At 72.4% G+C, this 57671-nt stretch carries 48 protein-coding genes (1 of these 48 running past the window's edge); 28 read left to right on the forward strand and 20 right to left on the reverse strand.

Annotated elements, in window-relative coordinates:
* Positions 1–351, reverse strand: a 351-nt coding sequence (locus AC5020_RS07525; RefSeq protein WP_464987887.1) for an SNF2 helicase-associated domain-containing protein, incomplete at its 3' end; no start/stop codon positions are given.
* Here AC5020_RS07525 and AC5020_RS07530 point away from each other — a divergent pair.
* Genes AC5020_RS07530 through manA form a run of 3 tightly spaced genes read left to right on the forward strand, consistent with a single transcriptional unit; the run spans position 268 to position 4441 of the window.
* The gene (locus AC5020_RS07530) at positions 268–2025 is read left to right on the forward strand and encodes a pyruvate dehydrogenase (protein ID WP_377792568.1); all 1758 of its coding nucleotides are present in this window, start codon (positions 268–270) and stop codon (positions 2023–2025) included. The two genes, AC5020_RS07525 and AC5020_RS07530, sit on opposite strands and share 84 nt — an antisense overlap.
* An 11-nt stretch (positions 2026–2036) precedes the next feature.
* Positions 2037–3236 carry a hypothetical protein gene (locus AC5020_RS07535; protein WP_377018736.1) on the forward strand — a complete coding sequence of 400 codons (1200 nt, stop codon included), beginning with the start codon at positions 2037–2039 and terminating at the stop codon, positions 3234–3236.
* Between the two features lie 2 nt (positions 3237–3238).
* A complete protein-coding gene (gene manA, locus AC5020_RS07540; RefSeq protein ID WP_494564408.1) occupies positions 3239–4441 on the forward strand; it encodes a mannose-6-phosphate isomerase, class I in 1203 nt (400 codons plus the stop codon).
* Positions 4442–4444: 3 nt separating this feature from the next.
* Here manA and AC5020_RS07545 read toward each other — a convergent pair whose 3' ends face one another.
* A complete protein-coding gene (locus tag AC5020_RS07545; protein ID WP_377018737.1) occupies positions 4445–5548 on the reverse strand; it encodes a TlpA family protein disulfide reductase in 1104 nt (367 codons plus the stop codon).
* A gap of 98 nt (positions 5549–5646) precedes the next feature.
* Between AC5020_RS07545 and AC5020_RS07550 the strand changes: the two genes are divergently transcribed.
* The 5 genes from AC5020_RS07550 to AC5020_RS07570 all read left to right on the forward strand — a co-directional run bounded on the left by AC5020_RS07550 (position 5647) and on the right by AC5020_RS07570 (position 12351).
* A complete protein-coding gene (locus AC5020_RS07550) occupies positions 5647–7035 on the forward strand; it encodes an aldehyde dehydrogenase family protein (protein ID WP_464987803.1) in 1389 nt (462 codons plus the stop codon).
* A gap of 147 nt (positions 7036–7182) precedes the next feature.
* Positions 7183–8586 (forward strand): M48 family metallopeptidase, encoded by a 1404-nt coding sequence (locus AC5020_RS07555; protein ID WP_464987804.1) that lies wholly within the window; start codon positions 7183–7185, stop codon positions 8584–8586.
* Between the two features lie 84 nt (positions 8587–8670).
* Complete coding sequence (locus AC5020_RS07560) at positions 8671–10101, forward strand: MFS transporter (protein ID WP_464987805.1); 1431 nt, start codon at positions 8671–8673, stop codon at positions 10099–10101.
* Positions 10102–10215: 114 nt separating this feature from the next.
* Positions 10216–10974 carry a GolD/DthD family dehydrogenase gene (locus AC5020_RS07565; protein ID WP_464987806.1) on the forward strand — a complete coding sequence of 253 codons (759 nt, stop codon included), beginning with the start codon at positions 10216–10218 and terminating at the stop codon, positions 10972–10974.
* 285 nt (positions 10975–11259) lie between these two features.
* Positions 11260–12351, forward strand: a complete 1092-nt coding sequence (locus tag AC5020_RS07570; RefSeq protein ID WP_464987807.1) for a transglycosylase family protein — start codon at positions 11260–11262, stop codon at positions 12349–12351.
* A gap of 183 nt (positions 12352–12534) precedes the next feature.
* Here AC5020_RS07570 and AC5020_RS07575 read toward each other — a convergent pair whose 3' ends face one another.
* Positions 12535–13917: an MATE family efflux transporter gene (locus AC5020_RS07575; protein WP_464987808.1), complete on the reverse strand. Its 1383-nt coding sequence runs from the start codon at positions 13915–13917 to the stop codon at positions 12535–12537.
* A gap of 229 nt (positions 13918–14146) precedes the next feature.
* On the opposite strand from AC5020_RS07575, the gene AC5020_RS07580 reads away from it, so the two are divergent.
* From AC5020_RS07580 to AC5020_RS07595, 4 genes are all read left to right on the forward strand, one after another.
* A complete protein-coding gene (locus tag AC5020_RS07580) occupies positions 14147–17635 on the forward strand; it encodes an efflux RND transporter permease subunit (RefSeq protein ID WP_464987809.1) in 3489 nt (1162 codons plus the stop codon).
* A 94-nt stretch (positions 17636–17729) separates the two neighbouring features.
* On the forward strand, positions 17730–19316 hold the full coding sequence (locus tag AC5020_RS07585) for a sensor histidine kinase (protein ID WP_464987810.1): 1587 nt from the start codon (positions 17730–17732) through the stop codon (positions 19314–19316).
* Entirely contained in the window at positions 19313–20062 is a 750-nt protein-coding gene (locus AC5020_RS07590; protein ID WP_464987811.1) for a response regulator transcription factor, read from the forward strand. The genes AC5020_RS07585 and AC5020_RS07590 overlap by 4 nt, the downstream gene beginning before the upstream one ends.
* 124 nt (positions 20063–20186) lie before the next feature.
* Positions 20187–20792 carry a hypothetical protein gene (locus AC5020_RS07595; protein ID WP_464987812.1) on the forward strand — a complete coding sequence of 202 codons (606 nt, stop codon included), beginning with the start codon at positions 20187–20189 and terminating at the stop codon, positions 20790–20792.
* A 110-nt stretch (positions 20793–20902) separates the two neighbouring features.
* Here the strand turns inward: AC5020_RS07595 and AC5020_RS07600 are convergent, their stop codons facing one another.
* Positions 20903–22762 (reverse strand): ABC transporter transmembrane domain-containing protein, encoded by a 1860-nt coding sequence (locus AC5020_RS07600; RefSeq protein WP_464987813.1) that lies wholly within the window; start codon positions 22760–22762, stop codon positions 20903–20905.
* Entirely contained in the window at positions 22752–23945 is a 1194-nt protein-coding gene (locus AC5020_RS07605; RefSeq protein ID WP_464987814.1) for a hypothetical protein, read from the reverse strand. The genes AC5020_RS07600 and AC5020_RS07605 overlap by 11 nt, the downstream gene beginning before the upstream one ends.
* 253 nt (positions 23946–24198) lie before the next feature.
* Between AC5020_RS07605 and AC5020_RS07610 the strand changes: the two genes are divergently transcribed.
* The 3 genes from AC5020_RS07610 (at position 24199) to AC5020_RS07620 (ending at position 27429) form a co-directional block, all read left to right on the forward strand.
* Positions 24199–26100: an ATP-binding protein gene (locus AC5020_RS07610; protein WP_464987815.1), complete on the forward strand. Its 1902-nt coding sequence runs from the start codon at positions 24199–24201 to the stop codon at positions 26098–26100.
* 386 nt (positions 26101–26486) lie between these two features.
* Positions 26487–26810 carry a GNAT family N-acetyltransferase gene (locus AC5020_RS07615; protein WP_377018752.1) on the forward strand — a complete coding sequence of 108 codons (324 nt, stop codon included), beginning with the start codon at positions 26487–26489 and terminating at the stop codon, positions 26808–26810.
* Positions 26811–26919: 109 nt separating this feature from the next.
* Positions 26920–27429, forward strand: a complete 510-nt coding sequence (locus AC5020_RS07620; RefSeq protein WP_377018753.1) for a mycothiol transferase — start codon at positions 26920–26922, stop codon at positions 27427–27429.
* A gap of 51 nt (positions 27430–27480) precedes the next feature.
* Here AC5020_RS07620 and AC5020_RS07625 read toward each other — a convergent pair whose 3' ends face one another.
* Positions 27481–27861, reverse strand: a complete 381-nt coding sequence (locus AC5020_RS07625) for a VOC family protein (protein WP_464987816.1) — start codon at positions 27859–27861, stop codon at positions 27481–27483.
* Positions 27862–28014: 153 nt separating this feature from the next.
* Here AC5020_RS07625 and dnaB point away from each other — a divergent pair, with 153 nt between their 5' ends.
* From dnaB to AC5020_RS07645, 4 genes are all read left to right on the forward strand, one after another.
* Positions 28015–29391 carry a replicative DNA helicase gene (gene dnaB / locus AC5020_RS07630; protein WP_377018755.1) on the forward strand — a complete coding sequence of 459 codons (1377 nt, stop codon included), beginning with the start codon at positions 28015–28017 and terminating at the stop codon, positions 29389–29391.
* A 169-nt stretch (positions 29392–29560) separates the two neighbouring features.
* On the forward strand, positions 29561–30037 hold the full coding sequence (locus tag AC5020_RS07635) for a DUF2867 domain-containing protein (RefSeq protein ID WP_464987817.1): 477 nt from the start codon (positions 29561–29563) through the stop codon (positions 30035–30037).
* A gap of 123 nt (positions 30038–30160) precedes the next feature.
* Positions 30161–30532 (forward strand): DUF485 domain-containing protein, encoded by a 372-nt coding sequence (locus AC5020_RS07640; protein WP_464987818.1) that lies wholly within the window; start codon positions 30161–30163, stop codon positions 30530–30532.
* Positions 30529–32118: a monocarboxylic acid transporter gene (locus AC5020_RS07645; RefSeq protein ID WP_377792584.1), complete on the forward strand. Its 1590-nt coding sequence runs from the start codon at positions 30529–30531 to the stop codon at positions 32116–32118. The genes AC5020_RS07640 and AC5020_RS07645 overlap by 4 nt, the downstream gene beginning before the upstream one ends.
* A gap of 11 nt (positions 32119–32129) precedes the next feature.
* Here AC5020_RS07645 and AC5020_RS07650 read toward each other — a convergent pair whose 3' ends face one another.
* A complete protein-coding gene (locus tag AC5020_RS07650; protein WP_464987820.1) occupies positions 32130–33053 on the reverse strand; it encodes a hypothetical protein in 924 nt (307 codons plus the stop codon).
* Between the two features lie 22 nt (positions 33054–33075).
* Positions 33076–33636, reverse strand: a complete 561-nt coding sequence (locus AC5020_RS07655) for an NADPH-dependent FMN reductase (protein ID WP_377018760.1) — start codon at positions 33634–33636, stop codon at positions 33076–33078.
* Positions 33637–33729: 93 nt separating this feature from the next.
* Here AC5020_RS07655 and AC5020_RS07660 point away from each other — a divergent pair, with 93 nt between their 5' ends.
* The gene (locus tag AC5020_RS07660; protein ID WP_377018761.1) at positions 33730–34308 is read left to right on the forward strand and encodes a YetF domain-containing protein; all 579 of its coding nucleotides are present in this window, start codon (positions 33730–33732) and stop codon (positions 34306–34308) included.
* A 57-nt stretch (positions 34309–34365) separates the two neighbouring features.
* Here AC5020_RS07660 and AC5020_RS07665 read toward each other — a convergent pair whose 3' ends face one another.
* The gene (locus tag AC5020_RS07665) at positions 34366–34803 is read right to left on the reverse strand and encodes an OsmC family peroxiredoxin (protein ID WP_377018763.1); all 438 of its coding nucleotides are present in this window, start codon (positions 34801–34803) and stop codon (positions 34366–34368) included.
* Positions 34804–35034: 231 nt separating this feature from the next.
* Here AC5020_RS07665 and AC5020_RS07670 point away from each other — a divergent pair, with 231 nt between their 5' ends.
* The 3 genes from AC5020_RS07670 to AC5020_RS07680 all read left to right on the forward strand — a co-directional run bounded on the left by AC5020_RS07670 (position 35035) and on the right by AC5020_RS07680 (position 36550).
* Positions 35035–35370, forward strand: a complete 336-nt coding sequence (locus tag AC5020_RS07670) for a DUF3140 domain-containing protein (protein ID WP_464987821.1) — start codon at positions 35035–35037, stop codon at positions 35368–35370.
* A 71-nt stretch (positions 35371–35441) separates the two neighbouring features.
* A complete protein-coding gene (locus AC5020_RS07675) occupies positions 35442–35720 on the forward strand; it encodes a hypothetical protein (RefSeq protein ID WP_464987822.1) in 279 nt (92 codons plus the stop codon).
* Positions 35717–36550, forward strand: coding sequence for an SDR family oxidoreductase (locus tag AC5020_RS07680; protein WP_464987823.1), 834 nt, complete (start codon positions 35717–35719; stop codon positions 36548–36550). The genes AC5020_RS07675 and AC5020_RS07680 overlap by 4 nt, the downstream gene beginning before the upstream one ends.
* Positions 36551–36594: 44 nt before the next feature.
* On the opposite strand, the gene AC5020_RS07685 is transcribed toward AC5020_RS07680, so the two are convergent.
* The gene (locus tag AC5020_RS07685; protein WP_464987824.1) at positions 36595–38562 is read right to left on the reverse strand and encodes a solute carrier family 23 protein; all 1968 of its coding nucleotides are present in this window, start codon (positions 38560–38562) and stop codon (positions 36595–36597) included.
* 134 nt (positions 38563–38696) lie between these two features.
* Here AC5020_RS07685 and AC5020_RS07690 point away from each other — a divergent pair, with 134 nt between their 5' ends.
* From AC5020_RS07690 to AC5020_RS07700, 3 genes are all read left to right on the forward strand, one after another.
* Entirely contained in the window at positions 38697–40007 is a 1311-nt protein-coding gene (locus AC5020_RS07690) for an MFS transporter (protein WP_464987825.1), read from the forward strand.
* Positions 40008–40081: 74 nt separating this feature from the next.
* Positions 40082–40939 (forward strand): alpha/beta hydrolase fold domain-containing protein, encoded by an 858-nt coding sequence (locus AC5020_RS07695; RefSeq protein WP_464987826.1) that lies wholly within the window; start codon positions 40082–40084, stop codon positions 40937–40939.
* A 22-nt stretch (positions 40940–40961) separates the two neighbouring features.
* Positions 40962–41540 carry a hypothetical protein gene (locus AC5020_RS07700; protein ID WP_464987827.1) on the forward strand — a complete coding sequence of 193 codons (579 nt, stop codon included), beginning with the start codon at positions 40962–40964 and terminating at the stop codon, positions 41538–41540.
* Between the two features lie 49 nt (positions 41541–41589).
* Here AC5020_RS07700 and AC5020_RS07705 read toward each other — a convergent pair whose 3' ends face one another.
* The 3 genes from AC5020_RS07705 to AC5020_RS07715 all read right to left on the reverse strand — a co-directional run bounded on the left by AC5020_RS07705 (position 41590) and on the right by AC5020_RS07715 (position 44160).
* Positions 41590–42819: an alkaline phosphatase family protein gene (locus AC5020_RS07705; protein ID WP_464987828.1), complete on the reverse strand. Its 1230-nt coding sequence runs from the start codon at positions 42817–42819 to the stop codon at positions 41590–41592.
* Between the two features lie 205 nt (positions 42820–43024).
* Positions 43025–43894, reverse strand: a complete 870-nt coding sequence (locus tag AC5020_RS07710) for a hypothetical protein (RefSeq protein WP_464987829.1) — start codon at positions 43892–43894, stop codon at positions 43025–43027.
* On the reverse strand, positions 43891–44160 hold the full coding sequence (locus AC5020_RS07715; protein ID WP_464987830.1) for a hypothetical protein: 270 nt from the start codon (positions 44158–44160) through the stop codon (positions 43891–43893). Before AC5020_RS07715 ends, AC5020_RS07710 begins: the two co-directional genes overlap by 4 nt.
* A gap of 73 nt (positions 44161–44233) precedes the next feature.
* On the opposite strand from AC5020_RS07715, the gene AC5020_RS07720 reads away from it, so the two are divergent.
* A complete protein-coding gene (locus AC5020_RS07720; protein ID WP_464987831.1) occupies positions 44234–45685 on the forward strand; it encodes a serine/threonine protein kinase in 1452 nt (483 codons plus the stop codon).
* A 21-nt stretch (positions 45686–45706) separates the two neighbouring features.
* Here the strand turns inward: AC5020_RS07720 and AC5020_RS07725 are convergent, their stop codons facing one another.
* From AC5020_RS07725 to AC5020_RS07740, 4 genes are all read right to left on the reverse strand, one after another.
* Positions 45707–47338, reverse strand: a complete 1632-nt coding sequence (locus tag AC5020_RS07725; RefSeq protein ID WP_464987832.1) for a serine hydrolase domain-containing protein — start codon at positions 47336–47338, stop codon at positions 45707–45709.
* A 5-nt stretch (positions 47339–47343) separates the two neighbouring features.
* Complete coding sequence (locus tag AC5020_RS07730; RefSeq protein ID WP_464987833.1) at positions 47344–48132, reverse strand: SWIM zinc finger family protein; 789 nt, start codon at positions 48130–48132, stop codon at positions 47344–47346.
* Between the two features lie 10 nt (positions 48133–48142).
* Complete coding sequence (locus AC5020_RS07735) at positions 48143–51361, reverse strand: DEAD/DEAH box helicase (RefSeq protein WP_464987834.1); 3219 nt, start codon at positions 51359–51361, stop codon at positions 48143–48145.
* Between the two features lie 207 nt (positions 51362–51568).
* On the reverse strand, positions 51569–53455 hold the full coding sequence (locus AC5020_RS07740) for a MinD/ParA family ATP-binding protein (RefSeq protein ID WP_464987835.1): 1887 nt from the start codon (positions 53453–53455) through the stop codon (positions 51569–51571).
* Positions 53456–53598: 143 nt separating this feature from the next.
* Between AC5020_RS07740 and AC5020_RS07745 the strand changes: the two genes are divergently transcribed.
* A complete protein-coding gene (locus AC5020_RS07745) occupies positions 53599–54345 on the forward strand; it encodes a protein phosphatase 2C domain-containing protein (protein WP_464987836.1) in 747 nt (248 codons plus the stop codon).
* An 880-nt stretch (positions 54346–55225) separates the two neighbouring features.
* Here the strand turns inward: AC5020_RS07745 and AC5020_RS07750 are convergent.
* The 3 genes from AC5020_RS07750 to upp all read right to left on the reverse strand — a co-directional run.
* Positions 55226–56032, reverse strand: a complete 807-nt coding sequence (locus AC5020_RS07750; protein WP_464987837.1) for a winged helix-turn-helix domain-containing protein — start codon at positions 56030–56032, stop codon at positions 55226–55228.
* Between the two features lie 387 nt (positions 56033–56419).
* Positions 56420–57079, reverse strand: coding sequence for a class I SAM-dependent methyltransferase (locus AC5020_RS07755; RefSeq protein ID WP_464987838.1), 660 nt, complete (start codon positions 57077–57079; stop codon positions 56420–56422).
* Between the two features lie 16 nt (positions 57080–57095).
* Positions 57096–57671, reverse strand: the 3' portion of a protein-coding gene (gene upp / locus AC5020_RS07760) for a uracil phosphoribosyltransferase (RefSeq protein WP_377018783.1). It continues 63 nt past the right edge of the window; 576 of the gene's 639 nt are visible here — the last part of the coding sequence; the start codon falls outside the window, past its right edge; its stop codon occupies positions 57096–57098.

Genomic DNA, 57671 nt, shown 5'->3' on the forward strand with positions numbered 1-57671 from the left:
GTCCTCATCCGCCTGGGGGCGCACGGTGGTGCGCTGCTTGGTCCAGTCCCGCGGCAGCAGCACGGTGATCCCCGCGTCCTCGAGCGCCGGGGTGTCGTGGGTGAGGACGGCCCCGGCCTGGGCTGTGGTCAGGAAAAAAGGGCGGGGGGGGCGCCGGCCCCCCCCCCCCCCCCCCCCCCCCCCCCCCCCCCCCCCCCCCCCCCCCCCCCCCCCCCCCCCCCCCCCCCCCCCCCCCCCCCCCCCCCCCGCTACCCGGGAGGGAATCCGATGGCTCGCACCAGCTTTGCCCAGCTCCTCGTCACCCAGCTCCGCGACCTCGGCGTCGAGCGCATCTACGGGGTCGTCGGCGATTCGCTGAACCCGATCGTGGACGCCGTGCGCACCACCGAGGGCATCGAGTGGATCCACGTGCGCAACGAGGAGGCCGGGGCCTTCGCCGCCGGCGCCGAAGCACGCCTGACCGGGAAGCTCGCCGTGTGCGCCGGCTCCTGCGGCCCCGGCAACACGCACATGATCCAGGGCCTGTACGACGCCCACCGCGACGGGGCCCCGGTGCTCGCGATCGCCTCGCACATCCCCAGCGGCAGCATCGGCACCGGCTTCTTCCAGGAGACCCACCCCGAGGCCCTGTTCCAGGAATGCTCGCACTTCTGCGAACTGGTCAACTCCGGCGACCACGGCACCACCATGCTGCACATCGCCGTCCAGACCGCGATCGCGAAGCAGGGCGTCTCCGTGCTCGTGCTCCCCGGTGACATCGCCGACCAAGAGGTCGACGACGGCCCGTGGACCCGGGACCTCGCCACCGACATGGGCCGTGTCCAGCCCGCCCCGGGCCCCGTCGGCCGCCTCGCCGAGCTGATCGACGAGGCCGGCACCGTCACCCTGTTCACCGGTGCCGGCGTGCGCGGCGCCCGCGAGGAGGTGCTCGAGCTCGCCGACCGGGTCAAGGCGCCGATCGGCCACGCCTTCGGCGGCAAGGAGTGGATGCAGTACGACAACCCCTACGACGTGGGCATGAGCGGATTGCTAGGCTACGGGGCCTGCTACGAGGCCATGCACGAGGCCGACCTCGTGATCCTGCTGGGCACCGACTTCCCCTACACCGAGTTCCTTCCCGGCCACGGCAGCTCGAAGAACCCGCCGAAGATCGTCCAGATCGATGCCGACGCCTCCCGGCTGGGCCGCCGCATCCCGCTGGACCTCGCCGTCCACGGCGACGTCGCCCTGACGCTCCAGGCCGTGATGCCGCTGCTGACCAGCTCGAAGAGCCATCGCTTCCTCCACCGCATGCTGAAGAGTCATCACAAGGCTCTGACCGGTGTGGTCTCCGCGTACACCAAGAACGTCGAGCGGATGAAGCCCATCCATCCGGAGTTCGTCGCCGCCACCCTCGACGACCTCGCCGCCGACGATGCCGTCTTCACCGTCGACACCGGCATGTGCAACGTGTGGGGCGCCCGCTACATCACCCCCAACGGCAGGCGCCGCGTGTTCGGCTCCTGGCACCACGGCACCATGGCCAACGCCCTCCCGCAGGCCATCGGCGCCTCCCTCGCGTACCCGGACCGGCAGGTCATCTCCATGAGCGGCGACGGCGGGCTCGGCATGCTCATGGGCGAACTGCTCACCGTGAAGCTGCACCAGCTGAACACCAAGATCCTCGTGTTCAACAACTCCAGCCTCGGCATGGTCAAGCTGGAGATGCTGGTCGAGGGCCTCCCGGACCACGGCACCGACCACGAGGACGTCGACTACGCCGCGATCGCCCACGGCGTCGGCATCCCCTCGGTGCGCATCACCGACCCCAAGAAGCTGCGCAAGGACCTGGAGAAGGCGCTGGCGACCGACGGGCCGATGCTGATCGACGTGGTCACCGACCCCGACGCCCTCTCGATGCCGCCGAAGGTCACCGCCCAGCAGATCCGCGGCTTCGCCACCGCGAGCACCAAGATCGTGCTCGGCGGCGGCGTGGGCCGCATGATCGACATGGCGGCCAGCAACGTGCGCAACCTGCCGCGCTGAGGCGGGAGATCATGACCCTCATCCATCCGCGCAGCCTGGAGCGCTGGCAGGAGTGGCGCGGCAGCCGGAGCCGGACCGACGCCGCGCGAGCTGCCGTGGCCGGCCTGGTGCGCTCCGCGCGACCGGGGAAGGCGGCCCGGACAGCACGGGAGAGCACAGGCGCGGCCGCGAGCTCGCTGGTGCTGCACTCCCGCTCGGGCGAGGGCAGCGGCCGGATCCTGGTCGGCGTCGACTCCGCCACGGCCGCCGCCCGCGACGCTCTGCTCACCGCCCTGCCCTACCTCCACGTTCCCGTGGACGTGCTGGCACCGGCGTCGATCGAGCTGCCCGAGCTCGCCGGCACCGACTGGGAGCGCGAGAACCTCCCCGCGGCGCGCGCCGGTCTCGAGGGCCGCGGCATCACCTCGGCCATCACGCTGGGATGGCACCTGCCCGTGGGCCGGCTGGTCCACGAGTGGGCGCTGGAGGCCGACGTCCCCAGTGCCGTCGTCCAGCACACCGCCGTGACCCCGTACACGCCGCCGCTCCCACCGCAGACCACCCTGCTGGCGTGGAGCGACGCCGACGCCGAGTTCCACCGCTCCGGCCGCGACGACCTCGAGGTGCGCACCGTCGGCTCCCAATGGCTGTGGCAGGCCGCGCACGACGTGGCCGGTCCCGCCGGGCCGGGCCACGCGACCGCCGGGCCGGGCCGCGCGACCGCCGGGCCGGGCCACGCGATCGCCGGGACCGGCCCTGCCCCCGATGAGGCCGGCACAGCCGCGGGCGAGACCGACCCCAGTGATGAGCGCCCCGTCTTCCTCGGCCAGCTCGACGCCCTCGAGCTGCCCCGCCGGGTCACCGCCGGCGCCGCGTACTCCGTCTGCCGCTCCGCCGGTGCCTCGTACCGGCCCGGGCCGGGCGAGAGGGATCCCGTCGCCCGCGGCGTCCACACCGTGCTGCGCCGCCGCGGCATCGATCTCGAGGACCCGGCCGCGACGGTGGCGGAGCTGGGCCGTCCGGTCGTCTCGGTGTTCTCCCCCGAGGTGCTCGAGGCTGCGGTGCGGGGCCTGCCCGCCTGGGTCCACGCCCCGCGCGCCCCGTCGTGGGTGCACGAGTACTGGGAGCGGTACGGGATGCGCCGCGCCGGCGGCCCCGCGACCCCCGCGCCGCCGGTAGCGGCCGACGAACCCGCTCGCCTGATCGCCCAGATCCTCGAGGGCGGTGCGTGAGCATTCTGGGCCTGGACGGCCGGCTGCAGCATTACGCCTGGGGATCGACGACGGCGCTGCCGGAGTTCCTGGGCCGCGAGGCGGACGGCACCCCGTGGGCCGAGGCCTGGTTCGGCGCGCACCCGCTGGCTCCCGCGACGATCCCCGGCGGCGGGCGCCTGGACGCGGTGATCGCCGCGGACGGCCCGGCCCTGCTGGGGGAGGACGTCGGCCGCGCCTTCCAGGGCCGCCTGCCGTTCCTGCTGAAGGTGATCGCCCCCGAGCGGCCGCTGTCCCTGCAGGTCCATCCCACGCGCGAGCACGCTGCGGAATCCTTCGCCGCGGAGAACGCCGCCGGGCTCGCCCTGGGCTCCCCGCGCCGCACCTACCGCGATGCGAACCACAAACCGGAGATGCTCGTCGCGCTGACCCGCTTCACCGCACTGTGCGGATTCCGCACCCCGCGCCGGGCCGCCGCGATCCTTGAGGGGCTGGGCACCGACCTCACCGACCGGCTGCACGGGCTGCTGGTCGGCAGCCCGACGGCCCATGGCATGCGCGCCGCCTTCCGCACCCTGGTCTCCGCGTCCATGCGCCCGACGGCGGAGGAGGTCGCCGAGGTGGTCGCTGCCTGCCGGGCGCGGTCGGCGGCTGGCAGCTCGCCCTCACCCCGGATCGACCGGTTCGTCTCGCTGCTGGCCGAGCACCACCCGGGCGACCCCGGCGTCGTCGCCGCACTGCTGCTGAACCCGGTGACGCTGGAGCCCGGGGAGGCGATGTTCGTCCCTCCCGGGGCGCTGCACGCCTACCTCCACGGCATGGGCCTGGAGGTCATGGCCGCCAGCGACAACGTGCTGCGAGCCGGACTGACCCCGAAGAAGGTCGACGCCGACGAGGTCCTCCAGTGCGTCTCCGTCACCGCCGCGCCCCCGCTGCGCGTCGCCCCCGAGCGGCAGAACGCCACGTCGGTCGCCTACTACGCGCCCGTCGACGACTTCGAGCTCGCCCTCACCGAGCTCTCGGACCCTACCGGTCCGCCGCAGCCGTGCCATCCGATCCCGGGGACCGGGCCGAGGATCGTGCTCGGGCTCGAGGGGGAGGTCCTGCTGGGCACGCGCAGCGGCACGCACCTGCTGCCCGCGGGCGGCGCCGCATTCGTCCCGGCGGCCGACGGGCCCCTGCGGGCCGGTGGCAGGGGCAGGTTCGCGCAGGCCAGCGTGCCCTGACGCTCAGGTCGCCCGGTCCTGCGGCGCCGGCAGCTCTCCGTCCTCCGGGGCGGCGGGCAGCTCCCCGTCCTCCTGGGCGAGGCGGAGCTGTTCGCGGATCTCGTCGACGAACTCGATCACCGCGGTGCCGCCGGTGACGGGGCCACCCGCGAGCAGCCCGTCGGCCCCCAGCAGCACCGCGCAGGGAGCGGTGCGTCCGCCGAGCGCCTCTCGGGCACTGAACTGCGGGTCGTAGAGCACGTGCTCGCCCACGCGCTGGGTGGTGCGCTCGCGCAACTGCTCCACGGGCCGCGAGAAGGCGACCTTGACCTGCATGTAGGCGGAGAGGTCACGGTGCCAGCCGGCCACCTGGTCGATCACGCGCTCACACGGGCCGCACCCCTCGGAGACGAACACCAGCAGTACCGCCTGCCGGGCGCTGAGCCGGCGCAGGGTGATCAGCTCCCCGGAGCGCTCCTGGAGCACGCCCGCGGGAATCGCCGCGCGCTCATAGTCCAGCAGCTCATCCTGCTCGACCTCCTCGCCGCCGGAGGCCGACGGGCTCTGCCCGGCCTTCTCGCTATCGGGGACCGACCGGGTCTTTCCTGCCTCCGGCTCGAGGCCGCCGAGGGCCAGCCCCGTCAGCACCACGGCCGTCGCGACCGCGAGCACCCAGGCCAGCAGCGCCAGGGGGTGATACACGAGGATCCGGGTGAGGTCGCCGGCGGCGGCCAGCGCCACCGTGAGCAGTCCCAGCACGCTCAGCAGCACGTTGCGGTACAGCGTGCCGCGGGAGACCGTCGGCGAGCCCAGGGTGCCGAAGCACGAGCACTCCACCGCCTCGTCGACGGTGAGCGCCCGCGCGATGATCACCAGATACGTCACCATCAGCACGGCGATCAGAGCGGCCACCACCGTCTGCAGCGGCACGACCGGCACCCACAGGCCCAGAGCCAGCACGATCTCCGCGACCGGCAGCACCGTGGCGATGGCCGGGTGCCACGAGCGGGCGGGCAGGCGCAGCGAGACCATCGCGTCGGCGGTGATGTCGCGCTGACCGAGCTTGGCCAGCCCGGAGACCAGCAGCGTCATGGTCAGCAGGATCGGCGCGGTGACCAGGACAGTCATCGCCGCGCTCCGTGGTGGGTCGAGAGGCGGCGGCGGGCGGCTCGGGAGCGGGGGTCGGGCATTCTTCGAGAATATCCCCGAACTCCTATCGTGGACCCATGCCGACCCACGATCCCGCCGCGGACATCACGGCCCTGCGCGAGTCCTTCGACGCCGGCACCACCCGCCGGGTCGAGGCCCGCCTGGCCCAGCTGGAGGCCCTGCGCCGCGGACTGCGCGCCGAGCACCGCCGCCTGACCAGCGCTCTCGCCGAGGACCTCGGCAAATCCCGCACCGAGAGCGTGATCACCGAGCTCGGGGTCCTGACCCAGGAGATCGCGCACGTGCGCCGGCACCTGCGCTCCTGGCTGCGCCCCGAACGGTTCCCGCTGGGGCCGCTGCAGGCACCCTCCCGGGCCGAGCTGCACCGCGAACCGCTCGGGCTGGTGCTGGTCATCGCGCCCTGGAACTATCCGCTGAACCTGGCCCTGGCCCCGCTGATCGGCGCGATCGCCGGCGGGAACACCACGATCCTGACCCCCAGCGAGCTCGCCCCGGCCACCTCATCGGCGATCGCGCACCTCGTGCGCACGCATCTGGATCCGGCCTGGGTGCGGGTGGTCGAGGGCGGGGCCGACGAGACCTCCGCCCTGCTCGAACAGCGCGTCGACCTCATCTTCTACACCGGCGGCAGCACCGTCGGCCGGATCGTCGCCCGCGCCGCCGCGGAGCACCTGACGCCGACCGTCCTCGAACTGGGCGGGAAGTCCCCGGTCTTCGTCGACGACGGGGTGGATCTGGCCCGGACCGCGCGCCGCATCGTGTGGGGGAAGTTCACCAACACCGGCCAGACGTGCGTGGCCCCTGACTACCTGATGGCCACTCCGCGCACGGCGACGGAGCTGGTCCCGCACCTGCGGCGGGCCGTGCGGGAGATGTACGGCGCCCGGCCCGAGCGCTCCCCGGACTACGGACGCATGATCTCCACCGACCACTTCGACCGTGTGCTGCGCCTGATCGACGACGACAAGGTCGCCCTCGGCGGCACCGCCGGCGCCGACCGCGCGAGCCGCTACCTCCCGCCGACGATCATGACCGGTGTGGAGCAGGGCGATGCGGTGATGGGGGAGGAGATCTTCGGCCCCGTTCTGCCGATCCTCACCGTCGAGGGCCCGGACGAGGCGATCGTCCGGATCCGCGCCGGCGAGAAGCCGCTGACCGCCTACCTGTTCACCGGCCGCCGGGAGGTCGAGGAACGCTTCACTGCGGAGACCTCCTCGGGCTCCCTGGCGCTGGGGATGACCCTCGCCCACGTCGGCTCACCCACCATGCCGTTCGGCGGGATCGGCGCCTCGGGCTCCGGTGCGTACCACGGGCGGGCCGGCCTGGAGACCTTCACCCACGCCAAACCGGTGGTCCGCAAACCCCTGCGGCCGGACACCCTGCGCCTGGTCTACCCGCCCTATCGCGGCCTCAAGCGGAGACTGCTGGGGCGCGTGCTTCGCTGACCCGGGTGGAGTGCCTCGCGGCCCGGGCGGCGCGGGAGCCCAGGTTCTCGTCCACAGTCCAGCGCTCGTTCAGGGCGCATCGGGCCGCGCGAGGCTATCGTCGTCGAAGGCCTCTGCAGGCCGATGGACCGAAGGAGCGTGCGCGCCATGACCCAACCGCCTCCAGGACTGCCGTCGTTCCCCGGCGCCCAGCCGCCGGGAGGAATGCCGCCGGGCAGCCCGCCCTCGGGTGGACCGCCGCACGGTGGCATCCCCTCGGGGCCCGGGTCACCCGGCCCCTTCGGAGCGTCCCCGAACCCCGGGCCCTCCGGCCGGAGCCGGCCCGAGGACCCGAACCTCATCAACGGTGCGACCACGCACGGGGTACTCGGTCGCAGACGGATCCGGCACCCGTGGGAGCTGCCTCTCCTGGCCGTCGGCATCGGACTGACGGTTCTGACCTATGCCGGGTGGATCGCCCTCATGGTCTCGACCGTCGTGCTGCAGGTCCTGGAGGGTGAGGCGACGGTCAGCGAGCTGTGGCGGTATGTGGGGTTCATCCCCTTCGCCCTCCAGCTCGTGGCGATCCTCCCGCTGTTCCCGATCCTGGCCTGGTGGGCGCGTGCGGTGATGTACGCGCGGATGCGGGCCACGGCCGTGCGCATGAGCCCTACCCAGTTCCCCGAGGGGTATCGGATGGTGGTCGAGGCCGCCCAGCAGTACGGCATGCGCCGGGTACCCGATGCCTACGTGCTGATGGGCAACGGAGTCGTCAACGCCTTCGCCGCGGGCCACGGCTTCCGTCGCTTCGTGGTGATCCACTCGGACATGTTCGAGGTCGGCGGAGAGAACCGTGACCGGGAGGCACTGCGCTTCGTCATCGGGCACGAGGTGGGCCACCTCGCCGCCGGGCACGTCTCCTACTTCCGACTGGTCTTCGCCAACGTGCTGCGGATGATCCCGATCCTGGGCTCCGCGTTCTCGCGAGCCCAGGAGTACACGGCCGACAACTTCGGCTACAGCTTCGCGCCGGAGGGTGCACCGGGGGTGGTCGGCGTGCTCTCGGGCGGCAAGTACCTCAATGCCGAGGTCAACGTCAACGAGGTCGCTGATCGCGCCGCGACCGATCCCAGCTTCTTCGTCCACTGGGTCAACTGGCTGTCCTCCCACCCGGTGATCACGTGGCGTGCCCACGCTCTGCGTGATCGCTCCAAGCCCGGGTCCCTGTGGATCCGACCGGGCGGTGCGCTGTTCCGTTCGCCGCTGCCTCCGGGGCATGTGTGGTCCTCGAAGTTCCCCACCCCCGGAGACGCCATGGCCATGCTCGAGGCCGCGGATCGGACTCGGCCGGCCGGGACCGGCGACCAGTTCGGCCGTTTCCCCGGTGCGGACTACTCGTCGCGTCCCCCGCTGCGATCCCTGCAGGTCTCTGCGCCGCTGCTGTCGGATCGCACCGACTACGTGATCCCACCGGGACCCTATCGCGACGACGCCGACGGCACGGAGCCCGACGCCGGCGCGGATCCCTTCGGGCGCACAGGGCCGAGAGGGCCGACGGGATGGACGGGGTAGGAGCTGCCCGGCAGGCCCTTCGTCCTCCACGCGCGGCCGGGCGGCGACTGAACGGACACTGGAGGGAGTGCCTATCCTGCTGAGGTGACTCCCGACCTCAGCGCACCGGCCCAGACGGTGCGCCGCAAGCCCCTCCTCGCGGTGCTCCTGGCGCCGCTGTTCATGGCACTGGTGGCCGTGAGCGTCATCAACGTCGCCCTTACCGCCATCGGGGAGAGCCTCGAGGCGGATACGGGCGGGCTGCAGTGGGTGATCTCCGGGTACGCACTGGCGTTCGGGATGCTGCTGGTGCCCGCCGGCCGCGCCGGGGACGTCACGGGCAGGCGCCGGATGCTGATCGTCGGCATCGCCGTGTTCACGGTCGGCTCCCTGCTCAGCGGCTTCGCCCCGTCGGTCGAGGTGCTCAACGCCGCCCGCATCCTCCAGGGCGTCGGCTCGGGGCTGCTGAACCCGCAGACGGTCGCGCTGATCCAGCAGCACTTCCGCGGCCAGGACCGCGCCCGCGCCTTCGCGCTGCTGGCGACCACGGTCGCCGTCGCCACCGCCGTCGGCCCCGTCATCGGCGGCCTGCTGATCCAGGTGCTGGGCCCCGACCAGGGCTGGCGATGGATGTTCCTGATGAACGTCCCGATCGGCATCGCCGCCATCGCCGGCGCCTTCAAGGTCATCCCCGACGACCACGTCCGAGCCACGCGTCGCCCGGACCTCGACCCCGTCGGCACCGTGCTGCTGTGCGTGGCGATCCTCGGGGTGATGCTGCCGTTCCTCGAGCGCGGCGTCAGCCCGCTGGTGTGGCTGTCCTTCCCCGTCGGCCTGGCGGTGCTGGGCCTGTGGTGGTGGTGGGAGCAGCGCTACAAGCTCTCCGGCCGGCCGCCGATGGTCGACACCGCGATCTTCACCTCCCGCGCATTCCGCAACGGCATCCTCATCGTCTCGATCTACTTCCTCGGCGCCACCAGTGTGTGGATCATCGTGCCGCTGTACCTGCAGATGCACCTCGAGCACTCCGCCTTCGAGGCCTCCCTGATGGGCCTGCCGTCCTCGGCCGCGGCCGCGGTGACCTCGCAGGTCGCCGGCCGGTACGTGCTCGCACTCGGGCGCCGCCTGGTGATCGCCGGGTTCGCCATCGCCTTCACCGGCCTGCTGGGCACCGCTCTGCTGGCCGGTTTCGTCGAGAGCGGGGCGATCGCGTTCTGGTGGCTGGCCGCGCCGCTGATGCTGATGGGCTTCAGCCAGGGCATGACCATCTCCCCGAACCAGACCCTGACCCTGCACTCGGTCGATCCCCGCTTCGGGGGCGTGGCCGGCGGGATCCTCCAGCTCGGCCAGCGCACCGGCGCGGCGATCGGCACCGCGATGATCCCCGGCGTCATCTTCGCCCTCACCGAGGGCGGCCACGCGTGGCTCGAGGCGTTCATCATCGCGATCGCGATCATCATGGCGCTGACCCTCGTGGCCATGGCCGTCAGCGTCGCCGACCGGGCCCGCGAGAAGTCCAGCCCGGGAGCGCTGTGACGTCGCGGCGGCAAGGCTCTCAGGCGGTGAATCCCGCCGAGGCGCGGGTAGCGTGGCGGGGAACAGACAGAAGATTCTGCACAAGGACCGACCAGCCGCGAGAGGACGATCTCCGTGACCACTGACCTCACCTCCCACGACTTCGCCGGCCAGATCGCGATCATCACCGGCGCTGCCTCCGGTATCGGCCACGCCATCGCGACCCATCTGGCCCAGCGCGGGGCCCGCATCGCCGGCGTCGACATCGCCTCCGGCCTGGATGAGGCGGTCGCCGCCCTGCCCGGCGCCGGCCACCTGCCCGTGAGCGCGGACATCTCCGACGCGGACGCAGCCTCCGAGGCCGTCTCCCGGGTGACCACGGAGCTCGGAGCGCCCCACGTCCTCGTCAACTCCGCCGGCATCGGCCGCTTCGCCCCCGGCGAGCAGGTGCCGGCGAAGGACTGGCAGGCCACGCTCGCGGTCAACCTCTCCGGCAGCTTCTTCATGGCCCAGGCCGCCGGCCGCGCCATGCTCGAGGCCGGATACGGGCGCATCGTCTCCATCGCCTCCCAGGCCGCCGAGATCGGACTGGCCGAGCACGCCGCCTACTCCGCCAGCAAGGCGGGCATCCTGGGCTTCACCCGAGTGCTCGCGGTGGAATGGGCCTCGCGCGGCGTCACCGTCAATGCCGTCTCCCCGACCATCGTCGACACCGCTCTCGCCCGCGAGATCTGGGTGGGGGAGAAAGGGGCGAAAGCCCGCGAGGAGATCCCGGCGGGGCGTTTCGCCGACCCCGGTGAGGTCGCTTCCCTGGTCGCTTTCCTCGCCGGCCGGGACGCCGCCATGATCACCGGCGAGAATGTGCGCGTCGACGGCGGCCGTTCCGTGATCTGATCCCGGGTCTGCAGTGCCCCTCGGCGAGTTGAGATCCGGCCGAGGCCAATAGCCCTTCCAGGGGCTCGCCTTGAAGGACATTTCCTGCGCGTCCGGTAAAAATCGGGCAAAAACCGCGGTCGGGATTGGTCAGGAAGGCTATTCCCGGTGCTCCGGGCCAGGCAACGTAGAGGGTGCCCCGGTACGGAGCGCAGGCCACCAGCCCGCAGCAGGGGAGCATCGCCGGTCCGCCGGTCGACAGCTTCCCGCTCCCGCCCCTTCCCCCGTGTCCCGAGGAGCCTTCCCATGGCCACTGCACGCCGCACCCCCTCCCACCGCGCCGACGGCGGCGCCGTCTACTTCCGCGGAGCTCGCGTGGCGCCCAAGATGGCCGCTGCCACCGGCGGCGCCGTCGTGGCCGCCGGGCTGAGCATCGGCGGCGCCGGTGTCGCCACCGCTGACCAGTCCGTGTGGGACGAGGTCGCCCAGTGCGAGTCCGGCGGCAACTGGTCGATCAACACCGGCAACGGCTACTACGGCGGTCTGCAGTTCTCCAGCTCCACCTGGACGGCCTTCGGCGGCGGCGAGTACGCCTCGAGCGCCGACGACGCGACCAAGGCCGAGCAGATCGCGGTCGCCCAGCGCACCCTCGCCGAGCAGGGCCCCGGCGCCTGGCCCACCTGCGGTGCCAAGGCGGGCCTGACCAGGTCCAACGGCGGGGCCGACCCCGATGCGCAGCCCGCCGGGGGCTCCAGCAGCGGCTCCACCGGCGGCGGCACGAGCACCGGCGCCCCGTCCGAGACCTCCGGTGCACTCGCCGTCGACGGCAAGTTCGGCCCCAAGACCACGGCGGCTCTGCAGTCCTGGATCGGCGTCAGCGCCGACGGCTCGCTCTCGACCAGCGACATCAAGGCTCTCCAGGCCAAGATCGGCGCGAGCGTGGACGGCAAGATCGGCTCGGAGACCACCGGCAAGCTGCGCACCACGATCGGGCTCAGCGACAACGGCACCTGGGACTTCCGCACCAGCTACTCCACCACCAAGGCGCTCCAGCAGTTCCTCAACGACGGCGCCCCCGCCGCGAGCACGCCCAGCAGCTCCGGCTCGGAGGGCTCCGGCTCGAGCAGCTCCGCCGACCTCGTGGTCGACGGCAAGTTCGGCCCCAGGACCACGGCGGCTCTGCAGTCCTGGATCGGCGTCAGCGCCGACGGCTCGCTCTCGACCAGCGACATCAAGGCTCTCCAGGCGAAGATCGGTGCGGAGGTCGACGGCAAGATCGGCTCGGAGACCACCGCCAAGCTGCGCGCCGCCATGGGCCACAGCAGCAACGGCGTGTGGGACTTCCGCAACAGCTACTCGACGACCAAGGCGCTCCAGGAGTTCCTCAACTCCCACTGAGCGGGTTGCTGGGCCGGCATCAGGCACGAGCCCACTGGCACGAAGGTGTAGCTGAGCGGCATCTGCCCCCTCTCAGGGGAGGGCAGATGCCGCTCCACTACATGGTCGTGCCATCCCCCGTGTCGATGCCGGGTCGATGCTGGCGACGATGCCCGGCTGATCACGCCTCAGCCGTGTAGCCGCTCACCCGCCCAGCCGCATCCAGGCGTCGTTGCGCACGCGCACTCCGAGAGTCACCGCGCGGGCGATCATGAAGATCAGCGTGCACGCCACCCAGAGCGCGGCCAGGGCCCACGCCCCGTGCCAGTCGGAGTAGTAGACCAGCGCTGCGAAAGGCAGGGTGACGGCCGCGTTGAGGACGCCGGCCTTGGCCAGGTAGGGAGCATCTCCCGCGCCCATCAGCACCCCGTCCAGCACGAACACGTAGCCCGCCACGGGCTGGGCGATCATGAGGATCCACAAGGCCGCGCGCAGGTTCTCCTGCACCGCGACGTCGGGGGTGAACAGACCTGGGATCACGTAGCTGGCCCCCAGCAGCAGTATCCCGGTGGCCACGCCCCCGCCGACGCCCCACACCATCAGCCGGCGGGTCACCGCGCGCACGGAGGCGGCATCGGCCGCGCCGAGGAACCTCCCCGTCAGCGCCTGGCCCGCGATCGCGAGGGCGTCGAGGGCGAGGGCGAGCAGGTTGAACACGGTCAGGGCGATCTGGTGGGCGGCCAGCTGCACGGCTCCGAGCTGGGTGGCCACGAGCGTCCCGGCCAGCAGCACCACGCGCAGCGAGACGGTGCGCACGAACATCGGCACCGACTCGCGGCCGGCCGAGGCGACCTGCCCGAGGTGCGGCCGCAGGGGTGCACCGTGGCGACGCGCGGCGCGGGACACCAGCACCAGCAGCACCCCGGCCATGCCCCACTGCGCGATGACCGTCCCGAGGGCGCTGCCCGCGATCCCCAGATCCAGGGCGAAGATCAACGTCCAGTTCAACGGGATGTTCACCACCGCGCCCGAGACGGCGACGATCAGCGGCAGCTTCGCGTCCTGCAGGCCGCGCAGGAGCCCGGTCGCGGACTGCACGGCGAGCATCGCCGGCACCCCGAACGCGCTCAGGCGCAGATACGTCGTCGCCTCGTCGAGCACTTCGGGCGAGGGCCCGAACAGGGCCAGGATCCAGCGGCCGCCGACGGCGAGCAGGATCAGCGCACCCGCCCCGATCATCAGCGCCAGCCAGCAGGCGTCGACGCCGCGCGCGATCGCTTCGCGGGTGCGGCCGGCCCCGAACGCCCGCGCCACCGACGCCGTGGTCGAGTAGGCCAGGAACACCGAGAGCCCGATCACCGTGGTCAGCACCGCGGAGGCCAGGCCCAGGCCGGCGAGTGAGACGGTGCCGACCCGGCCGATGAACGCGGAGTCCACCAGCAGGAACAGCGGCTCGGCGATCAGCGCGCCGAGGCTGGGCACGGCCAGCCTTAGGATGTCGCGGTCGACGACGCGGCGGGCGGCGGCCTTCGAGGCCGGACCGGTGGCAGCGGGGGAGGTGGAACCAGGAGATGCGGGGTCGGGCACGGTCCCATTGTCCTCCCAGGGCGCACGGCCCGGAAAATCGCCCCGGAAAGGAGAACAGGGGCTGCGGGGCGGCCGACCGACGGACCTGGATTCTCCTACGGACGTCGGATACACCGATACAGATTCGTATGGAACAGTTCGGCGTGGAGGGCCCGCCGCCGATTCCTCCGGGCGCGGGACCTGCCGTGCCGCTTCGCCGCCGCACGCATCGCACCGCTCGAGGAGCACGATGAACCGCCTCGCCCGTCTGAGCCTGAACAACCGCTCCTTCATCGCCCTGGTCTGCATCGCCGTGTCGATCATCGGTGCCTTCGCGATGACGACGATGCGTCAGGAGCTCATCCCCTCCGTCGCGCTCCCGCAGATCCAGGTGGTCACTCCCGCACCGGGCTCGTCCTCGGAGCAGGTCCAGGAGCGCATCAGCCGCCCTGTCGAGCAGGCCCTCAGCGGGCTGGAGAACGTCGAATCGACCTCGTCGACCTCGCAGGCCGGCACCTCGATGGTCACGGTCGAGCTGACCTACGGCACGGACGTCGCGCGCTCGACCAACCAGGTCGACGCGGCCCTGACCCGCATCGAGGACCAGCTGCCCGAGGACGCCGACCCCCAGGTCATCTCCGGCGGCACCAGCGACCTGCCGGCCGTCGTCGTCTCCGTCTCCTCCGATCTGGAGCCGACGGAGCTCGCCACCCGGCTGGACGCCTCCGTGACGGAGGAGCTCGAGCGGGTCCAGGGTGTCTCCTCGGTCGCCGTGATCGGCGCGCCCGAGGAGATCGTGCGGATCAGCCCGGACGAGGCGGCCCTGGCCGACAACGGGCTCACCGAGAACGACATCGCGACCGCCCTGGACGAGCACGGCCTGTCCGTGCCGGGCGGCACCGTCACCGATGAGAACCGCAGCCTCGACGTGGTCCTGGGCCAGTCCCTGGACAGCATCGAGAGTCTCGAGACCATCGAACTGCTCCCGGCCGGCGACGGCCAGCAGGGCGAGGGCCAGGAAGCAGAGCCGGGGCAGGCCGGTGAGGACTCTCAGCCGGGCGAGGAGGCACTGCCGGGCCAGGACGCCCAGGCCCAGCCGCAGGAACCGGTCACCCTCTCGGAGGTCGCCACCGTCGAGCGCACCACCGAGGAGGCCACCTCGATCTCCCGCACCAACGGCCGCGAGTCGCTGGTCGTGATGGTCACCGCCACCACAGACGGCAACGTCGTGGACATCTCCGAGGACGTCGAGGGCGTGCTGGCGGACACCCTGCCGGACGTGGGCGGCAACGCCGAGAGCGACGTCGTCTTCGATCAGGCGCCGTTCATCGAGGAATCGATCGTGGCGCTCGCCGAGGAGGGCCTGCTGGGGCTGATCTTCGCCGTCGGCGTGATCCTGCTGTTCCTGCGGCGGGTGCGGCCGACGGTCGTCACCGCCATCTCCATCCCCACCTCGCTGCTGATCGCCTTCATCGGCATGCTGGTGACCGGGTACACGCTGAATATGCTGACCCTGGCGGCGCTGACCATCTCCATCGGCCGCGTGGTCGACGACTCGATCGTGGTGATCGAGAACATCACCCGTCACCTCGCCTACGGCAAGGCCAAGATGCGCGCCATCCTCGATGCGACCGGGGAGGTCGCCGGCGCGATCACCGCCTCCACCCTGGCGACGGTGGTGGTGTTCCTGCCGATCGCGGTCGTCTCCGGCCTGGCCGGTGAGCTGTTCCGGCCCTTCGCGCTGACCGTCGGCATCGCCATGCTCAGCTCCCTGCTGGTGGCGCTGACCATCGTGCCGGTTCTGGCCTACTGGTTCCTGCGCTCCCCGAAGGGCCACGAGGACCTCGATCCTGCCGACGCCGCCGAGGCTGCCCGAATCCGCCAGGAGTCCGAGGCCCGCGAGGAGCGCGGCTGGCTGCACCGCCTGTACGACCGCATCCTCCACATCACCCTCGACTCGCTGCTGCGCCGGCTGCTCACGCTCGCCGCCTCCGTCGCCGTGCTGGTCGCCACCGTGTTCCTGATCCCGCTGGTCAACGTCAACTTCCTGGGGGACACCGGGCAGAACATCGCCTCCCTCACCCAGACCCTGCCCCCGGGGACCAGCCTGCAGCAGTCCTCCGAGAAGGCCTCCGAGGCGGAAGAGGCGCTGCTCGAGGTCGACGGTGTCGAGACGGTCCAGACCACCATCGGCGGCGGCTCGACCGGCTTCGGGGGCGGCGGCGCCGAGAACGAGATCAGCTACTCGATCACCACCGAGACCGACGCCGACCAGGCCGCCGTCCAGGAGGACATGGTCGCCGCCCTGGAGGACCTCCCGGACTCCGGCACCGTCGAAGCGGCCGACGTCGCCTCCCCCACCGGCTCCAGCTCGATCGACATCCTGATCACCGGCCCCACCTCCGAGGCCCGCCAGGACGCGAACGACGCGATCCTCGCCGAGCTCGACCCGGTTCCCGACGGCGTCGAGGAGGTCACCAGCGACCTGCAGGCCGATCAGCCCACCGCGGTGGTCACCGTCGATCGGGAGGCCGCCGGCCGGTTGGGGCTGACCGAGGACACCGTGATCGGCATGGTCGCGGCACAGATGTACCCCGGGGCCATCGGCACCATCACCCTGGACGACGACGAGCTGGACATCTACGTCGAGCGCGGCGAGAGCGTGGACACCCTGGACGAGCTCCGCGGCCTCGAACTGGCCGGGGGGATCCCGCTGACCGACATTGCCTCGGTCGAGGAGGAGCAGTCCCGCCCCCAGATCGCCACCCAGGACGGACTGGAGACCGTCACGGTCTCCGTCACGCCCGAGGGTGAGGACGTTGGTCCGGCGACCGACGCGGCCAACGCCGCGATCGAGGACGCCGACCTGCCCGACGGCGTCGACGCGACCGTCGGCGGCACCGCCGAGGACATCAACGAGACCTTCGGCCAGCTCGGCATCGCCATGCTCGCCGCGATCCTGCTGGTGTACGTGCTGCTGGTGTGGATCTTCAAGTCCCTCGTCCAGCCGCTGATCCTGCTGGTCTCGATCCCCTTCGCCGCCACCGGCGCCCTCGGGCTGCTGATCATCACCCAGGTCCCGCTGGGCCTGCCCTCGATGATCGGCCTGCTGATGCTCGTGGGCATCGTGGTCACCAACGCGATCGTGCTGATCGATCTGGTCAACCAGTACCGCCGGCAGGGCATGAGCCTGGAGGAGGCGCTGCATCGCGGGGCCGGCAAGAGGCTGCGGCCGATCCTGATGACCGCGGCGGCGACGATCTTCGCGCTGATCCCGATGGCGCTGGGCATCACCGGCAACGGCGGGTTCATCGCGCAGCCGCTGGCCGTGGTCGTGATCGGCGGCCTCGTCTCCTCGACCCTGCTGACGCTGGTCATCGTCCCGGTGCTCTACCGGATCGCCGAGGGCCCGGGGGAGCGGCGCCGGCTCCGCGAGGAGGCTCGACTGGCCGAGCTGCGCGAGGCCCGCCACCGCGAGGCCCGCGATCGGGCCGCGGCCGAGCAGGAGGAGACCCGGCGCAGCGAGGAGCGGCGCACCCGCAGCAGCCGCTCCGTCAACCCCGCCGGGTCCCCGGCGCCGGCGCCCGCGTCGGGAGAGGACCCCGCCGCGGGGGAGCGCTCCACCGCACGGGAGGGCGTCGCGCCGAGCGAGGGCAGCGGCCACCGGGGCACGCGGCGCTCGCTCAAGGAGCGCGGCGGCATCGTCGGGATCATCCGACGCCGTCGCGGGCGTGACTGACCGGCTCGTGACGCGGCACCGGCCGCTTCGCGGCTGACGGGCCTGCGCCGACCGCTGCCGGTCCCCGGCGCAGCCCGTCCCCTACGATGCGACCATGCCCCTGCAGAGCCTGCGCGAGTCGCTCGCCGGTGCCGCGACGGGCGGGTGGTCGGTGCGCACCCGCGTGCTGTCCGTGGTGCTCGCCTTCATGGTGGTGGGGCTCGCCGTCACCGGCCTGCTCACCTATGCGTCCCAGTTCGGTGTGCTCGAGGACCGCGTGGAGGCCGAGCTGGAGCAGGAGCTGCGCGAGCTGGATCTGATCGCGAACGCCACCGAGGACGACGGCTCCCACCTCCACACCTCCGTGGACAGCGTGCTGAACGCCGCCACGGAGTCCGCGGCGCCCTCGGACAACGAATCGGTGCTGGCCGTGATCAACGGCGAACCGCTGTACAAGCCGCAGGCACAGGATTTCGACCTGGTCGCAGAAGGGCCCGCCGAGTCGCCGACGGTGCTGGAGGACATCCTGGCCGTGCACGAGCCGGGCCGTACGGTCTCCACCAGTCTGGACGTCGACGGACGCGAGGTGAAGGCCCTGGTGGCCTCCGTACAGGTGGCGGGGGACGACTCGGAGGGGATCTTCGTCGTCGCCAATGACATCGGCGCCCAGAAGCAGGAGCTGTGGAGGTCCGTGGCCACCTTCTCGGCGCTGTCCGTGGTGACGCTGATCGTGGCCGGCGCAGTCGGCTACCTCGTCACGGGGCGACTGCTCAGACCGCTGGAGACGCTGCGCGCTGCGACGGAGGAGATCACGGTCGACGACCTCGGCCGCCGGGTCCCCGTCCCCGAGGGACAGGACGACATCGCCGCTCTGGCCCGCAACTTCAACCGGATGCTCGAACGGATCCAGGCGGGGTTCGCCGAGCAGCGGCGCTTCATGAGCGACGTCGGCCACGAGCTGCGCACCCCGCTGACGATCGTGCACGGGACCCTGGAGACGGCCGACGCCGAGGACCCCGCCGACGTGCGCGAGGCCCACGAGATCGCCATGGACGAGCTCGACCGCATGGGACGCGTCGTCGGGGACCTCTCGGAGCTGGCGGCCTCGACCCGTCCCGACTACGTGCGCACCCGGCCCGTGGACCTGGCCGCCTTCGCCCGCTCCGCGCTCGCACGGATGGAGCACATCGCCGACCGCGACTGGGTGCTGGACCGGGCCGCGGACGTCACGGCCGACGCCGACGAGCAGCGCCTGACGCAGGCCGTCGTCCAGCTCGCCGCCAATGCCGCGCGCTACAGCGAGGAGGGCAGCAGGGTGCGGTTCGCGGTGGACCGGGTGCTGGGACCGGACGGCCCGGAGATCCACCTCAGCATGCAGGACGAGGGCGTCGGCATCGCCGAGCAGGACCAGCAGCGGATCTTCGAGCGGTTCGCTCGGGTCGACAACGACCGCGGCTCGGGCACCGGCCTGGGCCTGCCCATCGTGCAGGCGATCGCGCAGGGACACGGCGGGGACGTTCGCCTGTCCTCGCAGCCCGGCCGTGGCTCCACGTTCACCATCGTGATCCCGCAGCATGCGCGGCCGGCGGGGAGCGGACCGGGCGGGCCGGGGGAGGCCGAGCCCGGGGATACTGGGCCGACGGGCACAGGCGCGGGCACGGGCACGCAGGCGCCGCAGACGAAGGGAGCAGGCCGCCGATGAGGATCCTGATCGCCGAGGACGAAGCACGGATCGCACGATTCGTCGAGCGCGGGCTCAAGGCCAACGGGTACGCCTCGAGCGTGGTCGAGGACGGCATCAGCGCACTGGACCTCGCCTCCAGCGGCGACTTCGACCTGCTGATCCTCGATGTGGGACTGCCGCGGATGGACGGCTTCCAGGTGCTCAGGGCGCTGCGGGAGATGGAGGTGGACCTTCCCATCCTCATGGTCACCGCTCGCACCGGGGTCGAGGACACGGTCCAGGGGCTCGAGGCCGGCGCCAACGACTACATCGCCAAACCCTTCCGCTTCGAGGAGCTGCTGGCCAGGGTGAAGCTGCGTGCGCGCGAGGCGGCGGGCGCCGGCGCGGCCGGCAGCGATGTGCTCGAGCTCGGGGACCTGCGTCTGGACCTGCGCACGCGGGTCGCCACGTTCCGCGACGAGCCGGCCGACGGGGACGGCGAGGGCGCGCCTGCCGACCGGGCCGAGGAGTCCGGCGGCGCGGCCGGTCCGGAGCGCTCGGTCGAGCTGTCCTCGCGGGAGTTCACGATGGCACGGGTGTTCCTCGAGAATCCCCGTCAGGTGCTCACCCGCGACCTGCTGCTGTCGAGGGTCTGGGGCTACGACTACGACGGCGCCTCGAACGTGGTCGACGTGTACGTCGGATACCTCCGCGGCAAGCTGGGCGCACGTCGCTTCGTGACCGTCCGCGGCGCCGGGTACAAACTCGTGGACCCGCGCGCGTGAGGCCCCGCCTGACGAGCCGGCCACGCGCACCCCGGCCCGTGATGCCTCGGGCGCGGCCAGCACATGAGAGGCCTCTCATGACGAGTTCACGCCCGTTTCATCGCAGGTGGGGACCATGAAAGACGTGAAGGCTCTCCGTACCGCCGCAATCATCCTGGCTGTCGCGCTCGCGGCGGTCGGCCTCGCCGCGCTGCCCGCCGTGGAGCAGACGGGGGTGGACCGTCCGGGCATCGTCGTGGAGGAGGACGCCGCCGCCTCCGACGGGGGCGGATCCTCCGGTGGCCTGCCCGGTGACGTGCCGGAGTCCTCGCAGGCCGGCGACAGCGCGGGGGAGGGGGCCGTGGAGATCCCGGAGGCCGAGGCCGGAGCCGGGTCCTCGGGCTCGGAGGCCTCCTCCGCCGGCGACGGGGTCTCCCTCGAGCCGGCTCCCTCGCCGAAGCCGGCCCCGGAACCCTCCGCAACCCCCGAGTCCGACGGCTCCGGGCAGGGCAGCTCCAGCGGTTCCAGCAGCTCCAGCGGGTCCAGTGGTGCCGGCGGCACATCGAGCAGCGAGGACGGGGGCTCCACGGGCACGACGCAGCGCCCCTCCGACACCTGCGAGTGGGACGACGGGGGCTGGGAGTGCGAGGACGATACGTCCACCCGCAGCGCCGACGCCGACGACGACGATGATGACGACGGCGACGACGATGAGGGGGACGACGACGATGAGGACGACGAGGACGACTGACCGCGCCCGCCTGGACGACTGACCGCGTCCCCTGGGGCGACTGACTGATCTCGCCCGGGCGACTGACCGGTCCCGCCTGGAGGACTGACCGATCTCGACCGGTCTCGGCGCTACTCGTCCTCGCTGTCCGTCCCGACGCCGGCGGTGGTGCCGCGCTCGGCGGCCGTGAGCGAGCGCAGCCGGTATTCGCGTGCCTCGAGCCGACGGGCGAGGTCATCGGATCCGGTCAGCAGGACCATGCCGGGATACCCGGTCAGCACCCGCTCCAGCATCCTGCGCCCGTCGTCATCCAGATCGCCCTCGAGGGCGTCGACGATCAGCAGCGGCGGCGTCCCGTACAGGGCACGGGCCAGGGCGAGCCGGGCGCGGTCGCCGCGCCCCAGCGGTTCGCCGCCGCGTCGCAGACGGGTGCGCGCGCCATCGGGCAGTGCGGAGACGTCCAGGCCGACGAGGTCCAGGATCTCCTGGTCGTGGGCCGCGTCCAGGTCGGGGCGGCGGTAATGCAGTGCCCGTGCCACCGTGCCCGGCTCGAAGACAGCGCCGGCACCTGCGTAGCCGACGAGCATCCGCACCCGCTTGGAGCGCAGAGCCCGCAGGTTCTCACCGGCCACCCACGTCGCATCGGGAGCGGCACCCTCCGGGCCGGGGGAGAGCTCGAGCAGCCGTCGCACGAATTCGCGCGGGGCCGCAGGGTCCTCACTGACCAGCCGCACCCGATCGCCGGTCCACGCCCGCAGCGCATCACCGGGCTCCGTCAGGCCCGGCAGCTCGAGGTGGACGAGGCGCTCGGCTCCCTGCCCGGCCGGTGGCATCACCGGCGGGGCGGCCTCCGCACCGGCCCGGCGACGTGCCGAGGCCTGTTCACGGCGGGCCGCCGCGCCGGCCAGGGCGGGCCCGAGCACCATTCGCGCGGCCCGGTAGGTCTGGCGGTACTCCACGATCCGCCCGATCTCGAGAACGGGGGTCGAGGCGATCCCGGCCACGGCCATGGCCGCCATCGTGACCCCGGGGGCGAGACCCAGGAAGGCGCCGGTGGCGGCCACCAGCAGCGCGGTCAGGGTCGAGGCGACGATCCCTCCGGCGCGGATGGTCCCCACCGTCTCGGCGCGATCCACCGCGATCTCGACCAGGCGGCCCGAGGCGTCCCGGAGGTTGCGCAGCTCGCGGCGGGTCCCGCCCGAGGCGAGGATCCCGTCGGACGCTGTCACCGTGTCGGCGATCCGGGAGGCGAGCCGGCCGCGGGTGCGCCGCATCCGGCGCGTCTTGACCAGCGCGGTGCGCGCCCAGAACACCAGGCACAGGCCGAGCACCAGCAACGGAGCGGCCATCGCGAGGGCGAGCGCGGGGTGGAGCACGGCGAGGGTGACGAGGCTGCCGCCGATCAGCGGCACCGCCACCGTGAGCGGGGCGATGCCCTGGGAGACCCAGTTGCGCACCCCGGAGAGATCATTGGTGGTGCGGGCGACGGTCACGCCCAGGGAGGTCGCGTGCCCGGGAGTGAGGGCGTCGCCGAGCAGGTGCAGCCGCAGCTGATGGACGTAGTCCTGACCCAGCTTCTCGGCCACCACCCGCTCGTGCACCTTCAGCGCGCCGACCGCGAGGGCGGCGAGGACCAGCAGGACCAGCGCCCGCAGCAGCAGCGGGGAGGCTCCCGTCGGAGCCTCCTGGAGCTTGACCAGCGCCCACGCCGACAGGGCCGCGAGCCCGGCCTGACCGAGGCCCAGCAGCACCAGGACGCTCAGCCAGCGGCGTCGCACGCCCCGCAGCAGCGGAGGCAGCGGCGGCGGGTTCCGCAGCAGTCCGTCGGCGTCCTCACGGGGTTCCCGCTCGCGCCCATTGCGCTGACGGGATGCCGGCCCGGCCGGCTCCCGCTCACGCGATGCCGGCCCGCTCTCACGCCATGCCGGCTCGGCCGGCTCACGCGATGCCCGCCCGCTCTCACGCCATGCCCGCCGGCGCTCACGCAGCATCGGCGCCGTGCTTTCCGAGCAGTTCGGCGACCAGCCCGCGGGCGATACCGGCATCGGCCAGGTCGAAGGTCGGCACGACGGGGATCTCGAGCGCCCGGCGGGACTCGGCCGTGGCCAGCGGGGAGCTGGTCAGGACCCCCGAGACGAAGCTCGGGACGTGGCCGAGCGTGGCCAGCGCCGTCACCCCTCCGACCGCGCCGAGCGCATCGCCCGCGGAGAAGACCACCTCGTCCACCACCCGGCAGAACTCCGCATCGCCCAGCAGGCGGGCGGTCTCGCCCTGGTAGAGCCCGTCGGCGATCTCCAGCAGGACCACGTCCGGCGCCGCACCGCCACCGGCGAGCTCGTCGGCCATGGACAGGAACAGGTCCCGCACCTCGTCGGCCCCGAGCTGGAACGTCGAGGCGTAGCCGAAGTCGGTGAAGTCCAGGACCCGATGGGCGCCGGCGTCGAGGAAGAGGTTGTAGTCGTTGCCGGCGCCTGTGCCCGTCGCCTTGCCGGCGGCGACGCGCAGACCGGCTGCGGCGAGACCGTGGGCGAGCTGGGCGAGCACGGTGGACTTGCCGGAGTTCATGGACGTCCCCAGCACCGCGATCACCGGCGCGTGATGGGCGGGGCGATCGGTACGGGAGGCCACCCCGGGCGCGATCCGATGCGCGGCGGCCCGAGACAGGGTGAGGGGACCGTGCTCATCGCGCAGGACCCCGATGGGCTCGATCTCGGTGGGGGAGCCGACGCCGGCGTGCTGCTCGAGCACGCGCGAGGCGAGTCCCCCGGCGGCCGCGAGGTGAGCGGGGCCGAGGTCGGCCGGGACCGTCGCGAGGAACTGATCGGCGGCGTAGCGGCTGCCGTAGGCGACCACGATCTCGTCGCCCACGAACAGGACCTGGCGGCGGGAGGTCGGGCCCTCGAGCCGCTTGTGGTGGCCGATGGAGGTGACGCGGGCCAGGACGATCTCGCCTGCGCGCGGGGTGTGGTCCGCGGTGATCAGGTCGACGTCCGCGGCGCGGCGCAGGAACGCCCCGACGCTCCGCGTGGAGAACGCGTGCTTGGCGCGCTCGATCCGGGCCCGCGGCGTCTCGGCCGTGTCCGTGCTGCGCGCCGGCCCGGCGGAGAGGACTGCGTCGGCCGGGGAGGTCGTGGTGGCGGGGGCTGTCGCGGGGGCCTGGTTCAGGATCGTCATGGGAACTCCTCGGGATGCTGCCTTCTGGATCGGACCGCGCAGAGCCGCGGGCGATGGGATGCAGTGAATCGGGAGGGGATGAGCCGGTGATGAGCCGCCGATGAGAGGACTCTCAGACGAATCTCCCCTGGTCACAGCGTGTTACTGGGGCGGAGAGCCGCCTGTGGGCCATACCCGGGCGGTCCGGCGACGAGTCCGCGGGGCGGCGGGGCGGGCTCGGGACCTCTCAGCGGAGGATTGGTAGGTTCCCTCTGTGATCATCTCCGGCGCCGCCACCGTCCCGGAACCGGGTGGCCGTCGCGACCAGGCAGGTCCGCCCGGCATGGAGGAATTGAGGGTCGCCCTGCGACCCCCGGAACTGCCCCTGCCCTTCCCGCGCAGCGTGCTCGAAGCCGCGCACCGGGTGGGTGATCTCGTGCACGCCGAGCGCTACCGGGACGCCCGCGCGCTCGCCGAGGAGTTCCGCACCGCGCCGGCGGAGCCCGGGGACCGGCTGGCGCTGCTGCGCGCTGCCCTCCGCGGCGCCGTGCTGATGGGCGATGCGGATGCGGTGGATCGCGACGCGGCGGACATGGTCTCCGTGCTGCATCGCTCGGGCTTCGCCGAGCAGGCGCAGGCGACCGTGGCCGTGCTGCTGGAGCGCGGCCCGGTGCGCAGCCGCTCCGCCGCGGCCACCAAGGCCGCCGTGGACGGGGCCGGCTCCGCCGCGAGGGGCCGGCGGCGCGGGCAGCGAGCCGAGCCGCCCCCGGAGCTGCTGGCCGTGGTCCGTGGCCTCGAGCAGACCTCTCTTCCCGGGGCCGACGAGGCCCGCGGCGCGGCCGATCCGCGGCGCGCGGTCACCCGGCTCCGGGCGGCGCTGAAGGCCCTGCCCGCCGTCCGCGAGAAGGTCATGGGCGATCCCGACAAGGAGCTGCGCCTGCGCATGGCCCAGGCCCTCGAAGCCGTCGGCGATCCCGCCGGCGCCACCACCCACGCACTCGACGTGCTCGAGGTGCTCGACCAGGAGGCCGCCGAGGCCGGAGGGCCCCTCCCCGACCCCGCGCGCATCGCCACCTCCGCCCACGCCGTGCTGGCCCGCACCCTGGGCATCGAGCACCCTCTGCACGCGGCCCGTCACGCCCTGGACGCCCTGGAGACCCTCCACGAGGTCGAGGATCCGCCCTTGCGGATCGGCTTGATCACCGACCTGCTGCGGGCCCTGATGGCCGCCGGCGCCACCGCCCAGGCCTCCTTCACCGCCGGCCGTCTCGCCTCCCTCCAGCGCTCCCTGCAGCGGGACGCCCTGCGCACCGGCCCGCTGCTCGCCGTCGCGGCCCAGCGCATCGCGGCCGAGCGATACGAGGCCGCGTGGGTGCCCCTCGAGCAGGCCCGGCGCATCGCCGACCAGCAGCGCGATCACCGCCGCGCGCTGGAGGCCGCACGGCTGGCTGCGAGCATCCACGAGCGCACCGGCGACCACGCCGCAGCCCTCCAGGAGCTGCGCCGCGTGGCCTCCGAGGCGCGCTGGCTGGCCGACGACCTCGCGACCCCGCGTGCCGAGCGCGCGAGGATGATCAGGACCGAGCTCGAGGCGCACGCGCTCGTGCTGCGGCGTGCTCTGGATCTGGGACGGACCGCTGTGGCCGACGAGGTGGCCGGGGCGATCGAGCGCCGTGCCCGCCCCGAGGGTGGCCGGCCCCTGCTGCCCCCCGAGCTGCTGTGGGACCACCGGGTCGACGCCCGGGTGGGCCGCTTCATCGCGGTCGGCACCGCCCTGGCCCGCGAGGAGGCCGCCCGTGCCGCTGACGCTGGAGATGCCGCCGGTGCCGCGCCCGTCGCCGGAGCTGCGGATTCCGCCCGGGCCGCCGACGCCCCCGGAGCTGCGGATTCCGCCCGGGCCACCGGCACGCCCAGCGCTGCCGATGCGGCCGAGTACGAACGTCGCCGTCGCGAGGCGATGCAGGTCATCGACGAGATGCCCGCCGGTCACGACGCCCGTGCCCGGTACTGGGCGGCCTATGTCGATGACCGGCACGCCGAGATGCTCGCCGATCGCGGCATCCACGACCGGGCCCGGCGGGCGGCGAAGCGAGCCCGCGACGGCTGGGCCCACCTGGAGATGGCCGACGACGTCGCCCGCGTCGACGCCCTGCTCGAGCGCCTCGGCGACGCCTGACCGCGACGGTGCCCGGCACCTGGGTCCGGCGTCCCCGGCGCCAGCGCAGGACCGTTGGCAAGCCAGCGCCGGCGCGGAGCTGTTGGCAAGCCAGCGCCGGCGCGGAGCTGTTGGCAAAAAGGTGTAGCTGAGCGGCTCCAGACCCCTGTGAGAGGAGGGCACGGTCCGCTCAGCTACATGTTCGTGCCACGCGCCAGGCAGGGGGACTGCTGCGGGTGGCCAGGCAGGTGCGGCACTGCTGCGGGTGGCGCGTCGGGCAGGGTACTGCTGCGGGCGGCCCCAAGGGTCCTGCATCGCTGCGGGTGGCGCAACAGGCGGATCCGGCGCTGCTGCTGACCCGTCCGCTGACGTACCGTGGAGGTATCGGCCGGAAGGGGCGCGGGGCGATGAGCGTAGACATCGATGAGCACACGCATGGCCCGGACGAGCACATCCGCGTACGGCACAACGCTGCCTCCCGCCGCTACGAGGCGGTCCGGAACGGCGCGACCGTCGGCATCCTCCTGTATGAGCGAACCCGCCGGCGGATCGAGCTCGTCCACACCGTCACCGATCCCGAGCATCGCGGGGAGGGAGTCGCGTCGGTGCTGGTGCGCACCGTCCTGGCGGAGGCGCGATCCGAATCGCTGGCGGTGGTCGTGATCTGCCCGTTCATCGAGAGCTGGCTGCAGCGCCACCCGGAGCAGGCCGGCGGCGTCGTGCACGAGTGACCCGCGCGAGGTCGGCGATGCGCGGGCCGGAGCGCGCGGAGATGACCGTCAGGTCGGGCCTCGCGGCCGGCCCTCGACCGAGTCCGCGCTGCGGCGTAGCGTCGGGCGCATGAATGGAATCGACATCCTTCGTGACGCAGCGTCCCGCCCCCTCGATGCCGCCGAGGCTCTGCGCGACAAGCTCGACGCCGAGACGCTCAATGCCCATGTGGGCGGGCATCCGAACTCCGTCGCCTGGTTGCTCTGGCACGCGGGCCGCGAGATCGATGCGCAGCTCGCGGATCTGGCCGACCACCAGGAGCTGTGGGTCTCCGAGGACTTCGCAGAGCTCACCGGCTTCGGGGAGGAAGGGTCCCGGGTCGGCTACGGGGACTCGGCCGAGCAGGCCCGCGCCGTGACCGCCGAGGAGCCCGGCCCGCTGCTGGAATACCTCTCCGCCGTGACGGAGGCGCTGCTGGCCTACCTCGACACCCTCGACGAGGACGCGCTGGGCGAGGTCATCGACGACAGCTGGGACCCGCCGGTCACGCGTGGCGCGAGGTTGGTGAGCATCGTCGATGACGCCGCCCAGCACGTCGGCCAGGCGGCGTACGTCGTCGGGGTTCCCGAGAAGGCCTGATCCCGAGACTCTCCGGTGGCGGCACGGGCTGCGGCCGGAGTCCGGGTCGCCTCAGTCCGGCCGCACGGCGCTCAGGCAGAACGGGTGTCCGACAGGATCGAGCATCACCCGCCAGGCCGACGGCTCCGGCTGCGCATCGGCCTCGCGGGCGCCGATCTCCGTGGCGGCGGTGACCGCGGCCTCGAGATCCTCCGCGGCCAGGTCCAGGTGCATCTGTGCCCGCTGCGGACCCTCCGGCCACTGCGGGGCCGTGAACTCGTCGGCCGTCATCAGCGTGAGCATCGGGCCCGCCCCCGCCAGGGAGACGACTTCGCGGCCCGGGGTCGCGAAGGCCTCCTCGAGCCCCAGCAGCGCGCAGTAGAACGGGACCAGGTCGTCGGGCCGGGGACAGTCGATCGAGATGGACGCGAGCGGAGCGATGGCATCAGGCATGGCATCACCGTAGGCGCCGGGCCCGACGGACCAGCCGGCCAACAGGCTGACGGCCGGACCCGGGCCTGCCCCGTTCCTCCACACCGCATGTGAATCCACACCCCGATCGATGTCACGTCGCCCGGCGTCCGCCGGTGTTCCTACACTGGCTCGGTGACATCCACTGAGGCTTATGAAGCAGGACCGGACCGCGGCCTGGAGCGCACCCCGCCCCAGGACCTCGCTGCCGAGCGCGGCGTTCTCGGCGGGATGATGCTGTCCAAGGACGCGATCGCCGACGTCGTGGAGACCGTCCGCGGCAGTGACTTCTACCGCCCTGCGCACGAGATGATCTTCGAGGCGATCATCGACCTGTACGGCCGCGGCGAGCCCGCCGACCTGGTCACCGTCTCCGACGAGCTCTCCAAGCGCGGCGAGCTGCAGCGCGTGGGCGGCGGCGCCTATCTCGCCGACCTCATCGACATGGTCCCCACCGCCGCCAACGCGGGCTTCTATGCCGAGATCGTCGTCGAGCGCGGCACCCTGCGCCGCCTGGTGGAGGCCGGCACCCGCATCGTCCAGCTCGGCTACGCGGCCGACGGCGGCGAGGTCGACGAGGTCATCAACGAGGCCCAGGCCCAGGTCTACGCCGTCACCGAGCGCGGTCAGAGCGAGGACTTCGTGCCGCTGGGCGAGGTGATCGACGAGACCCTGAACACGATCGAGGCCACCCAGAATCGCGGTGGTCAGGTCACCGGCATCCCCACCGGGTTCGCGGAGTTCGACGAGCTCACCCAGGGCCTGCACGGCGGGCAGATGATCATCTTCGCCGGCCGTCCCGCGATGGGTAAGACGACGCTGGGCATGGACGTGCTGCGCTCCGCCTCCATCCACAACGGCAAGGCCTCGGTGATCTTCTCGCTGGAGATGGACAAGACCGAGATCACGATGCGCCTGCTCTCGGCCGAGTCGCAGGTACCGATGAACCGCATGCGCGACGGCTCGATGGACGACCGCGACTGGCAGGCCATGGCCCGCGCCATGAGCCGCATCGCCGACGCCCCGCTGTTCATGGATGACAGCGCGAACATGTCCCTGATGGAGATCCGTGCGAAGTGCCGCCGGCTCAAGCAGAAGCACGACCTGGGTCTGGTGGTCATCGACTACCTGCAGCTGATGAGCTCGGGCAAGAAGGTCGAGTCCCGTCAGCAGGAGGTCTCGGAGTTCTCTCGTGCCCTGAAGCTGCTGGCCAAGGAGATCGAGGTGCCCGTGATCGCGATCTCGCAGCTGAACCGTGGCAGCGAGCAGCGCCAGGACAAGACCCCGATGATGAGCGATCTGCGAGAATCCGGCTCGATCGAGCAGGACGCGGACCTCATCGTGCTGATCCACCGTGAGGACTACTACGAGAAGGAGTCCGCTCGCGCCGGCGAGGCCGATCTCATCCTCGCCAAGCACCGTAACGGTGCCACCAAGACGATCCCGGTCGCCTTCGAAGGCCACTACTCGCGGTTCAAGGACATGGCCGGCACCGGCGGCTTCAGCGGCTGAGGCGCCGCGCCGGAGCGGCTGAGGCGCCGTGCCGGGTTCAGGCGTCCCGGTCCCCGGAAACGTCTCTGCGCTGACACAGAACCGTGGAACGGGCACGCGTGCCGCGGATTCTCAGCAGCGACCTCGATTCGAGGCGCGCTGACGGCGGTCGTGGGGATACGGTGGCCGTATGGGCGCCGTCACCGCCGCGGTCGGAGTGCACGAAGTCCCGCGGGCCTCCTTGGCCGCGGTGCCGGTCGCTGCGCCCGGATACGCCGACGAGTTCGCTCTCGAGCTGGACGTCCCGCCGCGCGCGAGCGCCGAGTCCTGGGCACGGGCGATGTTCGGGGACATCCCCGATACCGGGGAGCGAGTCATCTTCCGGGGCCTCCTGCGTCTGCGGCTGGAACCGGGGCCGTCGCCGGATGTAGTCGCCGGGTTCGTCGTCGCCGAGCGGAATCACGAGACGATCCGTCTCGAGGCGCATTCGCCCTTCCTCACCTGCCATCTCCTGGTGCGGACCCACGCCCTGCACGTCACGCTCACCACGGTGATGGACTACACCGGCCGCGCCGGGCCTGTGGTGTGGAGGCCCCTGTCCATGGCCCACGGCCGTCTCGCGCCCGGGCTGCTCCGCGACGCGCAGGAGAAGCTGTCGTCTCCGTAGGGGCCGCGGGCCGACCAGATCCCAGGTTCCTATTGTGGTGGCCATCACAGGTGCTACGGTCAGCCTGAGTCCGGTGCTGCTCGCACCGGCCTGGCATCACCGCAGAACGAAGGAGTTGTGCCTGTGACCTCCTCTCCCCAGGGAACTCCCGGCCCTGTGCCGGATCCCGACGAGCCCCTCACCCCCACTGCCGAGCAGTTCCTCGCCGTCCAGGAGTCCGAGGAGTTCGGGCAGCTGCGCCGCAGCTTCCGCGGCTTCGCCATCCCGATGACGATCGCCTTCCTCGTCTGGTACCTGAGCTACGTGCTGCTGTCGACCTACGCCACGGGATTCATGTCGATCCAGGTGGTCGGATACCTGAACCTCGGCACGATCTTCGGGTTCAGCCAGTTCCTGATGACCTTCCTCATCACGTGGGCGTACATCCGCCACGCCAACACGTCGCTGGATCCGATCTCCAGCAGGATCCGTGGCGAGCTGGAGGGCACCGAATGAACGACATGGGCAATCCGATCCTGAACATCTCGATCTTCCTCGCCTTCGTCATCATCACCCTGGTCGTGGTGGTGCGGGTCTCGAAGACGACCACATCGGCCGGGGACTTCTACCACGGCGGCCGCGCCTTCTCCGGTCGCCAGAACGGCATCGCCATCGCCGGTGACTACCTCTCGGCCGCCTCGTTCCTCGGCATCGTCGGGGCCGTCGCCCTCTACGGGTACGACGGTCTGCTCTATTCGGTCGGCTTCCTCGTCGCCTGGCTGGTGGCGCTGCTGCTGGTGGCGGAGCCGCTGCGCAACACCGGCAAGTACACGATGGCCGACGTGCTGAGCTTCCGGATGCAGAAACGGCCGGTGCGCACCGCCGCCGCCACCTCCACCCTGGCGATCACGTTCTTCTACCTGCTCGCGCAGATGGCCGGCGCCGGGGCCCTGGTGTCCCTGCTGATCGGCATCGAGGGCCGCGTGGGTCAGTCGCTGGTGATCGCCGTCGTCGGCGTCGTGATGATCGCCTACGTGCTGATCGGTGGCATGAAGGGCACCACCTGGGTGCAGATCATCAAGGCCGTCCTGCTGATCACCGCCGTCGGCGTCACCACCGTGTGGATCCTGGCGCTGAACGGCTTCAACCTTTCCGCCCTGCTCGGACAGGCCGTCCAGAACCACCCGGAGGGGCAGGCGATCCTCGATCCGATGCTGCAGTACGGCACCTCCGGCGCCACCAAGCTGGGCTTCGTCTCCCTCGCGATCGCGCTCGTGTTCGGTGCCGCCGGACTGCCGCACGTGCTGATGCGCTTCTACACGGTGCCCACCGCGAAGGAGGCCAGGCGCTCGGTGGTCTGGGCGATCGCCCTGATCGGCTTCTTCTACCTGTGCACCCTGGTGCTCGGGTTCGGGGCCGCCTACATGGTGGGCGTGGACACGATCGACGCATTGCCGGGCGGCTCGAATTCCGCGGCCCCGGCGCTCGCCTATGCCGTCGGCGGGACCGCCCTGATGGGCATCATCTCCGCGGTGGCCTTCGCGACCATCCTCGCGGTGGTGGCGGGCCTGACGATCACCGCCTCCGCCTCGTTCGCGCACGACATCTACAACGGCGTGATCAAGCGCGGCCAGGCCGACCCCCAGAAGGAGGTCACCGTCGCCCGGCGCACGGCGCTCGTGATCGGCGGCGTCTCGATCGTCGGCGGCATCCTCGCGGCCGAGCAGAACGTGGCATTCCTGGTCTCGCTGGCCTTCGCCGTGGCTGCCAGCGCCAACCTGCCCTCGATCCTCTACACCCTGTACTGGAAGCGCTTCAACACGCGCGGTTCGGTGTGGAGCATCTACGGCGGCCTGTTCAGCGCGCTGTTCCTCATCACGTTCTCCCCGGTGGTCTCCGGATCCGAGACGGCGATGATCCCCGGCCTGGACTTCGCATGGTTCCCGCTGTCCAACCCGGCGATCATCACGGTGCCGCTGGGCTTCTTCCTCGGCTGGCTCGGGTCGGTGACCTCCTCGGAGCGCAACGACCTCAAGCACGCCGAGATGGAGGTGCGCTCCATGACGGGCGCCGGCTCGGAGAAGGCCACCGTCACGCACTGACCCTGGCGGACTCAGGCCAGCCGCAGCCCGGAGCTCGCCCCCACCGCCCGGTCGTGCAGCTCGATCACCTGCTGTTCCCGCGCGGTCGGGGCAGGGCCTGCGGTCTCCAGCAGCCGGCACACGGCCGAGTCGCGGGAGGCGGCGTCGTAGCGCTCGACCCAGCGCCGGTACTCCTGGTCCTGCGGCGACCGGGCCGACAGCGACTCCAGGCGGTCCACCGTGATCCGCCACGGCTTCGGCGTCAGCCGTGCCCGGTACGAGTCGTGGACACGGCACAGGAGAACGTACAGCCGGTCGCTGCCGAGCTCACTCATCAGCTGCCGGGCCCGCTCGCTGCCGGGCTCGGCGCCGCTGCCGGTGACCAGCAGGCGGAAGCCGTTGCGGGTGCGGTAGGTACGCATCCCCAGTTCGGGATGGCGGACGCTGAAGTCGGCGATCACCTGCAGGATCCGAGCATGCTCCTCACCGCGGGCCCCGGGGTCCGGGAGGCCGTACGCGTCGGGATCCTCCTCGGCGCCGGCCCCATCTCGGCCGCCACCGAACAGACGCGAGAGGAGGCCGCCCCGGCCGCGCCGGCGGGAGGACATCTCAGAGCCCGTCGTCAGATCGACGTCGCTGATCAGCACGGCGTCCGTGTTCAGCACCGCGGCCCCGTACCGGTTGCGGGTGATGGCGGCGATCAGCTCGCCGTCGGGGGAGCGGACCTCCTCGAGCAGCTCCTCGGGCAGGCGGCGATCGGGGTAGTACTCCAGATCGCCGCGAAGCGCCCCCGGCCCACCGGCGGCCACGAGCCGCTGGAGCCTGGCGCGGGCATCGCGCTGGGCGTCCTCCTGCGAGAGGTCGGAGGAGCCTCGGATCGTGAGGGCGAACTCCCCGCGGCCGGGGAAGGTGACGACCTCGTCGGCGGTGGCCCAGTAGCGCGGGATCGGCTGCATGGCGGGACTCGGGGCTCGGCGCTCAGCGGGTCGCGATGATTCGCGAAGTGGCCTTGACCAGGTCATCGACCAGGGCACCGGCCTTCTTCGCGGCGGACTCGGAGGGAGCGAACGTGCCGTCCTCGCCGAAGTCCGTGAAGACCGAGAGGGCCAGCTGCGTGCGCACGTCGATCATGTGGAAGTTGGAGATGATCGTGCGCCACTGCTCGACCGCGCGGATGCCTTTGTCCGCGCCGTAGGACACGAATGCGACGGGTTTCTCGCTCCACTCGGTGCCGAGCGAATCGAAGGCGTTCTTGAAGGCGCCCGGGACCCCGTGGTTGTACTCGGGAGTGACGAAGACGAAGCCGTCGCAGTCGTCGATCGCGGCGGACCAGCGCTGGACCCGCTCGTCCTCGTACTGCTTCCTGGCGGCGCCCGGCACCGTGGCCGACGTGAGGATGGGCAGGTCGAACTCCTTGAGATCGATGACCTCGAAGGCTGCTTCGCTCGCGCGGTCGCGGGCGATCGGGGCGAGCCATTCGGCGACCCGGCCGCCCTTTCGCCCATCGCGCACCGAACCGATGATGATGCCGAGCTTCATGCTGTCTCCTTCGTGGGGTGGCGGCGCCGCGGCGCGTTCACGAAGATCGTGCCATGCCGCCCCGGCGGGCGGCATCGGGTAGAGACTGGAGGGATGGAATTCCTTCACCAGCTGTGGACCCAGGTCGGCATCACCGGCTCCGGACTGCTCGGTGTGCTGATCTCCACCGCCGTGCTGTACGTGCTCTATGCGCTGATCCTGCAGATCGGCGGCCAGCGGCTGACGGCCAACCCCTCGGTGCTGAGCTTCTCGGTGATGGCGCTGCTGGGCGCACTGCTCGCCCGCGCCATGCTGGGGGAGTCGCCGACGTTGGCCGGGGGCCTGGTCGCGGTCGCGACCCTGCTCTTGCTCGAGTTCACCCTGGGGCGGCTGCGCAGCGGGCTGGCGCGCACCTTCGCGCTGCACGGCCCGCAGGCGAGCGTGGTGATGATCCACGGCCACGTGCTGCCGTGGCGGCTGCGGCATCTCGGCGTCCAGGAGGAGCAGCTGCTGACCCTGCTGCGCCGGGCAGGTCTCCACTGCGTCCAGGACGCGGACCTGGTGATTCTCGAGCCTCGCGGGGCCCTGACGATCGTGCGCCGCGGCGAGTCCATCGACCGGCGTCTGGTCCAGGACGTCCGCGGAGCCGACAGCATCCCCCGATCCCTCCTGCATGAGGAGACCGGGGGATGAGCGGGCTGCGGCCGGCGTCTCGGTCAGGCCGGGTTCTCGGTCAGGCCGGGATCGCGGTCAGGCCAGCTTCGCGGTCAGCGTGATGTCGACGCCGGAGAGCGCCTGGGAGACGGGACAGTTCTTCTTCGCGTCCTCGGCGAGGCGCTGGAAGTCGGCGTCCTCGAGGCCGGGCACCTCGGCGGTGACCGTCAGCTCGATGCCGAGGATGCCGCCCTCGCCGACGTTGAAGGAGACCGCCGCGGAGGTCTCGACCGTGGTGGGCGGGGTCCCGTTCTCGCCGAGGCCGTTGGTCAGCGCCATCGCGAAGCAGGTCGCGTGAGCGGCGCCGATGAGCTCCTCGGGCGAGGTGGTGCCCTGCCCGCTCTCCTCGGCGCGGGCCTTCCAGTTCACCGGGAAGCTGCCCAGCTGCGAGGTCTCGAGTGTGGTGGTGCCGTTGCCGGAGGGCAGGTCCCCCTGCCAGGTGGTGCTCGCCGTGCTGATGATCGTGTTCGGCATGTCTTCTCCTCCATCAGACGTCGCCATCACGTGCGTGAGGGCGTGCATCGCCCACGCTAGCGCCGTCCGCCGGACGCGTCGATGGTCCTGGTGATGGCTCTGGGGGGCCCGATCCGGCCGACGATGTCGCGGACCACCCGGTCGAGGTTCGCCCGTCGATCTTGACGCTCCCTGCCGCGCGGACGACCGTGGTGTGCACCACAGGGCGAGCAGACGAGGAGGCGATCGGACATGGCCGAATCCGTCGTCGACGAGGAGCTGTGGCAGGAGTTCCACAGCCTGGTGAACATGACCTCCGCGGAGCTGCGCGAGTGGCTCGCCACGGAAGGCGCCGGCGAGAGCACGGAGACGTTCCCCGACCAGGCCGGCCGGCCGCTCTCGCGCGGCGTGCTGGACGTGCTCGGCAAGCGTCGCACCGACCTCACCGGCGAGGACGCGGACATCATGCGACGCACCGTCGCGACCATCCGCACCCAGCGCGGAGAGGATCCCGAACCCACCGCGGGCGACGACGGCTGGCGGCGCGGGCTGATGTCGATCGGCCACGACCCGCTGAAGCCTCTCTGACCCGTCCAACCCCGACCCGTCCGAAGCGCACCTTCCCCTGCACCACGAACCACCCTCCGAGGAGGAGACCCATGGCATCGCAGAGCATCACCACCACCGACCACGGCGAGATCCGCCAGTGGGTCGAGCAGCACGACGGCACCCCGGCCGGGGTCAAGGGCACCGGCGACTCCGGTGACGTCGGCGTGCTGCGCATCGACTTCCCCGGCGGCACCGGTGAGGAGCAGCTGGAGCACGTCAGCTGGGACGACTGGTTCGCGAAGTTCGACCAGCAGAACCTCGCCTTCCTCTACCAGCAGGAGCAGTCCGACGGCGAGGACAGCACCTTCTTCAAGCTGGTCTCGCGATGAGCGCGACCCCGGCGCCGACGGGCGGCTCCGCCGCCTTCGAGCCGCGCCGCGCCATCGTCACCGGATCCGACTCCGGCATCGGCCGGGCCACCGCAGTGGCCCTGGCCGGGCCGGACCGTCAGATCGGCATCACCTGGCACCAGGACGAGGAAGGCGCCCAGGGCACCGCTCGGGAGGTCGTGGCCGCCGGGGCCGTGGCCCACGTGCGCCGTCTCGACCTCTCCGACCCGGCCGCCGGAGCTGCGGTCGTCGATGACCTGGCGACGACCATGTGCGGGGTGGACACCCTGGTCATGAGTTCCGGCACCGGCACCTCGCAGCTGCTGCTGAACATGGATCTGGAGACCTGGCGCCATGTCGTCGCCGTCGACCTCGACGGGGCGTTCAGCTGCCTGCAGGCCGCCGCCCGCCGCATGGTCGAGGCCGGCAGCGGCGGCCGGATCATCGCCATCACCTCCGTGCACGAGCACGCCCCGCGGGTGGGGGCGGGCCCGTACTGCGCGGCCAAGGGCGGGCTCGGCCTGCTGGTCAAGGTGGCCGCCCTCGAGCTGGCCGAGCACGGCATCACGGTCAATGCGGTCGCCCCCGGGGAGATCGCCACCGAGATGACGGGCCAGGAGGACGAGAGCGTGCTCGAGGACAAGCACCGCCCTGGCATCCCCGTCTCCCGCCCGGGCGACGCCCGGGAGATCGCGGCCACCGTGGCCTTCCTCGCCGGCCCGGACGCCGGCTATGTCACGGGCCAGTCCTGGGTGGTCGACGGCGGGATGCTCACCATGGGGCCGATGGCCGGCTCCCATCTGCACAGCGACGACTGGCGCCGCCCCTGAGGCGCCCGCCGCGTGCGGCGCGGCCCGCCCGAGCGCGGCCCGGCTCACTGCAGCGAGTCGAACTTTCGTGCCCAGGCGGTGCCGACGGGGTTGGCGTCGGCGACCATGATGCCGAAGCGGTCCCCGGCGATCTCGACGACCTCCGTCAGGGCGACGCGGCGCTCCTGCTCGCGTGAGTGGTCCAGGCGCCGCACACCGTCCTCGATGATCTGGCGGAAGGAGTCGGTGCGGCCCAGGAACGCCACGAACGGCAGACCGAACCGCTCCTCGTAGCGGCCCGAGAGCTCGCGGACCTCCTCGACGTCACCGTCGGAGAGGTTCTCCAGCGCGAAGGAGCCGACGTCCTGACTGATGGCGCCGGCCTCCTCCTCGTCGGCCGTGACCAGCGTGGCCATGTCCGGGTAGGCGGCCACCAGGGCGTCCTGCTCTTCGCGGCCGGCCGTCAGCACCGCGTCCTCGAGGGCGGCGCGCAACGCCGGAGCATCGGCGAAGGGCCGGGACTCCCAGGCCCGCTCCAGCGGCCAGGTCGCACCGTTGAACAGCGAGGCGAACGTGGCCACGAACGCCTCGCGGTCCATGTCGTTGACGTCGTCGATCCCGATCCGCTCGCCGGCGGCGGTGGTGGCGACGTTCGAGCCGTGCTGGCGCCCGAGGTGGAAGAACAGCAGGTTCAGCATGATCGCGGTGATCGCGCCGACGCTCACGCCGGAGGAGACGAAGGTCTGCGCCCAGGTGGGGAACACGGCGGCCACGTCGGGCTTGAAGCTGACCAGCATCGCCAGGCCCAGGGAAGTGCCGACGATGACGGAGTTGCGGTTGTCGGTCAGGTCCACTTTCGACAGGGTCTGGATGCCGACCAGGGCCACCGAGGCGAACAGCGCCAGCGACGCCCCGCCGAGCACGGGGGCCGGGATCGCCTCGACCACGGCGCCGGCCTTCGGCAGCACGCCCAGGACGATCATGAGCACGCCTGCCCCGGCGACCACCCAGCGGGACTTCACGCGGGTCAGCCGCACCAGGCCGATGTTCTGGGCGAAGCAGGTGTAGGGGAAGGAGTTCAGGATCCCGCCCAGCAGGGTCGAGGCGCCGTCGGCCCGCAGCGCCGCGCTGATGCTGCGCGGGCGGATCCGCTTGCCGACGATCTCCCCGGCGGCGAACACGTCCCCGGTGGTCTCGACCATGGTGATGAGCATGACGATGATCATCGAGAGGATCGCGGTCAGCGAGAAGGTGGGGACGCCGAAGTAGAAGGGCGTGGTGACGCCGAAGGCGGAGGCCTCGGTGACGCCGCTGAAGGAGGTGTCGCCCAGCAGCAGTGCGACCGCGGTGCCGATCACCAGGCCCAGCAGCACCGCGATGGTGCCCAGGAAGCCGCGGAAGAAGCGTTGGACCAGCACGATGATCGCCAGGGTGCCCAGGGCGTAGAGCACGTCGCGGGTGGCGGGGACCCCGTCGGCCTGGTTGGTGATGTCCCCGGCGGAGACGCCGAGCAGGGTGATGCCCATCGTGGTCAGCACGGTGCCGATCACCACCGGCGGGAAGAACCGCAGGATCTTCGCGAAGTACGGCGCGGCCAGGAAGGTGAACAGGCCCGCGACGATGATCGACCCGTAGATCATCGGCAGCCCCTCGGCGCCGCCCTCCCCACCGGTCGCGGCCAGGCCGATCGCGATGATGGGGCTGACCGCCGTGGTCGTCACGCCCTGGATGATCGGCAGGCGCACCCCGATCTTCCAGAAGCCCACCGACTGGATCAGCGTCGCGATGCCGCAGGTGAACAGGTCGGGGTTGATGAGGTGGATGGTCTGCTCGGCCGTCAGGCCCAGCCCGGAGGCGATCAGCAGCGGCACGATCACCGCGCCGGCGTAGAAGGCCAGCACGTGCTGGACGGAGAGCACGGCGAGGCGGCCGGGCGCGGGGACCTGGTCGACGGGATGCCGGCGAGGAGAGGCGGGGGCCGCGGTGGCGGAGGCCGAGCCGAAGCCGGGAGCGGAGGCGGGGTCGGGCGTCATGGAGCTGTCCTTGCGGGTCCTGGGCGAGGGAGCGGCCGACGGGGCGATCGGGCCGCGCACCAGAGTAGGGCCCGCAGCGTGATCTCCGGATCACGTGCTGGCCGCGGCCGGGCCCGAACCTGTAGGACGGTGCGGTGAGCACCACCCCGTCGGATCCCGCCCCCGCCTCCTCGACGCCCTCCGCCGGAGCCTCCCCGGAGAGCACCGGATCCCTCTCGCCCGCGCCCGACGGCCCGGCACCGGCCCGCGCCACGCGCGCCACCGCCGTCGGCGGCCTCCTCGCCGTCCTCGCGGTGAGCGTGGTCGCGCTGAACCTCCGGCCCGGCGCCAGCTCGCTGGGACCGCTGATGGGTGACGTCGAGGCCGCCTACGACCAGGGCGCGACCGCCTCCGGGCTGCTGACCGCGCTGCCCTGCCTTGCCTTCGGCGTCTTCGGAGCCCTCGCCGTGCCCATCTCGCGCGTGCTGGGCCTGACCGGAACGGTCGTGGCCTCCTTCGTGCTGGCCACCCTCGGCCTGCTGCTGCGGCCGACGGTCGATGCCTTCGCCCTGTTCCTGGTCCTGTCGCTGCTGGCCCTGGTGGGCCCGGCGCTGGGCAACGTGGTGGTGCCCGCGTGGATCAAGCAGCACGGGGCCGCGCGCACGGTGACGCTGCTGACGCTGTACAGCATGATGCTCGCGCTCGGCGGCGCGGCCGGAGCGGGTCTGTCCGTGCCGCTGGCCGGTCCCGGCGCCGAGGGCTGGCGCGAGTCCTTGCAGTTCTGGGGCATGCTCGCCGCGGTGCCCGTGGTGATCTGGGTGCTCGTCCTGGTCCGCACCGGTCACGACTTCCCGCCGCCGTCACCGGCGGGCGAGCTGCGCGGTTCCCTGCTGCGCTCGCCGACGGCCATCGCCCTGACCGTCATGTTCGGCCTGCAGTCCACGAACGTCTACACCCAGTTCGGCTTCCTGCCGCAGGTGCTGACGTCGGCCGGGATCTCCCCGATGAGGGCGGGCGTGATCATGGCGGTGGTCCTGGCGTGGGGCGTCGTCGGCGGCCTGGTGATGCCCGTGGTGGTCGACCGCTCCCGGCACCTGCCGTGGATCGCGGCCGGCTTCGGCGCGCTGACCGCGATCGGTTATCTCGGGCTGTGGCTGGCGCCGGCCGTGAGCCCGCTGCTGTGGGCCTGCGTGCTGGGGGTGGGCGGTTTCGCCTTCCCGACGGTGCTGACCCTGATCCCCCTGCGCAGCCGGTCCCCGCTGGTGACCGCGCGGCTGTCCGGCATGGTCCAGCCCTACGGCTACATCCTCGCCGCGATCGGGCCGATCATCGCGGGTGCGCTGCTCGATGCCACCGGCTCGATCCCCGCGCTGCTGGCGATGATGGCCGCCAGCGGCGTGCTGCTGGGCGTGGTCGGCCACCGCGCCGCCCGGCCCCGGATGGTCGACGACGAGATCTCCGCCTGAGAGCTGCCCGAGCGCAGCGGATCAGCGCCGGTCAGAACCTGAGCATCCGCCGTTTTCGTGACAGGATGCCTCCCATGAGCATCGTCCGTGCGCTGCGCATCCTCGCCTCCCAGCGGCCCACCCTGCCCCCGCGCGCCGTCGCGGCCCCTGCCCGGGTCCAGCGGCGCAAGCACCAGGGCGTGCCCGTGACCTGGATCGACGCCGACCGTGCCGCGGCCTCGACCATCGTGCACCTGCACGGCGGCGGCCACCTGTACGGCGAGAGCCCGAACCACTGGGGCTGGCTGGAGGAGGTCGGCCGGCGTGCCGGCGCGGCCACCGCGATGGTGCACTTCCGGTTGCCTCCGCGGTACCCCTTCCCGGCGGCTCTCGACGACGTCCTCGGCGCGATCGACGCGATGGGCCGGGAGTCGCTGCTGCGTCCGGGCCGCTGGGCGCTCTCGGGCGACAGCGCCGGGGGCGGGCTCGCGCTCGCCGCCGCCCAGTCGCTGATCCACGCCGGCGCGGATGCCCCGGCTCTGCTGCTGCTGGAATCCCCGTGGGCGGACCTCACTCCCGCCGCTCGCCGGCCCGCGGGCACGGAGGGCGCTGAGGACGGACAGGACGACGAGCACGCTGCGGACCTGCGCACCGCCGTCCGGCTGTACGCCCGCGGCGTGCCCCCGGAGGACCCGCGCATCAGCCCGCTGCACGGAGAGCTCGGCGCACTGCCGCCGGTCCACCTGGTCACCGGCGCCGAGGACTACCTGGTCGAGGACTCACGGCGTCTGCACGCCGCGATCACCGACGCCGGCGGCACCGCGACCTACCTCGAGATCCCCGGCGCCGGCCACGACCCGGCCATCCATGGCGACGGCCCCGCCGCGCAGACCGGACGCCGCTCGCAGATCGAGGCCGCCCACGCCTGCCTGAGGCACCCCGCCGCCACCTGAGGTACGCGCTAACCTGGTGCCCATGACGCGAGGCGACCACTTGGTAGATGACCATGTGACCTGGGACGGCAGCTCGAGAGCCGTCGCCATGATCCGAGATCTGGTGACGCCGCACAGCTCCGAGGGCACCCTGCGCATCGTCGTCCAGCAGGTGACCGTGCGCGAGCAGGGGCGCGAGAGCGGGATCCACGAGGTCATCGACGCGATCACCGACGTCGGCGGGAATCTGGTCTCGATCCCGCTGACCGCCTCCGTGCGGGAGGACGAGCCCACCTCCGCGCGCCTCGATGCGGCGATCGAGCGGCTGCGCGCCGACCTCGCCGCGGATCTTGCCGTCGCCGTCGACAGCCTCGAGGTCGTCCTGGACGGCGACGGCGCCCACCAGGTGCGGGTGGCCTTCGCGGTCGAGGTCTCCGCCGGGGAGCTGACGACGCGCAGCGCCCACCCCGCACTGCACGACGGCGCGCACCACATCGTCCACCACGCGCCCGCGCTCGAAGAGCTGCGCGACCGGCTGGCCGGTCCTCCGCCCGGCCCGCTGCGCCGTGCGCTCGAGGCGGTTCGCGGCTGGATGCGTGCCCGGGTGCCCAGGGTGCGCTGAGGCCCGACGACGGCTCGGGCAGGCGCCGCGGAGAACCGGGGTCCGGTCCTCAGACGGGGCACATCCCGTGCGCTGTCGCGCCCGGAAGCGGGGCTCCGAGTGCTCTCGCGAGGGTCACGCCGAGATCCGCCCAGGACCCGTCCGCGGGAGAGGACGGCAGCCCCGGCCCCGCGGCCAGGGCCGTCACCGGTGCCGACGGGTCGGAGACCGCCCGCGGGCCCGCGTAATAGGGATCATCGCCCTCGACCAGCGGGCGGTGGGTCGCCGAGAGCCCGAACACCGTGCCCGGGGTGCCCTCGAGCACGGCGATGACGTCGGTCTCCGCGGTGGCCCCCACTCCGTCGTCGACCTCTCTCAGCTGCAGCCGGGTGTGCTCGCTGATCTCGCGGAGGGCGCCGATCGCGGCGTCCCGCACCACGGGGCCCTCCGCGCGGCGCACGTGCAGCACGCCCCGCGGGCCGTCGGGCCACACCAGGGCATGGAAACCCGCCAGCTGCGTGCCCTCGGTCTCGGCCAGCCCCTGAGCGGCCAGGACCGCGTTGGGATGGACCAGCAGTGCCGTCGGCACCAGCGGGCGACCCGGGACCAGCACCATGCGGTCGTCCTCATCGGGCGCGAAGGCGTCCACGATCCGGGCGATGGCATCGGCGGTGTCCACCAGCGCACGAGCAGTCGCCGGCGTCTCCAGTCCCGAGGAGCGGCGCTCGATCCCCAGCCCGGTCAGGCGCGCGGCCAGCAGATCGAGACGGCCGCCGTGGCAGCACTCGGCGGCGATCTCGGCGACCAGCTCGTCCTGGGGCACCTGGGAGAGCTGCACACCGGCCTCGCGGCGTGCCCGGAGATGCTCGGCGACCATCCTCGGGGAGCTGGTCTGCTCGGTCATCTCCCACCGGTTGCGGAAACGGCCCAGGTCCTCGACCAGCGGCAGGCAGAGGTCGAGGGAGGCGCCGGCGGTCGCGGGCCACTGCAGGGCGGCCGTGACGAGACCGAGCTCCTGCGCGGTCTCCAGCAGCGTGGGAGCGGTGACCGCCTCGGCGTACCAGGTGGAGCGGCGATCGGGGCGGTCCGGTCGGAAGGGCGCCTGCGTGGCCACCCCGGTGTGGGCGACCGACGCCCCGGTCACCAGGCTCGTCAGTGCGGGCGCAGGTTCCGAGGGGCCGCCCGGGCGGATCCGCAGCGGCGTCGCAGCGGCGATCGGTCCCGTCCCGTCGGTGAGGGCGCCGATGTCGTGCTCGTCGAGGCCGTCCACGGCGAGGACGAGGGTGCGGCCGGCGGGCATGGGCCTCCTCCCCTCCGTGCGGTCGGTGCGCTGCTGGGTCGACATGGCGTGAGTCGGACAGCGGCGCGGGTCATGCGCTGGATCGATGTTCGCGCAACCGTACGGCCGGCGCCTTTCCGGGGCGCAAGGCGGGGGTGAGCGTGCGGCCACGTCCAGGTGAACAGCGTGTGTGGAAGCTGCCGCGCGTGCTTCGGCGCCCGGCCCCTCACTCGCAGACGACGTTGGTGGAGCTGCGGCCCTCGAAGAGCGCGGAGTGGTCGTCCAGCAGGGCGTCCCGGGGGATGCGCGGGGAGGCGATGACATTGTCCATCGTGGCCTTCTGGGCCGCCTGATGCTCCTCGCTGTCGGCGAGCGCCGGGACCGGCAGGCCGCCCTCGTCCGTGGTGGCGCAGCCGTCCAGGCCGTGCACCGTCACGCGGAGCGTCGCCTCGCTCGCCGAGCCGTCCGACTCGATGGTCGCGACGATCCCGAGCCGGTAGGCGATCACGCCGACGGCATGGCTGTCGGTGTCCAGGACGGTCCAGGCCACAGTGCTGCCGAGCATCAGCACGGGCAGGTCCTCCCGTTCCCCGCGGAACCAGTCGGCGGCGATCGCCGGCCGGCCGACGGTGCGGTACCGCTCAGCGGGCGAGAACGCGTAGAAGTGGCGCCCGCCGTCGTTCCACGCCGTCTCCAGATCCTCGACCCAGTACTCGGGCGTGGCGTCGATGATGTGCTCCAGTGCGGCGTCGTCGTCCAGTCCGCGCAGCGCGGAGGGAGAGAGGTATGCCTCCCGGACGAAGTCGACCAGAGGCGCTCGGGCTGGATCGAGCGTGGCGTCGTCGGTGCCGAGCTCGTCCCACTGCGACGGTGCCGGGTCAGGCGTGCGGACCGGCAGGGCCAGGACCTCCTCCGCGGTGCGGGCGTCCCAGTTCTCGGGGTCGAGCTCGGCCAGCGGGTCCCGGGCGATGTCGCTCGAGGTGGGTACCGGGGAGGGGCCGCTGCACGCGGTGGCCTGGGTCGCCAGCGCCGCCCCGGGAATGGCGAGCAGGCGGGTGAGGTCGCGGCGCCGCACGGACTCCTGTGGGAAGGTCACCTGAGCTCGGGTTCGAAGGTGTCCGCGCGACCGGAATCCGCATCGAGCCGGCGGTGGATGGTGCGCGCCTGCTCCCGGTCGCGGCGGGTGGCCTTGTCGACGAGTTCGCTGGTGTCATGATCGGGTTCGTCGGGCTGCAGAACCGTCCACACGACGAAACCGATGGTCAGCAGCACGGTGATGGCCAGCAGGATTCCGATCAGGGGCCAGGAGAAGGCGACCGGGTCCCAGATCGGGTCATCCTCGAGCGGTGCTGCCAGGCCCACGTCATTCCCCTCCGGTCGCTGAAGGTGGCCAGCATAACGTCCGCATTCGGGCGGCCGTTATGCTGAGCGGGTTATGGCTGATGTGATTGTCGGGCGCTTCGCGCTGATCGACCTGATCGCCAAGGGCGGTTCGGGGTCCGTCTGGCGCGCCTGGGATTCGAAGACCCAGGAGCTGTGCGCGGCCAAGGTGCTGCGCCAGCGCGACTCGGCCGACCTCATGCGCTTCGTGCGTGAGAAGGGCGTCACCTTCGACCACCCCCATCTGCTGACCCCGTACGGCTGGGGCGCCGAGGACGAGCATGTGGTCATCGCGATGCCGCTGGTCTCGGGCGGCACCCTCGAGTCGGTGGTCAAGAAGAAGGGCAAGCTCGCCGAGCCCGCCGTGGCGGTCATCCTGGACCAGCTGCTGGACGGCCTCTCCCATGTGCACGCCGAGGGCTGGATCCACCGCGACGTGAAGCCCGCCAACATCATGTTCGAGCCGCGCGGTCGCGCCTTCCCCGTCTCGCGTCTGGCGGACTTCGGGATCGCCGTGCACGAGAGCGACGTGCGCTTCACCCACGTGGGCATGGTCAACGGCACCCCCGGCTATATGGCCCCGGAGCTGTTCTCGATGGCCGAGCCCGCACCGTCGCACGATCTGTACGCGGCCGGTGTGGTCGCTCTCGTCGCGCTGAACGGCCCGATCAAGCTGCACGACGGCGCCTTCCGTCCCGACGAGCTCTCCCAGTACCTGCGCGGGGTCACGCCGAAGCTGTCCGCCGTGATCCGCAGACTGGTCGCCGCGCAGCCGGAGGAGCGCTATGCCAGCGCCGACGCCGTGCGCCGCGACCTTCCGCGCGTGCCCCGCGGCTATCCGCTCACGCACGCCGACGGCACCCCGCTCGAGTTCCAGGACACCCTGGAGCCCCTGCCGGAGAACGCGCCCGGTGCCGCCCGACCCGAGCGGCCCGCCCCGCAGGTCGCGGCCTCCTCCATGGAGGCGATCCGCGCCGGCCGGGTCCAGCAGGGCTTCTCCTCCGGCTCGGCGTCCCCGCAGACCGGACCGCAGGGAGCGGGCGCTCACGGCACCCCGCCCCAGTCGCAGCGCGGACCGCAGCCGCAGCGCGGAGCCCAGCAGCACACGCCGCCCGGACACGGGCCGCAGGGGGCACCGCAGAGCACTCGCCAGGGCACCGTCTCCTCCCCGGCGCGCACGGCCACCGGGGCCACCACGGCCACGGGCACGGCCACCGGGCCCGGCGGCACCAACCGCAGCACCCTGCTCGCGGTCGGCCTCGGCGTCGCCGCGGCGGTGATCCTCGGGGTCATCGTGGCGGTCACGCTGGTGGTGGTCTTCCGTCCCGACGGTGGTGCCGCCGGTGGTGCCGCCGCCCCGGTCAGCGACATCGACTCCGCCTTCGCCGAGGTCGAACCCGGCCAGGAGTGCCTCGCCGAGGACGAAGGCGTCATCGCCATGACGGCCGACGGCGCCTACCTCTCCTGCACGCAGGCCGACGACGGCGACGGGTACGTCTTCACCTGAGGCGCGACCGGCCGGCCGCTCTCAGCCGGCGGCGACCGTGGTGACGTCGAGCGACTGCACGAGGGCCTCGCGTCGCGGATCGGTCAGCAGATCGATCCGCACAGAGGGCGCACCGTCGTAGGCGCCGCGCAGGGTCCAGCGCAGCTGGGCACGGCTGAGCACCGTGGCGTTGTCCGGTCGCAGCAGCTCCAGGGCGCTGTGGTCCAGGCCGGCTGCGGCCAGGGCCGCCTCCAGGCGCCGGCGGCGCTCGGCGCGGGTGCTGTCGAGGTCCATGTTCCCGGCGAACCAGATATCCGCCGTATTCTCTGTCTCCTTCGTATCTGCCGCGTCCGCGGCAGCGGCGTCGCCGGTGCGCAGCCAGTCCACCGCGGCGGCGGCCGCCCGGAGGGTCTGGCGCGAGGCGGTCTTCCGCGGCGGGGCGAGCAGCTCCGGGACCTCGCGCTGCAGCAGGCGCAGGGCCTGCATCGACAACGGCGTGGCCGGGGCGTACTTGCTGTTGGCCAGCGCCACGACGCCGACGCCGGAGGCGCGGTGCCACACCATGAACGAGCCGTAGCCGGGGTAGCCGCCGGAGTGGGAGATGACCTCGCCGAGGTCGGGGAACTGCTCGACGACGAGGCCGAGCCCGTAGCCGCGCACCCGGTCGAAACCGGGGGAGCGTCCGTCCTCCCCGGCGGGCAGGGGCGCCAGCGGCTGGTGGCGCTGGAGCTGCTGCATCTCGCGGCGGGAGGCGGCCGAGAGCGGGGGTGCGGCCGGCTCCCCGGCGGGGGTGGCCTCGCCCGGGGCGTCGGCCGCGGCCAGGAAGCGCACCCAGGTCGCCACGTCGTCGACCGTGGAGAACAGGCCGGCCATCGCGCCGTACACGCCGGGGGAGTCCAGCGGCACGGGCTCGAAGCGGGTGGCGTCGCTGCGGTCGCCGACCCGGTGCCCGGTGGCCAGGCGTCCCGTGTCGATCGAGGCGGCCTCGAAGGCGGTGTCGGCGAGGCCCAGGGGGTCGAGGAAGCGGCGGCGGATCTCGGTGGTGTAGTCCGAGCCGGTGACCTCGTCGATCACGCGGCCCAGCAGTGCGTACCCGGTGTTGGAGTATTCGAACCCGGTGCCGGGGCGGTGGACGTGACCGAGGCCGGCCCGCAGGATCTCTGCGAACTCCTCGCGGGTCAGGGCCTCCTGGCGGTCGCCCCACGGATTGTCGGTGACCAGGCCCGCGCTCATCGTCAGCAGGTGGCGCACGGTGACCTCGGGGTCGTCGGGACCGGTCTCGAAGGCCCCGTCGGCCTCGGCGACGTACTGGGCGACGGGATCGTCCAGGCGCAGTCGTCCCTCGTCCCGCAGCGCGAGCACGGTCGCAGCGGTGAACGACTTGGTCATCGACGCGATCCGGGAGATGGTCCCGCGGTCCATGGGCGCGGAGCCGGGGGCGGGGCGGCCCTCGGCGAGCTCCCGGTGGCCGGCCGCGCCGTGAGCCAGCACGGCCCGGCTGTGGCCGTGCCCTCCGATGAGCGCCCAGGTGACTCCGGCGGTGCGGTGCCGGGCGACGGCGTCGTCGAACAGGGCGGCGATCTCTGCGCTGACGTGCTCCGGGACGATGTCGGCCGCGGAGGCGACGGGCGGGGCGGCAGCAGCGGAGGCGGAGGCGGGGGAGGTGGCAGGCATGATCCTCACTCTATGGCCGGGGGCTGGTCGCTCGGGGCGGCGCCGGCACGGTAGAACGAGGCGATGGCCGCCGCCGGTCCGTCGCCGATCACCTCGGCCAGCAGCGCCGGGTCCATGCGGGCCGGGTCGAAACCGCCGCGCGCGGCGGGACCGTCCCCGTCCTCCGGCGTGCCCGGGTCCTCCGGCCCGCTCGCCGGACCGGGACCGCTCGGGTCCTCGGGGCGTGCCGGACCCGTCGGCCCCGTCGCCGCGGGGCTCCGCCCGCCGGCCGGGGGGACCAGGTCCTCGAGGGCGAGGCCGCGCAGGGTCAGCAGCTGCACGGGCCGCTCGTCGACCTCCTCGACCAGCACATAGACCAGTGCCGCGACGTGACGGCAGGGTCCCGGCCAATCCAGGCAGGAGCAGTCGTGGGAGAGCTCGGAGGCGCCGCGGGGCAGCAGGGACACCTCACAGCGGGCGAGCTCTGCCTCCAGGTCCTGGGGGTACTCGCCGCCGGCCAGGCGCGTCGGTAGGTCCGGGCGGGTGCGGGCGACCTGCACGAAGGCCTCCCGGTCCGCGGGGCTGAACGGAGGGAGGTCCACGCGTGCCTGGTAGAGGTGACCGTCGGCGTCGAGGACGTCGCCGCGGGCGATGCCGGTCTCGATGTCCAGCCACTGCACGCGGCCGGCACGGGCGTCGGCCTTGCCGCTGCCGGCGCGGCCCACGCCGAGGATCGTCTCGGCCGCGTCGCGCAGGGCGGCGGCGTGCCAGTTCCTGCCGATCGCGCCGCGGCGCGAGGTCAGTCTGATGCTCATCGCGGAATCCTCACGGTCGCTCGCCTCGGTCGGCCGGGTCGGTCCCGTCGCCTCTGTCGGCTCCGTCGGTCCCGTCGGCCGTCCCCAGCTCGTCCCCGCTGAGCGAGAGCATGTCGGCCAGGGTGTCGTCGTCGAGGGAGGCCAGCCAGTCCTCCCCGGGACTGATGGTGAGGTCGGCCAGGGTCTGCTTGTCGGTCAGGACCGTGTCGATCTTCTCCTCGACCGTGCCGGCGCTGACCAGTTTGTGCACGCTGACGTCGCGACGCTGGCCGATGCGGAAGGCACGGTCGGTGGCCTGGTTCTCCACGGCGGGGTTCCACCAGCGGTCGAGGTGGACGACGTGGTTGGCGGCGGTGAGGGTGAGCCCGGTGCCGCCGGCGCGGAGGCTGAGCAGCATCAGGCCGGGACGGTCGCGGTGGGACTGGAACTGGGAGACCATGTCGTCGCGGTCGCGTTTGGAGACCCCGCCGTGGAGGAAGGGCACGTCCAGGCCCAGGTGGGCGAAGCGCTCCTGCCAGTACGGGACCAGCAGGTGGCCGAAGGTGGTGAACTGCGTGAACAGCAGCACCTTCTCCCCGTCGGCGAAGGCCGTCTCCAGCACGTCGTCGACCAGCTCGAGCTTGCCGGAGCGGTGCTGCCCCTCGCGTAGCAGGGGCGAGCCGTCCCCGAGGTAGTGGGCCGGATGGTTGCAGACCTGTTTGAGCCGGGTGATGGTCGAGACCACCAGGGTGCGGCGGGTCTTCTCGTCGGCGTCGCGCAGCTGGTCCAGGAGCTCGTCGACCAGTGCCTGGTACAGCCCGGCCTGCTCGGGCGTCAGGTTCACCACCCGGGTCAGCTCGCTCTTGTCCGGCAGGTCCTTGATGATCGAGCGGTCCGTCTTCACGCGGCGCATGATGAAGGGGGAGGTGACGAACTTCAGCCGGCGCAGGGCCGCCTCGTCGCCCTCCTCCTCGATGGGCTTGGCGATGCGGTCGCGGAAGCTGGTGGCGGTGCCGAGCAGGCCGGGGTTGGCGACCTCCATCAGCGAGTGCAGGTCGGCCAGCTTGTTCTCGACGGGGGTGCCGGTCATGGCCAGGCGGTGCGGGGCCTGCAGCGCGCGGGCGGCGCGGGTGACCTGCGTGCCCGGGGTCTTCACGTGCTGCGCCTCGTCGAACACGATGCGGTGCCAGGGAACGGCCGAGAGCACCGGCTGGTCGCGGGCCAGCAGCGAGTAGGTGGTGATGACCAGGTCGAGGTCCGCGGCGCCGGCGACGAAGGACTCATCGCGCACCCGGGTTCCGCCGTGGTGGACGTGGACGGACAGGTGCGGGGCGAAGGTCGCCGCCTCCCGCTGCCAGGCGCCGACGACGGACATCGGGCACACCAGCAGCGTCGGACCCACGGTGCCCGCCGCAGGCGCCGGGGCGGTGTCGGGGGCCGAGGGTGCGTCGTCGGGCCGCAGGGGGCCGGTCCCTTCCCGCTCCCGGCACAGCAGCGCCAGGACCTGCATCGTCTTGCCCAGGCCCATGTCGTCGGCGAGGATCCCGCCGAGGCCGAGCCGATCCAGCGCCCACAGCCAGTTCAGCCCGTCGAGCTGGTAGGGCCGCAGGGTGGCATCCAGGGTCCGCGGCGCAGGGTGGGGATAGGCGCCGCTGCCGCCGGGCAGGAGCCGTGCCAGACCCTCGCGGCCGCCGGCCACGAGCGCCTGCACGCCGAAGTCGACGTCGGCCGCCTCGGGCGAGAGCAGCATGGAGAAGATCTCCATCCACGGCGCCTGCCCGGAGATCTCGGCGGGGGCCGACGGGTCGTCCGCGGAGGGCGGCGGCAGGGTCGGCGGAGTCCCGGCGGGGCCTGCGGCAGGTGCCCGCTGGGCTGCGCCGGCGCTCGGGGGCGTGCCGTCCTCCCGGTTCTGCTGGCGCCGATCGCGGGTGCCGGCCGTGAAGGCGTCCAGGAAGCGCTCGGCCGCGCGGAGCGTGGTGGGATCCAGCCGCACCCACTTCCCGCGCAGTTGGACCAGCTCCGACTGGGCCTCTCTGATCTCCTCCATCTCCGCCTCGGTCAGCTCGGTCTCGCCGACGGCCACGCGCCAGCGGAACGTGGCCATGGCGTCCAGGCCGACGCCGGAGGCCTTGCGCTCACCCTCGGCTGCCGCGTCCTCATCCGCCTGGGGGCGCACGGTGGTGCGCTGCTTGGTCCAGTCCCGCGGCAGCAGCACGGTGATCCCCGCGTCCTCGAGCGCCGGGGTGTCGTGGGTGAGGAAGGCCCCGGCCTGGGCTGTGGTCAGCAGCCAGCCCACGCCGGTCTCGTCCACCGCCGCGTCCCGCACCGTCGGGGCCTCGCGCATCACGGCGGCGGAGGCCTCGGCGGCCCCGGATGTGGTGAGGTCGCCGACGGCTCGGAGGTCGGCGACGGGATGGACGGTGCCGTCGGCCTCGCGCAGGCAGGTCTCCAGCGGCCAGGCCGTGCCGACGGGCGGCTCGAACAGGCGCACCACCACGTCGCTGTCGCTCGAGCGGAGCCTCACGCCCGGCCGCCCCGACTCGACGAAGGCATCGAAGGCCGCAGTGATCCGGCGCCGGGCCGGCAGATCGGCCTCGAGGTCGCCGTCGGCCGCGAGGGCCGCCAGCACCCCGAAGCGGTCATCGGCATCCGAGGCGTGGGGGTGCGGCGGGTGCTCGAGCGCCTGGACGTGCGCGGCGAAGGCCGCCCGCGCGTGCCCGTCGACCAGGGCGTGCAGCATCGGCGACGCCTCCCGCTCGGGGGCGCGCCATTCCAGCACGGGCCGGCCGAAGCGCTCGGCGGCGCGGACCCGGAGCTGGCGCTCGGCGACGAGGCGGCGCGCCTGCAGATCCAGCAGCGCCGCGGCGATCAGGTCGGGCATGGCGACCAGGTTCTCGTCGAGCCTCGCAGCGGCACCCTCGCCGATCAGCGCGCTGAGGCGGTCGACGAGCTCGTCCCCGAAGCGACCGCTCAGCAGCTCGGTCACCGCGCCGACCAGGGCGGTCAGGGACGGGCCGGCCAGCGGCAGCGCGGGGACCCGGCGATGGCCGTCGCGGCCGGGAATCCGTATCCGGTGCCGCAGCCGGTCGGGGGCCTCCGCCAGAGCGTCGGAGAGGTCGGCCGGGGCCTCATCGCGCAGCCCGGAGAGATCCTCGAGCGCCTTCGAGCGGCCGGGCCCGGTCTGCTCGCGCACCCACAGGGCGGGACCCAGGTCCTCGTCGACGACGAGGTGCAGACGGCGGACGGGCATGATCACCAGATTAGGCCCCGGGGCCGACAGGGGTGTGCCGGGAGCGCCGTGCTGTGGACGCGCGGGGTCGGGAGGGACTGGGCCGGGTAGGGCGCGCCCGAGGAGGTTGGTGGCAAGAAGGTGTAGCTGAGCGGACCGTGCCCCTCTGTCAGGGAGGGCAGCTGCCGCTCAGCTACAGGTTCGTGCCGGTGCGCAATTCGTACCCGCTCAGAGCCCGTCGATGATCAGCGCGGTCGCGTCCAGCCAGGCTTCCTTGGTCTTGGGGTGGATCCGCGACCAGTCCAGGTGGGAGCCGCTGACGAACTGCTGCTCATAGGGCACTTCGGTGACCGCGCGGGTGTGCGCCCCGAAGTGGGCGAGCAGGCGCTGACGCAGCGTGGAGTCGACCTTCCCCTTCGCGGAGTGGGACAGGATCGTCACCGCGTGGTCGACCTGTTCGGCCAGCCCCGTGGCCCGCAGCTCATCGATCATCCACGCGGCCGCGTTGAAGGTGTCCTCGCGGACGGTGGAGATGATGACCAGCTGGTCCGCGTTGCGCACGGCGGCCAGCCAGTTGGAGGCGCGCACGTTGTTGCCGGTGTCGATGACCTTGATGCGGTAGAACCGCGAGAGCGTGTCGTTGAGCTCCCCGAAGGCCTCGTCATCGATCAGCGCGGCCGAGCCCGGGTCCTCGTCGGAGGCCAGGATGTCGAACCGCATCTCGCCCTGGGGCCGCACGTACGGATCCAGATCCGCGTTGCTCGCCTCGGGAGAGCGCAGGCGGTCGATGTCGTGCAGCAGGTCCACCGCGGTGCGGTGGTGCTCGGTGGGGAGCCCGCGCCAGCCCAACGTGCCGCGGGTCTCGTTGTTGTCCCAGGCCAGCACGTTGCCGCCGCGGGTCACGCCGAGGGTGGCGGCGATCATGAGCGAGGCCGTGGTCTTGTGGGCGCCGCCCTTGAGGTTGACCACGGCGATGTTGCGCGGCCCATCCAGCTGCCGTCGGATGCGCTCGAGGCGCTCGTTGTCCAGGCGCTCGGCCTTGCCGGGGGCCGGGGAGATGGCCCCGCCGGTGAGCTTGGTGATGAAGCCGCGGAATCCGCGCGTGGCCTTGGCCTTCTCCGGGCGCGCCGTCGAGGACTGCAGGTCCTTCAGGGTGGGCCGGCCATCGGAGTCGGACACCGTGCGCGGCGGCAGCGGGCGCTTGGACGCGGAACTCCCGGACGCAGCAGAACGGCCGCCCTGCTCGGAGCGCTCGTCCCGACCCGGCCGGTCCTCCTGGCCAGAGCGGAGACCGCCCGACGGGACGGAGGTGATGACCTCGTCGCGCGACGCCGATGCCGGCACCGGCGCGTGCGAGCCCGTGTCGGAACCGGCGGCAGGAGCGGGGGTCGCGGACGCCGCCGATCCGGCGGAGGAGGATGCGGAGGGCGCCGACGCCGCCGATCCGGCGGAGGAGGATGCGGAGGTCGCGGACGCCGAGGGCGCGGAGTCCGACCCGGCGGACCCGTGCGAGGCCACGCTGGCTCCGGACAGGGCCGAGGGAGGCATCGCGGCCGCCCGGCGCCGGCGGGCACGATGCGGCCGCACCGTCGGCAGTTCGCCGGTCGCGGGGGAGCCGACGGCGGGATGCTCCCCGGTCACGGGTGAACCGATGGCGGCGTGCTCCCCGGTTGCGGGCGAGCCGATGGCCGCATGCTCCCCGGTGGCGGAATTGGTCTCGGCGGGGCCCGCGGGACGGGCGGGGCCCGCTGGGCCGAGGGAATCCGGGGTGATCGAGCTGAGGTCCGCGGTGTCGTCCGTCGGCAGCGATTCGGCGGCATGGCCCCCGCTCGGCGGCGCGATCAGCGGGTCGTCGATGGCGGGCCCGTAGAGCGGACGGTCATCCGCCGTGCGCCCCGCGATCCGACCCGTGGGCTCGACCCGCAGATGATGGCGCACATCCGGCTCGACGATCACCACGTCCACGGCCTCGCCGCCGCTGCGGGCGGCGGTGATGAAGACCTGCTTCACCCGGTTGCGGATCTCGGGGAGGTTGGCCCCGGTGACCTCGACGGTCTCGTCGGCCAGATGCACGGTGGCAGTGGTGTCGGAGGTGATCCGCGCCTGCGCGATCATCGATGGTTCCCTTCCACATCCTGGTGTCCGCCTCGCCGGGTGTCGGCCGAGCGGCATGTATCGCACCCACTCTACGGGCGTGCGGCCCCGGATGCCCGACGACCAGCCCGCTTCTGCCACGGGCGGGTGCATACAGTGGACCCGTGCGCACCACACTGGTCACTGATCCGGCGGTCCCCGGCGCGAACGAGGACGCCGTCGGCGTGCTCGGCGACGTGGCCGTCGTCCTCGACGGCGCCGGCCTGCCCCGACGGTTCCGCGCCGGCTGCCATCACAGCGTCGCCTGGTTCTCCCACCGGCTGGCCGCTCACCTGCTCACCGGCGCCCAGGATCCGGGGACGGATCTGACCGGGGCGCTGGCGCGAGCGATCGCCGAGGTGCGCGGACTGCACGAGGACGAGTGCGACCTCGAGGCAGGCAGCCCGTCGGCCACCGTCGTCGCCGTCCGCAGAACCGGTGAGCACCTCGAGCATCTCGTGCTGTGCGACTCCTCCCTGCTGCTGCACGCCCGGAACGGAGGAGTGCGGCGCCTCAGCGACCTCCGGGTCGATGACGTGGCACGTGAGGAGTCCGCACCGGAGGGCGTCGAGGAGCGACGCAATGCAACCGGTGGCTTCTGGGTGGCCCGCCACGAGCCGGAGGCTGCGGAACAGGCGCTGACCGGACGGACCCTGCTGACCGATCTGTCGGCCGTCCATCTGGTCTCCGACGGCATCACCCGCACCGTGGACCTGCTCGGGATGCATGACGACGATTCGCTGTCCGCGGCCCTGAGCACTGCTCCTGGTGAGCTGATCGCCGGCCTCCGAGCCGCCGAGGAGACGCTTCCGGAGCATCGCCGGCCCCGCAAGCTGCATGACGATGCGACGGTGCTCACACTTTCACTGTGAAGGTCGCGACAGCGGCCCGAACGCCGCCCGAGCCCCGTCCGGCGCGAGGCGGCGGGCAGGGTATCGACAGCTCGTGAGCATCACTGCAGAACACGCGGCGGGAGCGGTGTTTTTGATGTACGTTGACGACACCTTGGGCGCTTCGACACCAACCCCAACCCTGAATGTTCCTGCATGTCACCTGCGAAAACACGGAGTGCTGGCGCGTTTACACAGAGCCGAGGACGACCTAGACTCAAGGGGAACGCGTTGTCGCGACGAGGGGCCGTCTACGGACGTGTGCGGCCTTCGGATCGCCGTGATGGGGACAGGTCTCGTGAGGGTCACAGTTCCCGGTTTCGACTGATAACGTCGCGGCCGTGCCACCCGGCACGGTGTGAAAACTTCATAGATGTGCCGCTTCCCAGGACCCCCCTCATGGGGAGCGGCCGGACGGGCACAATGCCAGGTTCCCCCACCTATGGCAGCCCGTCCAGCCTGTTCGCCCGCACCCACCCCTGACGGACGACAGGCCTGACGAGCGGTCCGTGAGCCCCCGACATTGTCGGTTGAGAGCTCCGGGCCGCTCGTCCTGTCCGGAGACGTTTCGGCGCCGGGACGGCCGGAACGGCGTCGCCGCTCGCGGAAGGATCGCTTATCGGACCGCGCAGGGCCGTGGCCCCGCGCGCTGGCGACCCGTGGACGCTCGCGTCGGCCGCACAGAACCCGAGTCGGTCACTCCAGCCGCTCGCGGCTGCGCACATCCGTGACCCTGTTGGAACGAGCGCCGAATTCCAACAGGATCACGGATGCGACGCCCGGTGCGCCCGGGGCGCCCTTCGTCATCACGCGCCGCGGTGCCCAGGACGCGGGGAGGTCAGCGATGCGGGCCGCGAGGTGCTCAGCCGAGGATCGCGACGTCGCTGCCCGGGTCCAGGCGGTAGCCGGCGCCGCGGACGGTCGAGATCAGGCGGCGGTAGCGGCCGAGCTTGGTGCGCACACGACGCACGTGCACGTCGACCGTGCGCTCACCGGTGTCCGCCGGGGCCTCGGCCCAGACGGTCTTCATGAGCTCCTCGCGGGAGACGGTCCGCCGAGCGTTGCCGGCCAGCTGGGCGAGCAGCTCGAACTCCTTGTAGGTCAGGTCCACGTCCTGCCCGTCGATCCGCACCCGGCGGCCGAACAGGTCGACCACCAGGCTGTCCTCGGCCGCGACCGACGGGCTCGAGGGGCTGACCGCGGTGGCCAGGGCGGCCCGGCGGCGTGCCGCCTCCGCATCCCGGCGCGCCGGGGAGTTCGGGGAGACCACGCCGGAGCGGCGCGGGCGCAGCGGGCTGACCGCGGCCGGGCTCTGCTCGCGTGGCGGCAGGGTGCGGGCGCTGGAGCGGCCGGGGGCGGCCGTGGCGGTGAAGGCGTCGGGGCTGTCCACGGACACGCTGGTGCGCGCTTGCTGGGAGGCCGTGAGGCGCTGGGCGTGGGAACGCAGGTCATCGGCGATGCGGGCGGCGTCGACGTCCCCGGTGCCGGCGGGAAGGGTGACCGACACGGTGACGGTCACGCCCTCGTCGGAGGTCTGCGGGCGGGGTGCCGAGGCGCCGGCACGATGCGGGGCGCGGGTGCCCGGGCGGGCCGTGGCGGGTCGAGCGGCGGCCGGACGAGCGGCGGCGGGACGGACGGTGGTGGCGGGACGGTCCAGGGTGATGGTCATGATGCGAGTTCTCCGAGGTGCGGCGCTGTATCGCGCGGCGGGCGGTGGGCCCGGGATCCCTGGAGATCGACGCCTGAGGGCGGATCATCGAGGGGCGTGCTCCCGGAAGCACCTGGAGCCCGCGCCTTCCGGCCGGCTCCTGTCAGCCGACCCCGGAGGTGCCTTGAGCTCTCAGAGGCTCGGCTGACGATGCATCATCGGCATCATCATCATGAACATCATCGAGCGCATCGCAGAGCGGACCACCCGGCGGGTGGTCTGGCTGAGCGCGGCGGTCGACGTCATGTCCACGAGCATGCACCGCCCTGCCGTCTCGGGCAAGCAAGCGTTCATATTCTGAAACGCCACGGACGCTAGGCGCCTCGGAACTCCAGGTCAGGCCGTCGCTCAGGCGGTGCGGCGCACGATCAGCAGCGAGTCCTCGAGGTGACCGTGCTGTCCGTCCGGGCCGTCGGCCTCCCGTTCGCGCTGCTCGGCGACGTCCACCGCCCAGGCAGAGGGGTCCAGCGCGAGCTCGTCGGCCTCTTCCTGGGCCGTGAGCATCTGCTCGTGCGGGCCGGTGGGGCCGGCGCCCTCATGGTCATGCGCCTGCGCCCACGGCGGCGGAGCCGCGTGGGAGACGACCACGAGGAGACCCTCGGGAGCCAGCGCACGCGCTGCCCGGCGCAGGATCCGGGTGCGGTCCAGCGCCACCCGGGAATGGAAGAACGACGCCGTGACCAGGTCGTAGGACGCCTCGTCGGGCTCCCACGCCGAGAGATCGCACTGCTCGAAACGAGCCGATCCGGGGCCGAGCTCGCGTGCTGACGCCGCCTCCCGCGCCCGCGCGACGGCAGTGGGGGAGAGGTCCAGCCCGAGCGCCTGCCAGCCCTGTTCGGCGAGCCAGAGCACGTCGCCGCCTTCGCCGCAGCCCAGGTCGACGCTGCGACCGGGTGGGAGGCCGGCCACCGCGGCGGCCAGGGTCGGGTTGACGCGTCCGGACCACACCGGCTCCGCGCCGGCATAGCGCTGCTCCCAATGGGCGAGCGGGCTCTCCTCGGAGCTCATGGCGTCGCGGCGCCGGTCAGTCGACTACGCCGAAGAGCCGGTCACCGGCGTCACCGAGGCCGGGGACGATGTAGCCCTTCTCGTTGAGCTTCTCGTCGACCGCGGCGGTGACGATGGTCAGGTCGATCGCGGGGTCGATCTGCTCCTCCATGGCCTTCAGCCCCTCGGGGGCGGCCAGCAGGGTGACGCAGGTGATGTCGCGGGCGCCGCGCTCGTGCATGTACTCGCAGGCCGCGATCAGGGTGTGGCCGGTGGCCAGCATCGGGTCCAGCACGAAGCACTGCCTCCCCGAGAGGTCGTCGGGCAGGCGGTTCGCGTAGGTGGTGACCTCGAGCGTCTCGTCGTTGCGGACCATGCCCAGGAACCCGACCTCGGCGGTGGGCAGCAGGCGGGTCAGGCCGTCGAGCATGCCCAGGCCGGCGCGCAGGATCGGCACCACCATGGGCTTGGGGTTGGAGAGCTTGGTGCCGGTCATCGCGGTGACGGGGGTCTCGATCTCCACCGGCGCCACGGCGACGTTGCGCGTCGCCTCGTAGGCCAGCAGGGTGACCAGCTCGTCGGCGAGCTGGCGGAACACCGAGGAGTGGGTGGC

It is taken from the genome of Brachybacterium sp. SYSU DS0246 (genome assembly GCF_059391765.1).

What these genes read in the sequence shown, in the direction of transcription:
- AC5020_RS07685 (WP_464987824.1), bottom strand. Translation starts at nt 38,562, where the DNA reads ATGACGCCCGACCCCGCCTCCGCTCCCGGCTTCGGCTCGGCCTCCGCC.
- AC5020_RS07550 (WP_464987803.1), top strand. Translation starts at nt 5,647, where the DNA reads ATGCCGACCCACGATCCCGCCGCGGACATCACGGCCCTGCGCGAGTCC.
- AC5020_RS07600 (WP_464987813.1), bottom strand. Translation starts at nt 22,762, where the DNA reads ATGCTGCGTGAGCGCCGGCGGGCATGGCGTGAGAGCGGGCGGGCATCG.
- AC5020_RS07740 (WP_464987835.1), bottom strand. Translation starts at nt 53,455, where the DNA reads ATGATCGCGCAGGCGCGGATCACCTCCGACACCACTGCCACCGTGCAT.
- AC5020_RS07650 (WP_464987820.1), bottom strand. Translation starts at nt 33,053, where the DNA reads ATGCAGCCGATCCCGCGCTACTGGGCCACCGCCGACGAGGTCGTCACC.
- AC5020_RS07555 (WP_464987804.1), top strand. Translation starts at nt 7,183, where the DNA reads ATGACCCAACCGCCTCCAGGACTGCCGTCGTTCCCCGGCGCCCAGCCG.
- AC5020_RS07625 (WP_464987816.1), bottom strand. Translation starts at nt 27,861, where the DNA reads ATGCCTGATGCCATCGCTCCGCTCGCGTCCATCTCGATCGACTGTCCC.
- AC5020_RS07755 (WP_464987838.1), bottom strand. Translation starts at nt 57,079, where the DNA reads ATGAGCTCCGAGGAGAGCCCGCTCGCCCATTGGGAGCAGCGCTATGCC.
- AC5020_RS07570 (WP_464987807.1), top strand. Translation starts at nt 11,260, where the DNA reads ATGGCCACTGCACGCCGCACCCCCTCCCACCGCGCCGACGGCGGCGCC.
- AC5020_RS07725 (WP_464987832.1), bottom strand. Translation starts at nt 47,338, where the DNA reads ATGCCTGCCACCTCCCCCGCCTCCGCCTCCGCTGCTGCCGCCCCGCCC.
- AC5020_RS07590 (WP_464987811.1), top strand. Translation starts at nt 19,313, where the DNA reads ATGAGGATCCTGATCGCCGAGGACGAAGCACGGATCGCACGATTCGTC.
- AC5020_RS07530 (WP_377792568.1), top strand. Translation starts at nt 268, where the DNA reads ATGGCTCGCACCAGCTTTGCCCAGCTCCTCGTCACCCAGCTCCGCGAC.
- AC5020_RS07655 (WP_377018760.1), bottom strand. Translation starts at nt 33,636, where the DNA reads ATGAAGCTCGGCATCATCATCGGTTCGGTGCGCGATGGGCGAAAGGGC.
- AC5020_RS07735 (WP_464987834.1), bottom strand. Translation starts at nt 51,361, where the DNA reads ATGCCCGTCCGCCGTCTGCACCTCGTCGTCGACGAGGACCTGGGTCCC.
- AC5020_RS07720 (WP_464987831.1), top strand. Translation starts at nt 44,234, where the DNA reads ATGGCTGATGTGATTGTCGGGCGCTTCGCGCTGATCGACCTGATCGCC.
- AC5020_RS07585 (WP_464987810.1), top strand. Translation starts at nt 17,730, where the DNA reads ATGCCCCTGCAGAGCCTGCGCGAGTCGCTCGCCGGTGCCGCGACGGGC.
- AC5020_RS07670 (WP_464987821.1), top strand. Translation starts at nt 35,035, where the DNA reads ATGGCCGAATCCGTCGTCGACGAGGAGCTGTGGCAGGAGTTCCACAGC.
- AC5020_RS07645 (WP_377792584.1), top strand. Translation starts at nt 30,529, where the DNA reads ATGAACGACATGGGCAATCCGATCCTGAACATCTCGATCTTCCTCGCC.
- AC5020_RS07750 (WP_464987837.1), bottom strand. Translation starts at nt 56,032, where the DNA reads ATGACCATCACCCTGGACCGTCCCGCCACCACCGTCCGTCCCGCCGCC.
- AC5020_RS07730 (WP_464987833.1), bottom strand. Translation starts at nt 48,132, where the DNA reads ATGAGCATCAGACTGACCTCGCGCCGCGGCGCGATCGGCAGGAACTGG.
- AC5020_RS07635 (WP_464987817.1), top strand. Translation starts at nt 29,561, where the DNA reads ATGGGCGCCGTCACCGCCGCGGTCGGAGTGCACGAAGTCCCGCGGGCC.
- AC5020_RS07700 (WP_464987827.1), top strand. Translation starts at nt 40,962, where the DNA reads ATGACGCGAGGCGACCACTTGGTAGATGACCATGTGACCTGGGACGGC.
- AC5020_RS07535 (WP_377018736.1), top strand. Translation starts at nt 2,037, where the DNA reads ATGACCCTCATCCATCCGCGCAGCCTGGAGCGCTGGCAGGAGTGGCGC.
- AC5020_RS07660 (WP_377018761.1), top strand. Translation starts at nt 33,730, where the DNA reads ATGGAATTCCTTCACCAGCTGTGGACCCAGGTCGGCATCACCGGCTCC.
- AC5020_RS07605 (WP_464987814.1), bottom strand. Translation starts at nt 23,945, where the DNA reads ATGACGATCCTGAACCAGGCCCCCGCGACAGCCCCCGCCACCACGACC.
- AC5020_RS07615 (WP_377018752.1), top strand. Translation starts at nt 26,487, where the DNA reads ATGAGCGTAGACATCGATGAGCACACGCATGGCCCGGACGAGCACATC.
- AC5020_RS07680 (WP_464987823.1), top strand. Translation starts at nt 35,717, where the DNA reads ATGAGCGCGACCCCGGCGCCGACGGGCGGCTCCGCCGCCTTCGAGCCG.
- AC5020_RS07705 (WP_464987828.1), bottom strand. Translation starts at nt 42,819, where the DNA reads ATGCCCGCCGGCCGCACCCTCGTCCTCGCCGTGGACGGCCTCGACGAG.
- AC5020_RS07665 (WP_377018763.1), bottom strand. Translation starts at nt 34,803, where the DNA reads ATGCCGAACACGATCATCAGCACGGCGAGCACCACCTGGCAGGGGGAC.
- AC5020_RS07675 (WP_464987822.1), top strand. Translation starts at nt 35,442, where the DNA reads ATGGCATCGCAGAGCATCACCACCACCGACCACGGCGAGATCCGCCAG.
- AC5020_RS07620 (WP_377018753.1), top strand. Translation starts at nt 26,920, where the DNA reads ATGAATGGAATCGACATCCTTCGTGACGCAGCGTCCCGCCCCCTCGAT.
- AC5020_RS07695 (WP_464987826.1), top strand. Translation starts at nt 40,082, where the DNA reads ATGAGCATCGTCCGTGCGCTGCGCATCCTCGCCTCCCAGCGGCCCACC.
- AC5020_RS07545 (WP_377018737.1), bottom strand. Translation starts at nt 5,548, where the DNA reads ATGACTGTCCTGGTCACCGCGCCGATCCTGCTGACCATGACGCTGCTG.
- AC5020_RS07580 (WP_464987809.1), top strand. Translation starts at nt 14,147, where the DNA reads ATGAACCGCCTCGCCCGTCTGAGCCTGAACAACCGCTCCTTCATCGCC.